At 52.8% G+C, this 57,671-nt stretch carries 53 protein-coding genes (1 of these 53 only partly in view); 37 read left to right on the top strand and 16 right to left on the bottom strand.

The window, feature by feature from the left end:
- The 9 genes from BLQ82_RS19445 to BLQ82_RS19405 form a co-directional block, all read left to right on the top strand.
- Positions 1-170, top strand: the end of a protein-coding gene (locus tag BLQ82_RS19445) for a glycosyltransferase family 4 protein (RefSeq protein WP_062523418.1). The gene continues 1,324 nt to the left of window position 1, outside the view; only the last 170 of its 1,494 coding nucleotides appear in the window; its start codon lies beyond the left edge, outside the window; it ends in the stop codon at positions 168-170.
- Between the two features lie 951 nt (positions 171-1,121).
- Positions 1,122-2,216 carry a non-hydrolyzing UDP-N-acetylglucosamine 2-epimerase gene (wecB, locus tag BLQ82_RS19440; protein ID WP_062523417.1) on the top strand — a complete coding sequence of 365 codons (1,095 nt, stop codon included), beginning with the start codon at positions 1,122-1,124 and terminating at the stop codon, positions 2,214-2,216.
- A complete protein-coding gene (locus tag BLQ82_RS19435) occupies positions 2,206-3,192 on the top strand; it encodes a polysaccharide biosynthesis protein (RefSeq protein ID WP_062523416.1) in 987 nt (328 codons plus the stop codon). Before wecB ends, BLQ82_RS19435 begins: the two co-directional genes overlap by 11 nt.
- Positions 3,189-4,028, top strand: coding sequence for a dTDP-4-dehydrorhamnose reductase family protein (locus BLQ82_RS19430; protein WP_062523415.1), 840 nt, complete (start codon positions 3,189-3,191; stop codon positions 4,026-4,028). Before BLQ82_RS19435 ends, BLQ82_RS19430 begins: the two co-directional genes overlap by 4 nt.
- The gene (locus BLQ82_RS19425) at positions 4,025-5,026 is read left to right on the top strand and encodes an SDR family oxidoreductase (RefSeq protein WP_062523414.1); all 1,002 of its coding nucleotides are present in this window, start codon (positions 4,025-4,027) and stop codon (positions 5,024-5,026) included. The genes BLQ82_RS19430 and BLQ82_RS19425 overlap by 4 nt, the downstream gene beginning before the upstream one ends.
- Complete coding sequence (locus tag BLQ82_RS19420) at positions 5,023-5,739, top strand: glycosyltransferase (protein WP_062523413.1); 717 nt, start codon at positions 5,023-5,025, stop codon at positions 5,737-5,739. Before BLQ82_RS19425 ends, BLQ82_RS19420 begins: the two co-directional genes overlap by 4 nt.
- 34 nt (positions 5,740-5,773) lie before the next feature.
- Positions 5,774-6,349, top strand: a complete 576-nt coding sequence (locus BLQ82_RS19415) for a class I SAM-dependent methyltransferase (RefSeq protein ID WP_062523412.1) — start codon at positions 5,774-5,776, stop codon at positions 6,347-6,349.
- Positions 6,350-6,377: 28 nt separating this feature from the next.
- Complete coding sequence (locus BLQ82_RS19410) at positions 6,378-7,100, top strand: glycosyltransferase family 2 protein (RefSeq protein WP_062523411.1); 723 nt, start codon at positions 6,378-6,380, stop codon at positions 7,098-7,100.
- On the top strand, positions 7,097-8,134 hold the full coding sequence (locus BLQ82_RS19405; RefSeq protein ID WP_062523410.1) for a glycosyltransferase family 4 protein: 1,038 nt from the start codon (positions 7,097-7,099) through the stop codon (positions 8,132-8,134). Before BLQ82_RS19410 ends, BLQ82_RS19405 begins: the two co-directional genes overlap by 4 nt.
- Before the next feature lie 71 nt (positions 8,135-8,205).
- Here the strand turns inward: BLQ82_RS19405 and BLQ82_RS19400 are convergent, their stop codons facing one another.
- Positions 8,206-9,282 (bottom strand): glycosyltransferase family 4 protein, encoded by a 1,077-nt coding sequence (locus BLQ82_RS19400; RefSeq protein ID WP_062523409.1) that lies wholly within the window; start codon positions 9,280-9,282, stop codon positions 8,206-8,208.
- Between the two features lie 204 nt (positions 9,283-9,486).
- Between BLQ82_RS19400 and BLQ82_RS19395 the strand changes: the two genes are divergently transcribed.
- Positions 9,487-10,518: a YhcN/YlaJ family sporulation lipoprotein gene (locus tag BLQ82_RS19395; protein ID WP_074648420.1), complete on the top strand. Its 1,032-nt coding sequence runs from the start codon at positions 9,487-9,489 to the stop codon at positions 10,516-10,518.
- Positions 10,519-10,601: 83 nt separating this feature from the next.
- Here the strand turns inward: BLQ82_RS19395 and nagA are convergent, their stop codons facing one another.
- The 8 genes from nagA to BLQ82_RS19355 all read right to left on the bottom strand — a co-directional run bounded on the left by nagA (position 10,602) and on the right by BLQ82_RS19355 (position 20,721).
- The gene (gene nagA, locus BLQ82_RS19390) at positions 10,602-11,804 is read right to left on the bottom strand and encodes an N-acetylglucosamine-6-phosphate deacetylase (protein ID WP_062523407.1); all 1,203 of its coding nucleotides are present in this window, start codon (positions 11,802-11,804) and stop codon (positions 10,602-10,604) included.
- A complete protein-coding gene (nagB, locus tag BLQ82_RS19385) occupies positions 11,792-12,520 on the bottom strand; it encodes a glucosamine-6-phosphate deaminase (protein ID WP_062523436.1) in 729 nt (242 codons plus the stop codon). Before nagB ends, nagA begins: the two co-directional genes overlap by 13 nt.
- On the bottom strand, positions 12,520-13,398 hold the full coding sequence (locus BLQ82_RS19380; protein WP_062523406.1) for a MurR/RpiR family transcriptional regulator: 879 nt from the start codon (positions 13,396-13,398) through the stop codon (positions 12,520-12,522). Before BLQ82_RS19380 ends, nagB begins: the two co-directional genes overlap by 1 nt.
- A 642-nt stretch (positions 13,399-14,040) precedes the next feature.
- On the bottom strand, positions 14,041-16,047 hold the full coding sequence (locus BLQ82_RS19375; RefSeq protein ID WP_244280871.1) for an FTR1 family iron permease: 2,007 nt from the start codon (positions 16,045-16,047) through the stop codon (positions 14,041-14,043).
- Positions 16,048-16,082: 35 nt separating this feature from the next.
- Complete coding sequence (efeB, locus tag BLQ82_RS19370) at positions 16,083-17,378, bottom strand: iron uptake transporter deferrochelatase/peroxidase subunit (protein ID WP_062523405.1); 1,296 nt, start codon at positions 17,376-17,378, stop codon at positions 16,083-16,085.
- 4 nt (positions 17,379-17,382) lie between these two features.
- Positions 17,383-18,279 carry an iron uptake system protein EfeO gene (gene efeO, locus BLQ82_RS19365; protein ID WP_062523404.1) on the bottom strand — a complete coding sequence of 299 codons (897 nt, stop codon included), beginning with the start codon at positions 18,277-18,279 and terminating at the stop codon, positions 17,383-17,385.
- A 576-nt stretch (positions 18,280-18,855) separates the two neighbouring features.
- The gene (locus tag BLQ82_RS19360; RefSeq protein WP_062523403.1) at positions 18,856-19,578 is read right to left on the bottom strand and encodes a hypothetical protein; all 723 of its coding nucleotides are present in this window, start codon (positions 19,576-19,578) and stop codon (positions 18,856-18,858) included.
- A 159-nt stretch (positions 19,579-19,737) separates the two neighbouring features.
- Positions 19,738-20,721: a LacI family DNA-binding transcriptional regulator gene (locus BLQ82_RS19355; protein ID WP_062523402.1), complete on the bottom strand. Its 984-nt coding sequence runs from the start codon at positions 20,719-20,721 to the stop codon at positions 19,738-19,740.
- A 405-nt stretch (positions 20,722-21,126) separates the two neighbouring features.
- Here BLQ82_RS19355 and BLQ82_RS19350 point away from each other — a divergent pair, with 405 nt between their 5' ends.
- Both BLQ82_RS19350 and BLQ82_RS19345 read left to right on the top strand, forming a co-directional pair.
- Complete coding sequence (locus BLQ82_RS19350; protein WP_019908812.1) at positions 21,127-21,351, top strand: helix-turn-helix domain-containing protein; 225 nt, start codon at positions 21,127-21,129, stop codon at positions 21,349-21,351.
- Between the two features lie 160 nt (positions 21,352-21,511).
- Complete coding sequence (locus BLQ82_RS19345; protein WP_062523401.1) at positions 21,512-22,273, top strand: SagB/ThcOx family dehydrogenase; 762 nt, start codon at positions 21,512-21,514, stop codon at positions 22,271-22,273.
- A 118-nt stretch (positions 22,274-22,391) separates the two neighbouring features.
- Here the strand turns inward: BLQ82_RS19345 and BLQ82_RS19340 are convergent, their stop codons facing one another.
- Together BLQ82_RS19340 and BLQ82_RS19335 are read right to left on the bottom strand one after the other, a co-directional pair.
- Positions 22,392-22,577, bottom strand: a complete 186-nt coding sequence (locus BLQ82_RS19340; RefSeq protein ID WP_062523400.1) for a hypothetical protein — start codon at positions 22,575-22,577, stop codon at positions 22,392-22,394.
- A gap of 308 nt (positions 22,578-22,885) precedes the next feature.
- Complete coding sequence (locus BLQ82_RS19335; protein WP_244280870.1) at positions 22,886-23,326, bottom strand: histidine kinase; 441 nt, start codon at positions 23,324-23,326, stop codon at positions 22,886-22,888.
- Positions 23,327-23,536: 210 nt separating this feature from the next.
- On the opposite strand from BLQ82_RS19335, the gene BLQ82_RS19330 reads away from it, so the two are divergent.
- Genes BLQ82_RS19330 through BLQ82_RS19320 form a run of 3 tightly spaced genes read left to right on the top strand, consistent with a single transcriptional unit; the run spans position 23,537 to position 27,151 of the window.
- Positions 23,537-24,958 carry a spore germination protein gene (locus BLQ82_RS19330; protein ID WP_062523399.1) on the top strand — a complete coding sequence of 474 codons (1,422 nt, stop codon included), beginning with the start codon at positions 23,537-23,539 and terminating at the stop codon, positions 24,956-24,958.
- Between the two features lie 14 nt (positions 24,959-24,972).
- Positions 24,973-26,052 (top strand): GerAB/ArcD/ProY family transporter, encoded by a 1,080-nt coding sequence (locus BLQ82_RS19325; protein WP_062523398.1) that lies wholly within the window; start codon positions 24,973-24,975, stop codon positions 26,050-26,052.
- Positions 26,045-27,151: a Ger(x)C family spore germination protein gene (locus BLQ82_RS19320; protein WP_062523397.1), complete on the top strand. Its 1,107-nt coding sequence runs from the start codon at positions 26,045-26,047 to the stop codon at positions 27,149-27,151. The genes BLQ82_RS19325 and BLQ82_RS19320 overlap by 8 nt, the downstream gene beginning before the upstream one ends.
- Before the next feature lie 86 nt (positions 27,152-27,237).
- On the opposite strand, the gene BLQ82_RS19315 is transcribed toward BLQ82_RS19320, so the two are convergent.
- The 4 genes from BLQ82_RS19315 to BLQ82_RS19300 are packed head-to-tail and all read right to left on the bottom strand — an operon-like array spanning position 27,238 to position 29,990.
- On the bottom strand, positions 27,238-28,005 hold the full coding sequence (locus BLQ82_RS19315) for an ABC transporter permease (protein WP_062523396.1): 768 nt from the start codon (positions 28,003-28,005) through the stop codon (positions 27,238-27,240).
- Positions 28,006-28,767: an ABC transporter ATP-binding protein gene (locus tag BLQ82_RS19310; protein ID WP_062523395.1), complete on the bottom strand. Its 762-nt coding sequence runs from the start codon at positions 28,765-28,767 to the stop codon at positions 28,006-28,008.
- A 15-nt stretch (positions 28,768-28,782) separates the two neighbouring features.
- Complete coding sequence (locus BLQ82_RS19305; RefSeq protein WP_062523394.1) at positions 28,783-29,646, bottom strand: pentapeptide repeat-containing protein; 864 nt, start codon at positions 29,644-29,646, stop codon at positions 28,783-28,785.
- Positions 29,647-29,660: 14 nt separating this feature from the next.
- On the bottom strand, positions 29,661-29,990 hold the full coding sequence (locus tag BLQ82_RS19300; protein ID WP_020428594.1) for a PadR family transcriptional regulator: 330 nt from the start codon (positions 29,988-29,990) through the stop codon (positions 29,661-29,663).
- A gap of 209 nt (positions 29,991-30,199) precedes the next feature.
- Between BLQ82_RS19300 and BLQ82_RS19295 the strand changes: the two genes are divergently transcribed.
- The 7 genes from BLQ82_RS19295 to BLQ82_RS19265 all read left to right on the top strand — a co-directional run bounded on the left by BLQ82_RS19295 (position 30,200) and on the right by BLQ82_RS19265 (position 37,458).
- A complete protein-coding gene (locus BLQ82_RS19295) occupies positions 30,200-30,706 on the top strand; it encodes a MarR family transcriptional regulator (protein WP_062523393.1) in 507 nt (168 codons plus the stop codon).
- A 19-nt stretch (positions 30,707-30,725) separates the two neighbouring features.
- Positions 30,726-31,307, top strand: coding sequence for a nitroreductase family protein (locus tag BLQ82_RS19290; protein ID WP_062523392.1), 582 nt, complete (start codon positions 30,726-30,728; stop codon positions 31,305-31,307).
- A gap of 10 nt (positions 31,308-31,317) precedes the next feature.
- Positions 31,318-31,803, top strand: a complete 486-nt coding sequence (locus BLQ82_RS19285) for a nitroreductase family protein (protein WP_062523391.1) — start codon at positions 31,318-31,320, stop codon at positions 31,801-31,803.
- A gap of 353 nt (positions 31,804-32,156) precedes the next feature.
- Positions 32,157-33,170, top strand: a complete 1,014-nt coding sequence (locus BLQ82_RS19280) for an ABC transporter substrate-binding protein (protein WP_062523390.1) — start codon at positions 32,157-32,159, stop codon at positions 33,168-33,170.
- Positions 33,151-33,927, top strand: a complete 777-nt coding sequence (locus BLQ82_RS19275; protein ID WP_062523389.1) for an ABC transporter ATP-binding protein — start codon at positions 33,151-33,153, stop codon at positions 33,925-33,927. The genes BLQ82_RS19280 and BLQ82_RS19275 overlap by 20 nt, the downstream gene beginning before the upstream one ends.
- Complete coding sequence (locus tag BLQ82_RS19270) at positions 33,921-34,673, top strand: ABC transporter permease (protein ID WP_062523388.1); 753 nt, start codon at positions 33,921-33,923, stop codon at positions 34,671-34,673. The genes BLQ82_RS19275 and BLQ82_RS19270 overlap by 7 nt, the downstream gene beginning before the upstream one ends.
- Before the next feature lie 415 nt (positions 34,674-35,088).
- On the top strand, positions 35,089-37,458 hold the full coding sequence (locus BLQ82_RS19265) for an S-layer homology domain-containing protein (RefSeq protein ID WP_062523387.1): 2,370 nt from the start codon (positions 35,089-35,091) through the stop codon (positions 37,456-37,458).
- A 129-nt stretch (positions 37,459-37,587) separates the two neighbouring features.
- On the opposite strand, the gene BLQ82_RS19260 is transcribed toward BLQ82_RS19265, so the two are convergent.
- Positions 37,588-38,415 carry a TerC family protein gene (locus BLQ82_RS19260; protein ID WP_062523386.1) on the bottom strand — a complete coding sequence of 276 codons (828 nt, stop codon included), beginning with the start codon at positions 38,413-38,415 and terminating at the stop codon, positions 37,588-37,590.
- 577 nt (positions 38,416-38,992) lie between these two features.
- On the opposite strand from BLQ82_RS19260, the gene nifB reads away from it, so the two are divergent.
- The 15 genes from nifB to BLQ82_RS19185 all read left to right on the top strand — a co-directional run bounded on the left by nifB (position 38,993) and on the right by BLQ82_RS19185 (position 57,045).
- Positions 38,993-40,363, top strand: coding sequence for a nitrogenase cofactor biosynthesis protein NifB (nifB, locus tag BLQ82_RS19255; protein ID WP_062523385.1), 1,371 nt, complete (start codon positions 38,993-38,995; stop codon positions 40,361-40,363).
- 3 nt (positions 40,364-40,366) lie between these two features.
- Complete coding sequence (gene nifH, locus BLQ82_RS19250; protein ID WP_231869764.1) at positions 40,367-41,236, top strand: nitrogenase iron protein; 870 nt, start codon at positions 40,367-40,369, stop codon at positions 41,234-41,236.
- Positions 41,237-41,363: 127 nt separating this feature from the next.
- On the top strand, positions 41,364-42,821 hold the full coding sequence (nifD, locus tag BLQ82_RS19245) for a nitrogenase molybdenum-iron protein alpha chain (RefSeq protein ID WP_062523384.1): 1,458 nt from the start codon (positions 41,364-41,366) through the stop codon (positions 42,819-42,821).
- Positions 42,818-44,377 carry a nitrogenase molybdenum-iron protein subunit beta gene (gene nifK, locus BLQ82_RS19240; RefSeq protein WP_062523383.1) on the top strand — a complete coding sequence of 520 codons (1,560 nt, stop codon included), beginning with the start codon at positions 42,818-42,820 and terminating at the stop codon, positions 44,375-44,377. The genes nifD and nifK overlap by 4 nt, the downstream gene beginning before the upstream one ends.
- 106 nt (positions 44,378-44,483) lie before the next feature.
- Positions 44,484-45,848 (top strand): nitrogenase iron-molybdenum cofactor biosynthesis protein NifE, encoded by a 1,365-nt coding sequence (gene nifE, locus BLQ82_RS19235; protein WP_062523382.1) that lies wholly within the window; start codon positions 44,484-44,486, stop codon positions 45,846-45,848.
- Positions 45,838-47,166 carry a nitrogenase iron-molybdenum cofactor biosynthesis protein NifN gene (gene nifN / locus BLQ82_RS19230; RefSeq protein WP_062523381.1) on the top strand — a complete coding sequence of 443 codons (1,329 nt, stop codon included), beginning with the start codon at positions 45,838-45,840 and terminating at the stop codon, positions 47,164-47,166. Before nifE ends, nifN begins: the two co-directional genes overlap by 11 nt.
- Positions 47,141-47,551, top strand: a complete 411-nt coding sequence (gene nifX / locus BLQ82_RS19225) for a nitrogen fixation protein NifX (RefSeq protein ID WP_062523380.1) — start codon at positions 47,141-47,143, stop codon at positions 47,549-47,551. The genes nifN and nifX overlap by 26 nt, the downstream gene beginning before the upstream one ends.
- Positions 47,535-48,101: a DUF269 domain-containing protein gene (locus BLQ82_RS19220; RefSeq protein ID WP_062523379.1), complete on the top strand. Its 567-nt coding sequence runs from the start codon at positions 47,535-47,537 to the stop codon at positions 48,099-48,101. Before nifX ends, BLQ82_RS19220 begins: the two co-directional genes overlap by 17 nt.
- A 37-nt stretch (positions 48,102-48,138) precedes the next feature.
- A complete protein-coding gene (locus tag BLQ82_RS19215; RefSeq protein WP_062523378.1) occupies positions 48,139-48,891 on the top strand; it encodes a HesA/MoeB/ThiF family protein in 753 nt (250 codons plus the stop codon).
- Complete coding sequence (locus BLQ82_RS19210; protein ID WP_062523377.1) at positions 48,888-50,030, top strand: homocitrate synthase/isopropylmalate synthase family protein; 1,143 nt, start codon at positions 48,888-48,890, stop codon at positions 50,028-50,030. The genes BLQ82_RS19215 and BLQ82_RS19210 overlap by 4 nt, the downstream gene beginning before the upstream one ends.
- Before the next feature lie 235 nt (positions 50,031-50,265).
- Entirely contained in the window at positions 50,266-51,039 is a 774-nt protein-coding gene (locus BLQ82_RS19205; protein WP_062523376.1) for a Cof-type HAD-IIB family hydrolase, read from the top strand.
- 401 nt (positions 51,040-51,440) lie between these two features.
- Positions 51,441-52,754, top strand: coding sequence for a BclA C-terminal domain-containing protein (locus tag BLQ82_RS19200; protein ID WP_074648416.1), 1,314 nt, complete (start codon positions 51,441-51,443; stop codon positions 52,752-52,754).
- Positions 52,755-53,103: 349 nt separating this feature from the next.
- Complete coding sequence (locus BLQ82_RS19195) at positions 53,104-54,795, top strand: glycoside hydrolase family 13 protein (RefSeq protein ID WP_062523375.1); 1,692 nt, start codon at positions 53,104-53,106, stop codon at positions 54,793-54,795.
- A gap of 476 nt (positions 54,796-55,271) precedes the next feature.
- The gene (locus BLQ82_RS19190) at positions 55,272-56,006 is read left to right on the top strand and encodes a class I SAM-dependent methyltransferase (RefSeq protein WP_062523374.1); all 735 of its coding nucleotides are present in this window, start codon (positions 55,272-55,274) and stop codon (positions 56,004-56,006) included.
- A 40-nt stretch (positions 56,007-56,046) separates the two neighbouring features.
- On the top strand, positions 56,047-57,045 hold the full coding sequence (locus BLQ82_RS19185) for an MBL fold metallo-hydrolase (protein WP_341874801.1): 999 nt from the start codon (positions 56,047-56,049) through the stop codon (positions 57,043-57,045).
- Positions 57,046-57,671: the final 626 nt, after the last annotated feature.

Below are 57,671 nucleotides of genomic sequence, written 5' to 3'. Positions count from 1 at the left end.
GGCTCCGGCGCGGCAAGCTTCGCCGCGCCAAAACCGGGGCGCGCAGCAGTCCGCGCCCCGGCCGCAAGCGGCGCGCCGCAGGCAGCACGCGCCGGAAGAGCAGCGGCGGCAAGCACCGCCGCACGGGCCATGCCCGCCGCCAGGCGAAGCGGCGGCGCAAAGCGGCCTAGGCCTGCGGGGGTCTCGCAGGCCGCATGCCCTAAGCACGCCGCCGGCGAAGGCGTGCCCCTGAAGCTGCTGCGCGGTGCAAGTGCGCAGCAGCCGCAGCCGCGCCGTGCCGCTCATAACGGCCAAAATGCCGTTATTCCCGCCACCGGCGCGCCACGCACCCAACACCGGCCAAAGTGGCGATAATTCCGCCACCGGCGCGCCACGTACCCAACACCGGCTGAAAGTGGCGATAATTCCGCCACCGGCGTCCAGATGCACGCAGCACCGGCCGAAGTTTCGTTAATTCCATCACCGGCGCGCCAGGCTCAAGCTGTTAAGAAGTTTGTGTAAGGAACGAATGTATCACCTCAATGCTCCTCGGTTGGTTGTTTGTGTAAGAAACCTTCGGATCTACTAGGTGCTACTTGGTAAGGTGAAGTGGAATAAGTACCACTAATTTGCCCGTTGGTCCTGCGTTACACAAGCTAAGTGGAAAAAGTATCACTAATTTGCTCGATAGCCCTGCGTTACACAAACTAAATGGAAAAAGTATCACTATTTCGGCTCATTTTGCTTCTAATGGATAAATATTGCCTAATTAAGTTTACTTTTTCCACCTAAATCTCACGATTGTTTATTTTCGGGAGAAATAACTATACTTTTTCCCACTCGCATCCGAAACAACGGCAAAACTGCCGTTAAATCCGCCGCACACGCACCAGACGCACCCAACAACGGCAAAACTGCCGTTAAATCCGCCGCAAACGCACCAGCCGCACCTAACAACGGCAAAACTGCCGTTAAATCCGCCGCACACGCACCAGCCGCACCTAACAACGGCAGAAATGCCGTAGAATCGGGCCGCCAGCGCCAGTCGCATCCGAAGACCGGCCAACCCGGGCGCGCGGTGGCTTAACACCAGCCCGCTGCACAATCCTGCGGCAGGCCAACATCCAAAGGGGAGTGAACCCATGAAGATCATGACGATTTTGGGCACACGGCCCGAGATCATCCGCCTAAGTGTCATTATTCCGCTGCTTGATGAGCATGCGGAGCAGCATGTGCTGGTGCATACGGGACAGAACTTCACCGCCAGCCTCAGCGGGATTTTCTTCGCCGAGCTGGGGCTGAGGGCACCGGATTATGTGCTTCAGGATAAGCAGGCCGGGCTTGGCGGGCAGCTTGCCGCCATGTTCGGGAGCCTGGAGAGCATTCTGCTCCAAGAGCGGCCGGACCGGATCCTGCTCCTGGGGGATACGAACAGCGCGCTGTGCGCTATCCTTGCCGAGCGGATGGGCATACCTGTGGTGCATATGGAAGCGGGAAACCGCTGCTACGATTTGAAAGTGCCGGAGGAGAAAAACCGCCGTGTCATAGACGCTGTTTCCACCATAAATATGCCCTATACCCAGCAGAGCAAGCGGCATCTGCTCAGCGAAGGATTCCCCAGCCAGCGCATTGTTTTGACCGGGAATCCGATTCATGAAGTGATTAAGCATTATAACCGGCAGATTGGGGCCAGCGATATTCTGGACCGGCTGAATCTCTCGGCAGGACAGTACTTTCTGGTTACAGCCCACCGGGCAGAAAATGTGGATGATCCCGAATCGCTCCTGCAGATTATGTCCGGGCTGAATCTGGTGGCAGAGCATTTTGGCCTTCGCCTGATCTGCAGCATCCATCCCCGTACCCGTTCCAGGCTGGCGGAGCAATTCAAGCTTGAAATGAACCCGCTGGTGGAGTTTCATGAGCCTTTTGGATTTTTTGATTTTGTTCATTTGGAGCAGTATGCCCTGTGCGCGATCACCGACAGCGGAACCGTTCAGGAGGAATGCTGCCTGATGGGAGTGCCGACAGTAACCATCCGCCGGACCACAGAACGCCCGGAAACGGTGGACTGCGGAAGCAATGTAGTTTCCGGAGTGGAGCAGGAGAGCATATTGCGCTGTACCCGGCTGATGACGTCACTGAGTCCCGAATGGGAGGCGCCGGAAGGCTATTTGACCCCGGATGTCTCTGTTAAGGTAGTCAAATTTTTGCTTGGAGGGAACCTGCATGTTCAATAATAAAAGGATTTTGGTTACAGGCGGAACCGGTTCCTGGGGGCATGAACTCATCCGGCAGCTTCTGCCGCAGAACCCGAAAGAGATTGTCATATTCTCCCGCAGCGAGTCTGCTCAAGTGGCCATGAGCCGCGAATATGAGGACTCCCGCCTCAGCTTCATCATTGGCGATATCCGTGACAAGGATGCTTTGGTGGCGGCTTGCCGGGGCATCGATTATGTCTTTCATCTGGCGGCCCTCAAGCATGTTCCGGTCTGCGAAGACCAGCCGTATGAAGCGCTCAAGACCAACGTGGTCGGCACCCAGAACGTCATTGAGGCGGCCATTGCCAGCAATGTGGAAAAAGCCATTTACATCTCTACCGACAAAGCTGCCAATCCCTCTAATTTCTATGGGATGACCAAAGCGATCGGGGAAAAGCTGTTCGTCTACGCCAACCTGCTGGGCTCCCAAACCCGGTTCGTGACGGTGCGCGGCGGCAATGTGCTGGGAACGAACGGCAGTGTGGTCCATCTGTTCATGAAGCAGATCAAGGATAAGGGGCAGGTGCGGATTACGGATATGAAAATGACCCGCTTCTTCTTCACCCTGCGCGATGCCATCACCCTGCTGTTCAAGGCCTCCGAAGTCAGCCTCGGTGGTGAAATCTTTGTAATGACCATGCCAACCTGCCGGATCGTGGATCTCGCCGAAGTGCTGATTGAGGCTTCCGGCAGACGGGATGTAAGCATTATTGAAGCGGGTATCCGCCCTGGCGAAAAAATCCATGAGATTCTGATGAGTGATTTCGAAAGCCAGACGACGGTTGTCTACGATGAGCAGTATCTGGTCATTCTGCCCACACTGGATATGCCTGAACTCAAAGCCCGTTACAGCAAATATCCGCATGTTTCCTTCAACAGCTTCAGCTCTGAGAACAACCTGATGGACCAGGAGGAGATCAAGGACATCCTGATCCGGGGAGGGTTCCTAGAGTGAAGCTCCTTATCCTCGGCGGAAACGGTATGGCGGGTCATATGCTGGCGGATTATTTCCGCCGTCAAGGCGAGCATCACGTCTTCCATACAACCCGGGATAAGAGTGATCTTGGCGGGCTGTATATAGATGCTGATGATATTGCCGGAGTTGAAAAGCTGGTTGAAATTGTCTCTCCCCACTGCATCATTAATGCGCTGGGGGTACTGAATCAATTTGCCGAGCGTGACCGGATCGGCGCCTACCATGTGAACGGGTTCCTGCCCCACCGGCTCCGCCGCGCGGCGGACGGTGTTCGTGCCCGGCTCATCCATATCAGTACCGACTGCGTGTTCGAAGGAACACGCGGCGGTTATACAGAAGACGATACGCCTGACGGCACATCTGTATATGCGATCACCAAAAGTCTTGGAGAAGTGCGGGAGCCCGGGCACCTGACGATCCGGACCTCTATCATTGGGCCGGAAATCCGCCCTTCGGGCATCGGACTGATGGAATGGTTCCTGGCCCAGCGGGGGCCGGTATCCGGATACCGGCGGGTGATGTGGAACGGGGTAACTACACTGGAGCTGGCCAAAGCTATAGATGCCTTGCTGGAACCGGAGATCTCCGGGCTGATTCATCTGGCTCATCCGCAGCCGGTCAGCAAATATGAGCTGCTCCGGCACATGCAGGCAGCCTTTAATAAAGAGGATGTGGAAATTATTCCTGAGTCTGCGCATATTCAGGACCGCACACTAATCAGCACGAGAGCGGATGTTCAGGTGCAGCTGCCCCCGTACCCAGTGATGCTGGCAGAGCTGGCCGCCTGGATGAAGCAGCCGGCGATGTCGACATGAAGGCGCGGAGAATTCTGATTACCGGAGCTTCCGGCTTTACCGGAAGGCATGCCGTGTCTTACTTTCATGCAGCAGGAGCGGAAGTGACTGCTGTGGTGCGGAGCGCTGCAGCAGCTTCCGGCATTTTTCCCGCAGGTGTGAAGCAGCAGATCTGTGATTTGAGCGACCGCCGGGCGGTAAAGTCCATGATTGAGGAGGTACAGCCGGAAGAAGTGCTGCACCTCGCCGGCAAAAACTCAGTCCCGGAGTCCTGGCAGGACCCGCTGCTCTATATGGAAACGAACGTTATGTCTACGCTCTACTTGCTTGAAGGATTGCGCATCCGGCCGGCCCGCCGTATCCTGGTGGCCGGCTCCCGGCTTAAGTTCAAGCCGGGCCTGGCGGGAGGGCCGCCTCATCCGTACAGTCTGAGCAAAACCCTGGAGGAACTGGTATCTCTGGCCTGGTGCACATTGTTCAAGCAGCCGGTGCTGCTTGCGGAACCGTGCAATCTGATCGGGCCTGGCCCGTCTACCGGATTCTGTTCCTTGCTGGCACAGCATATTGTGCGCAGTGAGGCCGCTGCAGGCACTTCTGAAACGCTTCCGCCGTTTCGGCTTTCCTCACGGTTTGCCCTCAGGGACTTTCTTGATGTGCGGGATGCGGTCAGAGCCTATGACTGTATTCTGCGCAGTGGAGAGCCGGGGAAGATCTACCGTATTGATTCCGGCACCCAGCGGGGACTTGGCGCGGTTGCCGGGCAATTGCTGGCATATGCCGCTGTTCCGGTGGCGATGGATTGGGGGCCGGAGGATGCGGCAATGGAACAGGAAGCTGCTCCATCCGCAGCTGCCGTTCCAGCGGTGTCGTCCAGCGCATTAGTTAATCAAGAAGAATTATCCGCATCCCCCGAGGACAATGCCGCCAGTCTCGGCTGGAGCCCGCTGATCGAGCTGTCCCGTTCACTTGCGGATATTGTGGACTATTACCGGGCAAGCAGAGAAGGAGGTGCTTCATGAAACCGAGAGTATCCGTGGTGATTCCTTTTTACAATTGCCCTTATATTGAGCAGGCGCTGCAAAGCGCCTTGAACCAATCCTGGCAGCCCCATGAAATCATCGTTGTCGACGACGGCTCCACCATGCACACAGACCGGATTACGCCCTATCTTCCGCACATCCACTACCTGGGCAAGGCGAATGGAGGTACCGCCTCTGCACTGAATCACGGGATCCGTCATGCTTCAGGCGACTATATTGCCTGGCTCAGCTCGGATGATATGTTCTACCGCGATAAGATTAACAATCAAGTGCTGTTCATGGATCAGAACCGCCTGCTGATTACCTACACCAACTTCAATTATATTAATGGAAGCACACAGCTGACCGAGCTGAATGCGGCTGCTGTATTTCCAAGCCATCTTGACTATTTGCGCTGTTTTTTGCAGGGCAATCCGATTAATGGCTGCACCGTAATGTTCAAGCGGGAGCTGTTCGGGGCCATTGGGCTTTTCGATGAGTCGCTGCCCTATACCCATGATTATGACCTGTGGTTCCGGGCGATTCTGAACGGATATCCGCCTGTAATGCTGAATCAGTCCCTGACTGCCTACCGGCGGCATGACGGAATGGGGACGCTCAAGCATTATGATGTCATCATGGCTGAGGCTGCGGCAACCAATGCCCGTTACAGCCCTATGCTCCGCAGTCTCATTGCCTCTATGGGCGGCTGAGCAGCAATCTGGTAGTGGTGGGAGGCTAGAATCTATGTACCGGGAAATTAAAGTAAAGGACTTCCTTCCGGTTCTGCTGGAGCATCTGAAATTCGCAGAAACTATACTCGATGTGGGCAGCGGAACCGGTACGTTGCTTGAGCGCTATGAGGCATCGGTTGTGATTGGCCTGGATATTCACCGGCCCTATCTGCTGCACCGCAAGTATACTGCCCCCCATATCATTCCGGTGCATGCCGATGCGGGCCACATCGATAAGCTGTTTCTGCCGGGCACCTTCTCGGCGGTGACTCTGATTGACTCTTTGGAGCATTTCACCATGAGCGAGGGCAAGGAGCTTTTGCGGAAAGCAGAGGCCATCGCGGCGGGCCGCGTGGTTGTTTTTACCCCACGCGGTTTTTTTCCCCAAGAAGGAACGGATCATTACCATCTGCAAGGAGAGTACTATCAAAAACACCGGAGCGGCTGGGAACCGGAAGATTTTTTGGAGCTGGGATATGCTGTAACTGTGCTGAGAGGCTATCATCACGCCGAGAATCCTTCCTTCCAGGAAGCGTTCGGACCGAACCATGCGCCACTGGACGCCTTGCTGGCCTGCAAAATCTTATAACTAATCTATCCGGGAAGGAGGTGAGCGCATGAACTATGGAACCAGGGTTTCGGTGATTATCCCTTTTTACAATTGTTCATACGTGCATCTTGCCATCGAAAGCGTGCTTGCGCAGAGCTACCCGGATATAGAGATTATCGTTGTAGACGACGGGTCGACCCTTCACACGGAGAAGCTCGAGCCTTATGGCGGGCGTATCAAAGTGCTCCGCAAAACAAACGGCGGCACTGCTTCAGCCCTCAACCTGGGGATCTCTTCGGCCAGCGGGGCATATTTTGCCTGGTTAAGCGCCGATGACTGTTTCCATCCCGATAAAATCGGCCGGCAAATCGCAGTTATGCATGCTACACATACCTCCTTTAATCATACGGCTTATTACTATATCAATGAGCTGGGAGAGCGTTTTTCCGGAAGGATCAGTCTGCCATTCCACAGCAAAGTTGAGCTGATCGAGACCCTGATGACAGGCTGTCCGGTCAATGGAAGCTCTGTGATGCTGGATATGAATGTTTTCAAGAAGGTCGGGCTGTTCAATGAGAAATTGCTGTATACCCAGGACTATGATCTATGGCTGCGTATTTTGGCTCATTATGACTGGTCCTATATTGAAGATCCGCTGCTGGATTACCGGGTGCATCAGGAAATGGGCTCCATTATCCATAGTGAGGCGCAGAAGCGGGAGATTAAGCAAGTACAGGAAATGCATTACAAGTCGCTTGTACGGCTGCTCCGAAAGGAGAGAGGAAGATGAGAATAACCTTCCCTATTCTGACGTTGACCAGAGGGGGCGCGCAGAGGATGCTGGCCGAGCTGGCTAACCGTCTTGCGGATGTAGGGCATGAAGTGACCGTTCTGATGCCCTCCCATGGCATTGTGGAATACCCGATGCAGTGTCCGGTTATTTTTGCTGGCGATACCCGGATTTCGGAGGATGATTTCCCGGCGGGCGATGTCATTGTTTCCAACTACTTCACGACTGTTCCTGTATCGCAGCGCGCCAGCGAACAAGGCAAGGGGATACACATCCGGCTCGCACTCTGCTATGAGCCCACGTTCCTGCCAGACAACAATCTGTCGTTTGCTTCCTATCATCTTTCACCGAATTTGCTGGTACTCTCCCGCTGGCAGCAGGATATCGTCCGCATTAATCATGGAATCAAAGGCAGAATTGTGCCGGTTGGCCTCAGCTCTGACTTTTATAATATGCATATCCGCGAAGCAAACAGAAAGCTTATAGTATCTGCCATTGTCCGGAAGCCGGAAGGCGGGTTTTCGGGGCATCGGGAACAGGAGTATCTGCTGCAGCAGCTGGATATGATTAAAGGGCAGCAGCCGGAGGCCGAAATCTGTCTTATCACTCCACCGCGTGAATATGCGGAATCTCCATGGCTGCAGTCTCTTTTTGAAGACGGGCATTACCGTCTGCGCACTCCCTTGAGTGATGAAGAACTTTGTTACCACTATAATGAAAGTGATATTTTTGTCAGCTCCAGCACCTATGACAGTGGTTCACTCCCTGGTCTTGAAGCGATGCGCTGCGGGGCGGCACTCGTCACGGTCTATTCCGGGGGCAATCTTGAATACTGTGTCCATGGCGTCAACTGTCTGATGTCGTACCGGCATGAAAACCGGCTGGCCGAAGACGTTGTAACGCTCATCCGGAATAAGGAGCAGCGTGAACGGCTGGCCATTAATGGAGCAGCCGGGTCACTGCGGTTTACCTGGGAGAAAAGTTATAACATTTTTCAGGCGGAGCTGTATGATATTGTATCCAGGCAGGGTTGAAACAGCACTCCATCCAGCCCAAAGAACCTTCAAATCCACGTGGCCGTGTGGGATTGAGGGTTCTTTTGTATTTAAAAGATGGCGAAGGAGTTCATCATTTCCCGAAAGGACTGGGCGTATTTCTCGGAACCAAAACTGGAGACCATATGAAGACGGCCCTGCTCGCGGATGGAGTTTCGAAGCGGCAGATTATCCATAAGCTCCAGCCCTTCATTGACGGCGGCTTCTACATTGCCCAGCGGATAGAATTTTCCGGTCACATTATGGATGATGAAAGACCGCACCCCGTCGGAATCCGTGCTCAGCACCGGGCAGGTACAGCAGACAGCCTCGGCAACCGCATACCCAAAGCCTTCGGTGATTGAGGAAGATAGCAGGAATCCCCCTGAAGCGGCTATGGAGGAGTAATACACCGGCATCAGATGATTGGGAATATTGGTAAACACATTCAGCCGGTCATGCAATTCCAGGGCATGGAGCTCGTCATGGAACAGCTGCTTCTGTTCGACGGTTGCAAGGTTCGGATCATGAAACATCCAGAGATGCAGATCGGGCTTGCTGCGGCGGATTAAATAGGCAATTTTGAGGTATTCGCTCCAATTCTTATTCGTCTCCAGGCGCCCCACCCAGGCGATAACCGGATCACATGGTGCTTTTCCGGGAATGTGCCGGAAGGACTGGACATCCACAATATTGGGAATAACATACCGCTGCAGCCACGGGCAGATCGAAATGAACAACTCCAGCAGGTGATCTGTGGGCGGTATCAATACAGCATTACAGTATGAACGTAAAAAAGGCACTGCCTCCGTGATCAGAAGCCTCGCATCCGTGCGTGTTCCCAGGCCTTGGGATTCGTAGATCAGAATTCGGCTGTACCCCAGACGGCGCAGGCGCTCCAGCAGCAGATAATCCGAGGTAACAATAATGGCATCATAGTTATGGGTGTCCAGCACCGCTTTGATATCTGCATCCGTGGGGGCGATAAATACAGGGAAGTTTGCCGGGCTCTGACTGATTGACCCCGACATCAAATACAGCACATGACACTCGATGCCGCTTCGCAGCAGACTTTCGCACCGCAGCTTGTTCAATGTCTCGACTCCGCCGCTGGGCACATAAAATGTAAACAAAACCTTCAAGGTCATCCCTCCTGACTTTACCTTGCGGAGAAACACTGGCACCCTTTGCAGAAGCAGGGCCTGCTGTTTATAAGATACGCCGGACGTCCCTTACAGGTGACGATGAAAGGGCGGTATGCCAAATCCTTTCAGGATAGCCTGGCCGGATGGGGGCCATCCTAATTCATGTTAAGCTGCAACAACTAATAATTAGAGATGGAGGATGAATTCATGTTGCGATCGAAGATCAGCATGACAGTTTCGGCTGCGCTCCTGTTGAGCATGGTAAGCATTACAGGCTGCGGTACTAATAACACGGCAAGCGATAATAATGTTCATACCAAAAATGTGCGCGGGGCCCAAACCGGACGGCTGGGGGTTAACTCCACACAGGGGGTGAGAGACAATGCCTTCGATAAAATGGAAGTCAGCGAGGAGCTGGCCAGCCGGATTGCAGCCATGCCGGAGGTCCGCTCGGCGAATGTGGTAGTGGCAGGCAAAAGTGCATATGTTGCCGTTGTTTTGGATGAGGCCTCAGGCGGGGTTCATGCCAAGAGCAATGGAAATACCTCGCGTATTAACAGTTACAACGGCACGGGTGGCCCATCGGGAATGGTGGCCGGCAGCGGAAGAACTTTGGGACGCACAACTACAGGAATCACCGGTATGGACGACACGCGGGGTTCTAGAAACGGCGTGCTTGGAATGACAGGGGTAGGCGGTTCGATGACTGGTATACCGGGAAGCTTGTCCACCGGAAGAGGGACTGTGGGTGGAACCGGCATAGCTAATCCGGGGGCCTTTACAGGTAATGGGGGCAACGGAATTATGTCCGGAAGCAATGGAGGCAACGGAGTCATAACCGGAAGCAACATGACTGACGGCCGGGTCATGAAGCGGGATATCGACAGAAGTATGGGAACGGCGGCAGGAACACGCACCATCACCCCGTTCAGCACGAATGGCACGAATGGTATGAACGGCATGAATGGCACTAATGGAATGGGCAACGGCATGAATGCGAATGGCATGAACACCCTTGCCAATGATACCGTAACCCGGGACATGAAGGACAAAATTGCCGCCGAGGTCAAAAAGTACGATAAAAACATTAATAATGTCTATGTATCCGCCAATCCGGATTTCGTGGACCGGGCTAACTTTTACGCCCAGGAATTCCGTGCAGGCCATCCGTTAAAAGGCTTTGCGAGAGAATTCGGCACAATGGTGGAACGCATCTTCCCGACCCGCAGCGGATATTGATCTTCATCCAAATTATAAGTACTAATAGGCAAAAAACAGCCCCCTCCGGCATCTGACACCGGGTGCGGGGCTGTCTTGATGAATCAGGGCATTTGCGTTTCAGCCATTTTACGTCCGTTTATCCAGACTTCATGCAGGTTCAGCTCATTGTCCAGCAGCAGGATATCGCCGCGTTTACCGGCTTCCAAAGTCCCGATGGACCGCTCAAGGCCGAGGGACTCAGCGGGTGTCAGGCTGGCGGCTCTGGAGGCTTCCTCCATAGTCAGGCCGACCTCCTGAACCAGATAGCGGAACCCCCGGATCATGGTCAGCGTGCTGCCCGCGAGGGCTTCCGGATTCTCCTTGAGTCTGGCGACACCGTCACGGACCAGAACGGGAAGATCTCCGATGGTATATTCGCCGTCACTGAGGCCGGTCGCCGACATGGCATCTGTGATCAGCAGCAGATTGCCTTCCTTCTTGAGGCGGGAGAGCACAGAGATGGCTGCCGGATGCACATGAATCCCGTCGGCAATAATCTCCGCACGGATGCGCTCATCGAACAGAATGGCGCCCGCGGCTCCGGGCTTGCGGTGATGGAGCGGAGTCATCGCATTGAACATATGCACAGCCTGATTCAGTCCGGCATCGGCGGCGGCGATAACCTCTTCAAAGGAAGCGTTCGTATGTCCAAGCGCTGCGGTGATCCCGTGCTTCCGGAGCCAGGTGATGGCCGTAAGCGCCCCTTCTCCTTCCGGAGCGATGGTTACCTGCCGGATTAATCCCGGATACAAGGTTTCCCACTGCTCCAGCCATTCAATATTGGCGGGAACAATATGCTCAGGGTTCTGCGCTCCTGACCACTTGGGACTGATAAACGGGCCTTCCAGATGAACGCCTGCCAGCTGGGCAAAGGGCATCGGGGCGCTACGGAAGTCGTGAACCTCTGAGAGCACCCGGTCAATATCCTTTTTATCCGCTGTCATGGTGGTGGCCAGCATGGTAGTCGTACCCTGCGAAGCATGATACCGGGTGATCTTCTTCAGAGCCTCTGCATCTGCATACATGAAATCACAGCCGTCTCCGCCATGCACATGCACATCAACAAATCCCGGAATCAACAGGCTGCCGCGGGTTTTGTCGTTTCCTGCGGGCCACCCGGCATAAGCTTCCGGCAGCCAAGCGGCTTCCCCGGCATAATGAATGGCCTCTTCCGATACAGCAATCACGCCCTCCTGGATGATGCCTGCAGGAGTCAGCACTTTTCCATACAGCAGTTGACCTGTGGTGATTGTTATTTCAGCCATTTTGCCGCACCTTCATCGAGCAGTACAACGACATTGGGATGGCTCTGGAGCAGGGAAGCCGGACACTGTGTCGTGATGGGTCCCTCCAGCGCATTTTTTACCGCTTCCGCTTTCTCTTCGCCGCGCACCAGCAGAACAATTTGCCGCGCCTTGAGGATACTGCCAATCCCCATGGTCACCGCCTGCCGGGGAACATCTTCCCGGCTGTCGAAGAAGCGGGCATTGGCTTCCAGTGTCTCCGGCAGCAGGTCAACAACATGCGTGCCGCTGGTGAGGCTGGCATCCGGCTCATTGAAGCCGATATGGCCGTTGCTGCCGATCCCCAGAATTTGCAGATCCACCGGACCGCCTTCCTCCAGCAGCTTATCATAGGCAAGGCATTCCGCTTCAAGATCAGCGGCGTTGCCGTTCGGAACATGGGTTTTGGCTAGATCGATATCAATGTGATTGAACAGGTGTTCATTCATGAAGCTGCGGTAGCTCTGCGGGTGATCCACAGGCAATCCAACGTATTCATCCAGATTGTAGGACGACGCCTTGGCGAAGCTGACGATGCCTTTGGCATGCATTTCCACCAGCTTGGCATAGACGCCAACCGGCGAGCTTCCGGTAGCAAGGCCCAGCACAGCTTTGGGATTGCTCTGCAGCAGGCTGACAATCAGATTGGCTCCGGTTTGCGCGAAATCCTCATCGCTTTTAAATTTCAAAATATTCATTACGATTGACCTCCCCGTTTGTGACGGTAATGTTGGACATTCAAATAAGACTGCTCCAGCTTGGGAATGAAATCCCCAAACCGTGTGCTGACCATTCCGGTGAACAAAATATCGATGATATGCAGTTGGGCGATCCGTGAAGCCATGTCGCCCCGCCGCATCCCCTGCTCAAGAGAGGAAGAGAACAACGGGATGTCGGCCAGAGTAGCCAGTGAACTGCTGCCGTAAGAGGTGAGCGAGATCGTAGCCGCCCCGCTCGCGGCGGCACAGCTTAAGGCGTCAATCGTTTCCGGCGTTTCCCCGGAATAAGAGACTGCGAACGCCACATCACCTTCCTGGAGCGAAGAAGCGGACGTAATCTGCATATGGGAATCAGCAAAAGCGGTACAGTTCACGCCAATGCGGATCAGCTTCTGATAGAAATCCTGGGCCACGATTGAAGAGGTAGCCATCCCGTACATATCCACCCGCCGGGCCCGGCATAATACATCAATAGCGCTCTGCAGCCGTTCAAGGTCAAGGAGGGAAGTGGTATCGCGGATGGAAGCCAGATGATTGGCCTGCATCGCTTCCACAATCACCGAAAGCGGATTGCCTGCGACAATATCCTGATAAGAGGACCCGCTGCCTTCAGGAGAGCCATCACTGTGGGCAATCTCCGCCGCCAGCTTGACCTTGAAATCCGGAAATCCTTTGAAATGCAGAACCTTACAGAACCTTGTAATCGTAGCAGGGCTGATACCGCATTGTTCTGCCAGCTCTGTGATGCCCATATGGACTATTTCTCCGGGAGAGGCCAGAATCCGTTCCGCCAGCTTGCGCTCCATCTGTGACAGCTTGGATTTCCCGTGCTCCAAAGCATACAGAATAGGAGACATCGCTCCACCTTCTTTTCTTTAGCGTAATGAAATTATTTTTATTATTTTAAACTAATATAGGAAAATTATTTTCATGAATAGAATAAGGCAAAACCCCTAAGGTTGCAAGAGGGATTTTGACTTGCTATTTAGCCATCCATTTAGGGTACAGATATTCAAGCGCTCGGGCTGTCCTTATCTGCTTAGTAAAGTGGTCTTTTGAACCCGTTTTTAACCGGAATACAGCGCTGATGTCCGCCAGAACAGCAAAAAACCTCCATGGACCGCAGGCAGCGGATTTGTTGTCCGCAAACTGCTGGCTCCATGGAGGGAAGGATATGAGAAGAGGATTCTGAAAAGTTCAACTTCTATAAACACTAGAGGTGTGATCAACGCTGTGGAATCCTGCACGCACGTTTTGATGACAAACCCGTTCCCGGGTTAGCTGTATTTACTGCAGTTAAAGGGACCTGCAAACCCATAATTCTTGCGTTAAATGTATTCTGTGCAGCTAAAAATAGCTAAAGCCCCTCGTTTACGGAATCGCTGCTAATCTAACTGTACCAAGTGCAATTAAGTTGGTTTCAGCATGAGAATTGGGCATTTTAGTTGTATCAAATACAATAGGGCTTAGGAAGGGGTGCATTTTCAGTAATACAGCCGCTATTCCACTGTCCGTGATTTGCCGGCCGCTGTTCTGCTGCGCAGAAGCTCCCAGAGAATGAAGGCCAGTATGATGAGCTGAGGCACCAGCGTTTCCCAGGTTGGGTATAAACCGAGCCAGCCAATAGAGGGCAGGCCATCCTCCGCATGTGCCGGAACTCTGCCTGCTATCTGGAGAGAGTGTATGCTCTCGCCGAGAAAGCGGAACACCAGATAGTAGATCAGCACTGTGGCTATGCGGAAGAAAGCGGCAACCGGCAATTTGGCACTCAAGGCGATGATGGCATATCCGAGAATGATCAGCACCGCCAGAGCGCCTCCAATGCCAAGCAGCAGCTGCGTAACGGCAATGGAGGGAGCCATTCCTACATAGAAAATAGTCGTTTCCGCACCTTCACGCAAGATAGCCAGGGCTGCTACCAGGAACAAGGACCATAGATTGCCTCTGGCCAATGCCCCGCCAACCTGTACTCCTACATAATTGTTCCAGGCAGCGGTATTGGATTTGCCATGCAGCCAGCGTCCGATTGTGAGCATCATGATCACGGCAACGAGCCCGGTAATGCCTTCGATCAGCTCCCGTGCGCTGCCGGAAGCCGCTTTGGAGATGGTTAGACTTAAGATAACCGCCAGCAGAATGCTTACCAAGAGTCCGGCTGCGGCACCAGACCAGATCCAGCGCTGCGTTTTGGGCCTACCGTCCCGCTTGAGATAGGAGAGGAGGGCGGCGAGCACAAGAATGGCCTCCAGCCCCTCACGGAGCAGAATCAATGCGGCATCCCAGGCGGTATAGCTTGTATCTCCTGCCAGCGGTGCCAGCTCCGAGAGCATGTTGTCCATGGCCGCCAGCGCCTGCTCCAGCTTGGGCGGATTGGAGAGAAGATCTCCAGTGACCGCTGCGCTCTCATTTTCAATATTGGCATAGACCTTGGGCGAAGCGATCTGCACCTTCCCTTCAGCAGAGGGCCAAGCGGCGATGAACTGCTCCATGATGCCTGCTGCTCCGGCACTGTCGCCGGCCGTTGCTGCAGCAGAAGCCTGCTTCAGGTAGCCGATCAGTCCTTCAATGGATGCCGGCTCTGCGGAGGCTCCGCCGGTGTCGACGGCTTTGCCTTCACTATAGCCGGCCAGCAGGGTGTAGAGCGCTTCCGCCTCCTTGAGCGCTGCTTCTTCGCGCGGCGGCTCGGCCTGCAGCGAGATGCGCAGCAGGCTCATCTTCGTCTCCAGCAGGCCGTAGACTGCTGGATTATCGGCCCGGATGCCGCGCTCCGCCGGCGTCCAGCCGTTGACTACTGCGCGGTACGCTTCCGCGGCCGCCGCAAAGTCCCCGCTGCGCGCCGCCTCCCGCACGCGTTCGGCAGCGGGCAGCAGCTTCGCCGCCGCTTCGCGGCCGGCGGCGCCCGTGTCCGCGCCGCCCGTGCCGGAGGCGGCGCTCACATAGGCGTCCACGCTTCTGGCCAGCGTGGACAGTGCAGTTGAGGCGGGCGTGCCGCCGCCCGCCTCAAGGGCGTCCGCCGCTTCCAGCAGCGCGGCGTCCACGGCGGCAGCCGGACCGGCGAGTGCCGGGTCCGGCGTCTCAGCGTTCGCGCTGCGCCACAGCGCGGCGAACGTGTCCAGATCGGCGGCGGCCGCGTCCCAGCGGCTCTGGCCGGCTTCGACGAGCGCGCTGCCGACCGGCGGCAGCAGCTCGTCCAGCGGCGGTTCCGCCGCCGGGGCTGCCGCTGCTGGCTGGCCGAGCAGCAGCAGGAACAGGCAGCCTAGCAATGCGGCTGCCTTCATGAACCCGGTCTTCCCCGGCTTATCCGTGCGCCGTCCCACTGGTCTATCCAACCTGCGGGTTTCCGTCACAGTCAGACCTGGACGGTTTTCCCGCCGCTGGACTTCCCGAACGGTTTTTTCCTTATCCTGTATAGATGCCAGCATCGGGATCATCCCTTTCCATGGGATCCGGGCAGGCCGGGAATAGGGCTTGTGCGCTTCTGTAGATGAGTGTACCCGTTCCTTCACTGCTACGAACCTCCGTTTATCTGTTTTTGTTACGCTCAGCCGAGCAGAGTTTCCCCGATATAACCGCCTTCGCGCACGCCCGGGAAGCAGGCAAAAACCGCACTCCCGGTATGCACCATATATTCGTTCAGCCGATCGTTTTTGGAGAGGCGCTTCTGGATGCTCACGAACTGCTTCACCAGATCCTTCTGGAAGCTAATGAACAGCAGACCCGCATCTAACTGTCCGGTGGTAAGATCCATTCCACTGGAAAAGGAGTAGGAGCGGCGCAGCATTTTGACCGTGCCGTCTCCGTGGGCAAGTGCCGAGTGGGAATCCGGCGGGATGACGGGTTTGCCTTCCGCGTCCGCCGCATCGAGGTTCAGCTTGGCGAATTCGTCTGTGGCTCCGATGGGTGCGCCGGTTTGGCGGTGGCGGCCGAAGGTAGCCTCCTGATCACTTAACGTGGAACGGTCCCACACCTCAATGCGCAGGCGCACACGGCGTACAGCCATGTAGGTACCACCCTTCATCCAGGGGGGGGGTTCACTCCCGCACCAGACCACCTCGCGCATTTCGGTATCGTTAGTGGCATCGGGGTTGCCTGTACCATCCTTGAAGCCAAGCAGATTGCGCGGAGTGCCGCCTTTGGGATCAGCATGGCCTGTGCGCTGAAAGCCTTCCTGTGTCCAGCGCAATACGGCTGTCCCTCTGGCGATGCGGGCGAGATTCCGTATGGCGTGGAATGCCACCTGCATATCGTCCGCGCACGCTTGGACGCACAGGTCACCGCCGCACCACTGCGGCTCCAGACTGTCCCCTGCAAATGGCGGGAGATCGGCGAGCGTGGACGGGCGCTGGGCAGCGAGTCCGAAACGTCCGTCAAACATAGCAGGTCCCACGCCAAAAGTAAGCGTACATTTGGACGGTGTAAGCCCGTCGGCCTCGCCGGTGTCGCTGGGGGGCAGATTGGGGTTGTCATTGGCGCTGCCGATCAGGCTCCCGGAGGTGAGGGCAGCAGCTGCTTCAGTCCAGGACTGGAACAGCTTTTGGACATCTGCCAGCTTGGTGGTCGTCAGATCAAACGCAGCAAAGCACAGGAAGTTCTGCGCAGGAGTCAGAATTCCGGCCTGATGGCTCCCATAGAACGGGATGACATCCGCACTGGAGGCTTGCGGAGCGGGTGCTGCCTGACCCGTGGCACCACGTGCCGCCAAGATACCGCTAACGCCTCCGCCGCCCAGCAGCAATCCGAGCCCGGAGGCGCCGGTAAGCCGCAGCATCTCGCGGCGGCTTAGTTTTTTATCGAAGATGGGTGCCCCTTTGGCTTCCTTGTTATCTTTAGGTTTCATGCGGTCACACTCCTAGAATAGTACCCATATTGGATAGGGGCTCCGCCAAAGCATCCAGATTCTGGCTTAGTTTACGCACTTCATCTTCCTTCAGCTTTTCGTAGGAAACGTAGCCGTCTCCGGATTTAAAAGGCGCCAGCTCGGCCAGCAGCGCATCGAACCGTTCGCCGATCGTTTGCGCAAGTGAAGGATCTTTTTTGGTCAGCTCAGGCTTCAGCAGCTCATAAATCTTCTGCGCACCTTCCACATTAGCCACAAAATCATACAGGTCCGTGTGGGAGTACCGCTCTTCCTCACCCGTTACCTTTGAAGAAGAAACCTCGTTCAGCAGCTCAACGGCCCCGGTAACAAGCAGGCTTTCGTCGATGTCCACGGTTTCGACCTTGGCGCGGAGCAACTGCGCATCCTTGAGCAGCTGATCGGCTACCTCGGCCATTCCGTCTGTAGTGCTGTTCTGCCAGAGGGCTTGCTCAATCTTATGGAAGCCGCGCCATTCAGCGGGGTCCACATCATTCTCGCGGGCATCGATATTGGGGTCCAGATCTCCAAGCGCCTCAGCGATGGGTTCGATCCGTTCGTAATGCATGCGGGCTGGAGCGTATAGCGCTTTGGCATCTTCGAGCCTGCCGGTCTTGACGGCATTGGTAAAAGCCTCCGTCTGCTTCACAAACTCGTCGCATTGTTCAATAACATAAGCGCGATATTGCTCAATGGCAGAGGTGAAGTCGGCAGATGGAGCAGCAGCAGCAGCGGCAGGAGCATTCGTTGCAGTACCCGCAGTGGCGGCTGCCTCATTTCCTGAATGATTTCCATTATTATTGCTGTTATTATCATTGCCGCAGCCGGCGAACAGAATGGAGGCTGCAAGCAGGCCCGCAGGAAACGCATAACTAAACTTCACTAAGAACACCCCTCTTTATATATGCAAATGATAATCGTTATCACTATTGCTGGATTTATCATAATTGTCCGCACATAGACTGTCAATATAAAAATGTGATTTACGTCACTGACATATTGCTGAGTAAAAGTACTTCACAGATAGTGCGAAACGAACAAACGGAGGGAATCTTAGATTAGAAGCAAAAGAAAGAGGGATATGTGACTGGTGGAAGGCGAAGAGGGAAGTGGAGGAGCAACGGAGGAAAGAGAGCAGGGCAGGGCAGAGAAGAGAAGAGGGATACGAAGCAGAGGGTGAAGAGAAATGGAAGGGTCAACATAAACGTAGGCAGTGCGCATGCGTAAGTGATAGTGTAAGAGAAAATGTAAGTTTTAAGTGTATGTGGTAGGTATGTGTGCAAAGGTAAGTGTTAGATGAAGAAAAAAGTAAACTGTAGTGAGTGAAAAGGAAGTGTTGCGGGTGTTGTCAAAAACACAAGATAAAAAGATACGCCCTTTGCCTGTTCCGAAGTCACCGGGCGTATCTTATTGTTTCGCGCACCAACCGAGCGGAGACTCGCCTTGCCTACCAGTGCATTCAGCTATTAAACAAATTGATCATAGATAATGTTTTAGGTGCAAATGCTGCTTGTGTATTTGCCATTACGATCACCATCATTAGCAAAGTAAGAACAACCGTGGCATTACCAAAAATAAAGCAGGCTTTTTCTTTAAGTCTCCAATTTGAAGCATTTGATTTGGCCCTTCTTACTAACGCGTTCCAAATATACACACTAAGTCCCGCAAATAGTATCAACAATATTCCACTTACAATGGCTTTTGTAGTATGAAACTCAATGCGCTTATTGAACCTTTCCTGAATAATAGACGGGATGTTATCATTACCAGACTGTATCCATTCATTAAACGCATGGCGTAATTCGTCCTTATATGCTCCTCCATTGGATGTTTTATACGAAAAATCAATTGATGAAAATCCATGCAACGGATTCAATGTATTGCTCAGATTGGCTGCAACAATCAAAATCATAAATAAAGCAACACTGCTGCTCAAAAAGCCGAAAACAAAGTAGGTTTTTCTTTCAAAGCCCCATTTTAATTTGCTGAGCTTAGGCGATCTTTTAAATTTGGTCCAAAAAATGATACTAAGCCATGCGAATATGAGTACCAAACATCCGCCAGCAATAGCGAGTACAGCATGAAACTTAGCGTAATCACTAATGAGTGCATTCACGGCAGGGTTAGATTGTGATCCTGATTCAATGATCTCACTTAACGTACGTTGTAACTCGTCATTCATTTTAACTGCCTCCGGAATTTGATTTGTGCTTTATATTCAATATGTATATTCATTTTGAAGTATAGCAATTGCCCCATCCAGGCCAGAACCAGCTAAAGTCTAGTCTTTCTCCCAGACCTAAGCCCTGTAGCGATGCCTCAAGCCTGCGGACTTCCGCCCTTATACCGTGGACCGCTCGATAATCCGGTACTCCAGCTTGCGTGTCACCGGAAGGCTGCTGCCGTTAATGTGCTCATGAATGATCCCGAAGGCGGCCTCGCCCATCTGATGTAGCTGATTGTCAATTGTAGTGATCCCGAGCAGCCGGCCGATCGGCTGGTTGTCGAATCCCATCACCGCAAGGTCCTCCGGGATTTTCAGGCCGTGCTTGCGTGCTTCAATGATCAGGCCTGCGGCCACATGATCGCCTGAGATCATCATCGCCTCAGGGCGGCCTGACCTATCCGGTTTATCGAGCAGCCGCCGGGCCACCTCCGCACCGTCCTCTTCACGGATACAGTCAAAAATCATCCATTCCGGATCAAAGGGCAGCCCTTTTTCAGCAAGGAAGTCCTGGAAAGCATTCTGGCGGATGGAGGCACTGCTGCCGTTCTGGCGGCCTTCACAATAACCGATCCGGCGGTGTCCCTTGCTGTAGAGATACTCCAGACCATGGCGAAAAGCGGCATAATGCTCAATATAGACGGAAGAAAATTGGCGCTCCCCGCTATTCTGGCAGGTTACAACCGGTCCGTAAATGGTATAGGGTTCGATGACTTCCGGATTCAGGGCAGTGGAAACAATGATTACCCCGTCAATTTCCTTGTTGCGCAGCATGTCCAGAACCTTTAGCTCTTCTTCAGGCACGTAGTTGGTCTGGCACAGAATCAGCCGGTACTGGGCGGCCAGTGCGGCCTGAGCCAGCCCGTCCATCACCACCGAAAAATAAAAAGAATTGATGAACGGCAAAATCACCGCCACCGCCCCGGTACGGCCGGTGATCAGATGGACAGCGTTCATATTGCGTGTATAATTCAACTGCTCTATGGTTTCCAGTACGGCAGTTCTTTTGTCCTTGCTTACATAAGGATGGTTGTTCAGCACACGTGATACAGTCGTTACGGAAACCCCGGCAATGCGGGCAATTTCTTTGATGTTGGCCATTGGCGCTGCCTCCTGGGATCAGGGATGTAGTGCTTTTATATTAGCACATTGCACGCTTGAAGCCTTGCGGATATAAAATGCTTGCTATGGAATCCATTTCATAAAATATACTAAAGCTGCAACAGCATTACCGGACTAAACCGGCGTGACCGCAAGGGCGTGACGGACCGGTATATGTTACCTATAACGGGTGGGCTTCCTGATGTGAAGGGAGGCACAGCCGTTTCTGCTTGTTTACGGTTTGGAATTCATAGGCATCTAGGGTTGTTTTCTGTCTAAGCAAGAGCACCGCCCATTTTAAAGCTGTGATCGCACCATTAATCCCCCCGATACATAATATGGTTTTGACTGTATCCCTTTACCTTGTTATACCAAACAAACCCAGGGCAAGGAGGGGTGACACCATTGAAAGGGAACGAACATCACAGCAAATTTCTCTTGACGCACCGTGAGCGCGAAGTATTCGAGCTTCTTGTGCAGGACAAAACAACACGGGATATTGCCGGATTGTTATTCATCAGCGAAAAAACCGTCCGCAACCACATCTCCAACGTCATGCAAAAACTAAACGTCAAAGGCCGTTCGCAAGCGGTTGTCGAGCTGATTAAGCTTGGGGAGCTAAAGATCTAGCTGCTTTACTTATGAAGCGACGCGTTTATGCCTTCTTTTATCCTCTGGGATGAAGGGAGGTTTTTTGTTGGCCCAAACTACCGAATGGTGAGTTAGATCACAATCTTATTTTTATGACATGATAAATTAAAGCTATTAAGGTAATCTAGGGGGATCTGTTATGACAAGATATGAACAACAAAGGAACTTTCTCAAATCTAATTTTCATGAATTTAAACATATAAAAACAGATAAGATCAAAGGACTTCCACAACCGCCCATTGTTAAGCCTGCCCATTCCGGGTCACTAATTATTGATTTGCCCAAGGTCAGCAAAAACGTTGTGTGTAAAGAAAACATTTTTGATTGTATAGGTCAGAGAAGAAGCACCCGGTTTTATTCTGCGGAAAATTTAAGTCTGGAGGAGTTATCCTATTTACTATGGGCCACTCAAGGGATCACCGGTATGAATAAGAACGGACTTACGCTGCGGACCGTACCCTGCAGTGGGGCGACACATACCTTTGAAACCTATCTAATTATTATGCGGGTAGAAGGCATTAGTCAAGGAATCTACAGATACCTTCCAGTCGAACATAAGCTCTTATTTATGTTTGAATTAGATGAACTTGAACAGAAGATTGATGCGGTTACTCTAGATCAGCCCTTTGTCCCTAACTTTGCCAAAAAGGCTTCTGTACTGTTTGCATGGAGTACAACACCCTACCGTTCCGAATGGAAGTATGACATCTCAGCTCACAAAAAAATCCTCATCGATGTCGGACATGTATGCCAAAACCTTTACTTATCCAGTGAATCCATCGGTGCAGGTGCTTGCGCAATTGGAATCTATGATCAAAAGCTAATTGATGAGATTTTAGAATTAGACGGTGATGAAGAATTTGTTATCTATCTTGGTGCAGTCGGGAAGAAACGAGATTAGCTGCTCCCATCAACATATTGGGGATTAAAAAAACCGCGCAGACCGGAATGTCTCCGGTTTACGCAGTTGTATGTTCAAGGGCATTATTTGAATGTATGCATCTTGTTTAGCGGTTGGATTAGTGGTATTTCACAGATTTGATACGTGCTTCTTCCTGATAGGTGAGCGGGCTTGGCGATGGCGGAGTGTGCAGATGGCGCTCTGCCGAATATTCGATTTTCCAGTAGTCCTCTTCCTCTGAGCTCATCCACGGCTGCCACATTCCCGCTACCCAATTCTTAAGTTCTTTCAGTCCTGCCAGCATTTCTTCCATCCTCCTTGGGCGATGAAATCTATTGTTCACAGCTCCTTTGGTTACGCTTTCATTATAACACAATAAAATGATTTTAAAAGGTGTGTCCGCCTGAAAAAGACAGAAATATGTGAATTATTTGCGTGGATAAAGGGAATTGTTTCTGGGCGGGAGATATCTGTCTCCTGGGAGGAGACGATTTGAAATCACCGCAGAGCCGTTCAAGATTAGCGCCGGGAAAGGTGGCCTAAACGGGCTTGGCCCAAAAAAAAGCGGCTGCCGTATGAAGGCAACCGTGTGGATATGATATACAGAGACGTTTATTTAATCCGCTTCAAAGCAGCTTCCTGATCGATGGATCGTCTGGATAACAAATCAAGTGTTACGTCATGTCCCCGCAGTGTTTCCTCAATGCGTTCGATGGTGTCACGGGTAGCAATTACCTCAGCGTTCACTTCCGAAACAGCCTGCTGAATCAGCGGGATCAGCTTGGTATCCTCTTTAATGCTGGCGATCTCGGATTTGATATCACTCATTTCGGATCTGATGTCACTCATTTCGGATTTGATATCACTCATTTCGGATCTGATGTCACTCATCTCGGATCTGACGTCACTCATTTCGGATCTGACGTCACCCATTTCGGACTTCAATCCGCCCAGCTCCAGCTTGGCTCCTGCCAAATCCGCTTTCATTTCGCTCAAGTCAGACTGCACACCTGTCAAGGCTGTTAGTATCTGTTGAAGTATCGGGTCACTCATCGCTACAGCTCCTCAGCTATTCAATAATTTATCGATGGATGATGGATGTGGGAGGGGGATTCTTCATCGTTGTAATTTGGGTTCATTATAGCATAGATCAAGATGGACAAGAATTGGAAAAAGTATGAATTCGGATCAGCTATGCTGAATAATATCCAAGGGGATTGTGGGAATACTACCAAAAACTTATGGTAAAGGCGGGTTAATCTTATGGATGCCAACCCACAAAGTACTCCTATGCTGCGGCATATTCTTGAAGAATTCGACCAATGCGCGGATTTGATCTTCCGGTCCTTTCCGGAAATACGGACCGACATTGTCTACTTTCCCAGCATTGTGGACCAGAAACTGTTTACAGATGAGATTCTGGCACCCTTTGCCCAGGTTCAGCTTGATGAGGTGGAGCAGTTATTCCAACAGTCACAATTTACACGGGTAACAGAGTCTAAAACAGTGATTGAGGGAATCCTTGCGGGCAGCGCCGCCATTTTTCACGAAAAGGATATCTATCTGCTTAATATTTATGGCCCGAAAACGCGCGATGTACAGCAATCCGAAACCGAAACCATTATTTCCGGTCCCCATGACGCTTTTGTGGAATCTGCCATTACCAATATCTCGCTGATACGCCAAAGAATTAAAAGCTCGCATCTGAAAATCAAGGAGTATTCTGTCGGAGAGATCACCAAAACCAGCGTGTATGTCCTTTATATTAAAGATATTGCCAATATGAAATATGTGGAGGAACTGGAGAAGCGGATTAAACGGATCGAAATCGATGCTATCAATGATGGAGGGATGCTGACCCAGTTTTTGGAGGACAGTCCTAATTCGGTTTTTCCGCAATTTCTGACTACCGAAAGGCCCGATGTAGCTGTCTCCAAGCTGGCGGCCGGCCGGATTATCACGCTGATTGACAACAGTCCGACCGCATTAGCCGCACCTTCCGCTTTTTTTGAATTCTTCTCTTCACCGGATGATTACTATGAGCGCTGGGCTTTGGGAACGGCACTCCGGTTGTTAAGATATCTCGCTTTGCTGATTACGATTTCGTTCACAGCATTTTATGTATCTGTAACTACCTATCATTACGAAATGATTCCCGAAGCACTGCTTCGGACATTGGCTGAATCGCGGAACAGAGTGCCTTTTCCGCCGGTTTACGAGGCGCTGCTTATGGAAACCATGATTGAGCTGCTGCGGGAAGCAGGCGCCCGGCTTCCGACCAAGATTGGACAAACCATCGGGATTGTAGGCGGGATTGTAATTGGACAAGCGGCTGTTCAGGCGGGGTTGACCAGTAATGTCCTAATTATTGCTGTAGCCTCTTCTGCGATCGCCTCTTTTGTAATTCCCAGCTATATGATGAGTGCCTCGATCCGGCTGGTCCGCTTTGGTATTATCATACTGGCTGGGATCTGGGGAAATATTGGGATAGCCATGGGAGTTACCCTGATTGTAACGCATATTTCCAGCCTCACAAGCCTGGGTTCCTCTTATTTAACCCCGGTCGCCCCGATGGTGCTTGGAGATTGGAAGGACGTTTTTATCCGTGCGCCGTTCACCTTTTTAACCCGGCGGCCTTCCCAGTCCCAATCGCCTAATCCACTCAGGCAGATCAAAAGAAAGTAGGCGTCAGGAATTTTATGATGGAGAAACTCAGCCCCTTCCATGTTGCGGTCCTGGTATATATGAGTCAAATCGGTATCGTTGTCTTCGCCCTGCCGCGCCAGCTGGCTGACTATTTCGGGACAAACGGATGGCTGGTTCTGCTGCCGGGTCTGCTGGTGACGTCTTTTAATATTTATTTGATCACACTGGTTCACCGGTTGGGAGACGGGAAGTCGGTTTTTGAAATCATGGAACGGTCCATTCCCAAAGCTGTACTGTATCCTGTCTATCTGGGTCTGTGTTCTGTCTGGCTGATTTTCGGCTGCATGATCGGTAAAAAATATGTGCTTTTATTTCAAATGATTGCTTTCCCTACAACCAATCCGATGTTATTCAAGATGGCTGTAGATGTTCTGCTTTTTCTGCTGATCATTAAAGGGATTTTTACGATATCCAAAGCGGCGACCTTCTTCTTTTGGATGACTTTCTGGATGTATTTTCTCTTATTCTGGTTTCTCCCATCCTTTAGTTGGGTACGCCTGACACCCTTCATTTTACAGGGGGGCCATGACCAGGTTAAAGGGGCTCTCGAACTATATACCGCTTATCTGGGTTATGAATTGTCTATCCTTCTGTTTCCTTATATGGATAAAAGCAAAAAATCGCTGGCTGCCATTTATGCAGGAAATGCTTTTTTATCTCTGCTTTACATTTGTTTATCCCTGGTCTGTTTCGGTTTTTTCAGTTTTGGACAGTTGAAAAAGCTGCTGTTTCCGCTATTGGATCTGCTGGGCTATATCCAGTTTCCGTTTATAGAGCGTCTGGAAAATATGCTCTACGGGTTTTTCCTCTTTTTGATTCTGATGACAGTTGCGATGTATTGGTGGGGGGCGCTGGAGGCAATGAGAAGAGTAATTCCCAAATTAAAGATTCCGGTGCTGGCCTTTTTGTTGACGGTCATCTCCTACTGTATCTCCTTTATCCCTAAGACCCTGGATCAGGTGAATAACTGGATTCTCTATCTGGGATACGCTGCCACCGGGATTGCTTTTGGTCTGCCTGTATTATTGATAGCGCTGCTGCTCCTTCAGGGAAGGAGGGTGTCCCGTGTATAAACGGCTGTCTGCTGTTCTCCTGCTGCTGCTGGTGCTGCTGCTGACCGGCTGCAATAGCGATGAAAGGATTCTTGAAAAGCTGGGAATGGTGCAAACTGCCAGTTACGACCTGGCGGAGAATGACCGGCTAAAAACGGTTTATTCCGTTCCGGTTATTGATCCGGAATCTTCGGAACGCAGGCAGCTGCTGAAGGCAGTCACCGACAGCCTCAAAGAAGCAAGGGTGCTGTTATCTAAACAAATTGATCTTCGTCTGGTCAGCGGTCAGTTAAGAACTGTTCTGTTTGGATTAAATCTGGCCAAGGAAGGGCTTGGTGATCATATCGATACGCTTTTACGCGATCCGTCCATTGCTCTGGGGGTCCAAGTGGCCATAGTGGATGGAGAAGCTGGTGAATTGCTGTCCAAGTCATTTAAGTCCAATAAGGATACAGGCACATTTGTTAATCATCTGCTGGAAAAAGAGAGCTCTTCCAACATCATACCGCCAACTACACTGTATGCGTTCACCAGGGATTATCACGATGATGGAATCGATCCGATTGTTCCTATCGTAAAGGATCAGGGGGACAGGGCCGGCATTTCCGGGATTGCTTTTTTTCAGGATGGCCGCTTTGTGATGAAAATTCCGTCCAAAGATGGAATTATCTTTGCCCTGCTCCGGGGGGATATTAAACAAGGCGAATTGTCGATTAATTTAGGTGAAAGAAATGGCAGAAAAGTGAGGGTTATGTTCAGCTCTATGCTGAATAAGCGCAAGGTAAGCGTGCAGCATCTCGGAGACAACCGCTTCAAGTTTATTATTGCTGATTCCATCCAAGGCTCGGTGCTTGAATATACCGGACATGAGGATCTTTCACAGAGTAAAAAACGTCATGAATTGGAAAGAGATGTCGCTGAATATATCAGAGGCAAGGCTCAGGAAATGGTAAAGAAACTGCAGCAGAACAATGTGGACAGCATTGGCATCGGACAATATGTAAGGAACAGCCTTACTTATAAGGCATGGAAAAGTCTCGATTGGAGCAAGGTTTATCCCGGGGTTGAAGTAGAGTGCCGGATTAAAGTGACAATCAAGGACTACGGTAAATATATGTAGCCGGATAGGAGGAAAGGGAAGGCGGGGTGCATCACCCGGTAACACTGCAACGCACCCATCCAACAAATAACGTATCCGTCAGTGGATCACACCCGCTTTTTATACACTCTCATTGCAAAGAAATAGGCAGCGAGCAAAATTCCGACGCACCAGGCAAGAGCGACCCATATATCATTGCCCACCGGCTGACCTGACAGCAGCGCACGAATGGCTTCCACGATCGAGGTCACCGGCTGGTTCTCAGCAAAGGCACGGACGACTGACGGCATCGATTCGGTGGGCACAAACGCCGAACTGATAAACGGCAGGAAGATAAGCGGATAGGAAAAGGCGCTTGCACCTTCCACCGATTTTGCGGACAGTCCGGCAATCGCCGCGACCCAAGTCAAAGCCAGCGTAAACAGCACGAGTATACCGGCTACGGCAAGCCAAGGCAGTACCCCTGCCGACGAGCGAAAGCCCATAATGAGCGCTACGAGAATGATGACGACAACAGAAATGACGTTGGATACCACAGAGGTCAGCACGTGCCCCCACAGCACAGTGGAACGCGCAATCGGCATGGAGTGGAACCGTTCAATGATACCCCGCTGCTTATCCAAAAACAGGCGGTAAGCCGTATAGGATATACCGCTTGCTATCGCAATCAGCAGGATACCGGGCAACAGGTAGTTCACATAGTTATCCGTACCGGTTCGGATTGCACCGCCGAGCACATAGACGAACAGCAGCATCATCGCAATCGGAGTGATGCAGACCGTGATGATGGTGTCCATGCTTCGCAAAATATGGCGCATGGAACGTCCAAGCATCACGCTCATGTCGCTGAAAAAATGGTTTTTTGCCGTTTCCATTTAAATGGCCTCCTTTTTGCCGATGATGGCGAGGAAAATTTCTTCCAGTGTCGGTTGTTTTTCAACATACTCCACCTTGGCGGGCGGGAACAGCTTTTTCAATTCCTCAAGCGTGCCACCCGCAATAATCCTGCCCTCATGCAGAATGGCAATTCTATCGGCAAGCTGTTCAGCCTCCTCCAAATACTGAGTGGTCAGGAATACCGTCGTTCCACCGTCCGACAGCTCCTTGACGATCTTCCAAGTCTCAATGCGTGCCTCGGGGTCAAGCCCGGTGGTAGGCTCATCGAGGAAAATAAGCTGCGGCTTACCTACAAGGCTCATGGCGATGTCAAGCCTGCGGCGCATACCACCCGAATAAGTAGAGGTCTTACGGTTGGCGGCGTCCGTTAAGCCGAAGCGTTTCAGCAAATCGTCTGCAACTTGACGCGGATATTTAAGATGCCGCAGCTTGGCAATCATGATCAGATTTTCCCGTCCGGTCAAAACCTCATCCACGGCGGCAAACTGCCCGGTCAGACTGACCGCCTGCCTCACATTGTCGGGCTTCGCTGCAACGTCGAATCCGTTTACGCTGACGGTTCCGCTGTCTGGTTTGAGCAGTGTAGAGAGGATTTTGACAACCGTTGTCTTGCCCGCGCCGTTGGAGCCAAGCAGGGCGAAAATACTGCCCTTTTCCACCTCGAAGTCTACGCCCTTTAGGACTTGCAGCTGCTTGTAGGACTTTTGCAGTCCCTTTACTTGAATTGACTTGGTTTGCATCTTCTTTCCCCTCCTTTATATAACTGTAACTTTGGACAAGTCTGCTTCCATACCCTTGAGCGCGGCGTAGGTCAGTTTATCCATCATCGCACCGTCGAAGCAGACGGTTTTGATGGCGCGGTAATACTTCTTGGACAGGTTCGACATAGGGAATGACACATTTTTAAGTGTCGCGCCTTTAAACGAAACATCGTTCAGCCCCGCTTTGTCAAACTTGACGCCGAGAAAGGTCATCCCGTCCAGGCACAGCCCCGTCAGGTTGGAAGACTTAAAGTCCACGCCGTCGAAAATACAGTTCTCAAAGATCGTTTTACTCAGGTCGCACAGGGTTAGATTGACGTCGGTCAGCTTTACATCGATGAATTTGGTCCCGGCCAGCCACGACTTGCTGAAATTGGTACGCACAAGGATGGATCGTTGGAAGCTTGCACCCGCCAGATCAAGCGCGAAAAAGTTGCAGTCCGTCAGATTTGCGCCGTCAAAATGGGCTTCGCGCACATCGCTGGATTTAAACGAGCTGCCCGTCAAGTCTGCACCCGAGAAGTCCGAGCCATGCAGCGCGCTCCCATCGAATTTTCCTTTATGTGCGGTAACGCCTGCGAAGTCGCTCTTTGAGAGGTTACTCGAACTGAAGTTTGTCACCACCTGCCGTTCCAGCGAACGGGAGAGATTGGCGACCTCCTGTACCGTCTGCTCAATATCTCCGATGCTGCTGATGGTCATCTCAAACGCTGTGTCATCGTCCTTGCCCTCGGCTTTGAGTTCACGAAACCGCTCCTGCAAATCGGAGAGCAGATCGGCCTTTAGTTCGGTGGCGCTTTTCACCCCATCGTAGGGTGCAAACACGCCATTCAAATAGTGGGTCAATTTCTCATTCATAACATCAACTCTCCTTATAATAAGTTTTCAAGCACACGCTTTGCGTACTCCCAGTTGCTTTTGTTGCGGGCATAAGCCGCCTTGCCCTTTTCGGTAATCCTAAAATATTTACGCCGTCCACCCTGAGATTCATCGCCCCAATACCATTCGATATCACCGTCCGCCTCAAGCCGCCGGACGCTGGAGTACATCGTGGCTTCCTTTAATTCATACTCACCATCCGAACGCTCGGCAATCAGCTTGACAATCTCGTACCCGTAGCGGTCAGCTTCGGATAAGAGCCGTAAAATCATCGTATCGGTATGTCCACGGAGCAGATCGGATGTAATTTTGTTCTCGCTCATATAATCACCCCCGCATCTGTATAATACGACATACTACTGTGACTGTCAAGGTAGTATTTTTATTATAATACTTTGTTGGATTGTACAGCCAGGCAGCCGGAAACGGCCCCTTTTTCGTATAGTTGATAATCGTTATCAATGGTGTTATGATGCTTATATAGTTTACTGGTTAACAAAAAAACCTCTTAGTGAATGGAGCGCCATATCATATGGAATCTGCAGAAGCAGTCAAACAGCAGGTGTATGAACAATTCATTCGATTTCTGCACGTCTATGAATCCTTTTCGGATACAGAAATTGATCATTTTCTCAGCATTGCCGAAAGGGAGCGGATCGAGAACTTTCCGCATAATATTACTGCGGTGCATGTGATCGATTGTATCGGGCGTCATGAGCCCATCAACAGCACAACTATTGCCGGGAAGATGGAGCTGTCCAAAGCCAGCATCACCAAGATCGGCGGCAAACTGCTCGCGGATGGACTCGTGGAGCGAATGCAAATGAATGACAACAAAAAGGAAAGTTATTTCCGGCTGACCCCGCAGGGGAAGAAGATATTTGATCTCCATGAACGGATTCATGCGAATGAAGCAGAGCGGCTTCACCGTTTTTTGGACAAATACTCGGCCGGAGAAATGAAGATTATTGGCAGTTTCCTTAACGATTACAGCGCGGAGATGGAATTGAGAATATCCGAGGGAACCGCAAAAAGATGAACCTGGGAGAGTGGGAATCATGAGTCTGGCTGAATTGATCAGAGGACGGCGGACGATCCGCAGCTTCAATCAGACGCCTGTCGCCAGGGAGCTGGTGGCCGAACTGCTGCAGCAAGCAGCGGGGCTGTATCCTTCTGCAGAAGATGCCGTCTGGCGCTGTATTTATGCCGGGACCCCTGAGTCGCGCAAACGGCTGGCTGACTACATGATGGAGCACATGGCGGGAAGCAGGCTGGGCAAATGGATGCCGGGCAAGATGATCGAGCTGTTCAAAAAAAGATTTGCCGATATTCCCGGCCATGTGGTCGTTATTGCAGGTACAGGTCCTGACCGGCAGGCAAGCGACCGGAATTATGCGGCGGTCTGCAGCATCCTGCAGAATTTCCAGCTGCTGGGCTGGGAGCGCCAGTTAGGCATGTTATGGGATACGGAGCCGATGATGCAGAGCGAAGGTTTTTATGAACGTCTCGGCATCCGTGAGAATGAGCGGTTTGTAGGCGTTCTTCATCTGGGGTACTACAATAAGGCCCCCCGGGGCCGCTCAAGGACACCGGCCGAGAAGAAATGGACGGTCTATGCAGGCAGCCAGAGCTTGAAATAGGAGGGATCATGTGACTTTATTCAATTTCCGCCCGGAGCTGCGCGGCTCCGGCTCCTTTTCCGGACAGTCAGTACCCCGGCAGCTGGTGCTGGAGCTGCTGAATGATGCGGTATGGGCGCCGAATGACGGGCTAAGAGAGCCTTGGAGATTCATCTATGCCGACAATGACAGCAGCGGCAGGCTGTCCGGCTTGCAGGAACCTGCTCCGGCATACCTTATTGTGGTCATGAAGGAAGAGAGTGACCCATACAAGCGGGATGAGGATTTCGCTGCGGTCTGCTGCCTGATGCAGAACTTCGAATTGCTTGCCTGTGAGCGCAAGCTGGGGGTAAGGCGGACGATGAATAACTGGATATATGACCGGAAGCAGATGAATGCTTTTGGCGTGCAGGACAAGGAACGCATTGCTGCTGTTCTTGAAATAGGTTTTTGGGATGGAGATCCCGGAGCAACGCCTTCTCCACAAATGGCTGAGGTGAAGTTCGATCTGCTCTAAATGCTGGAACACAGTGAGAATCTGCAGCTATCCCCGGCCTGGAGAGGCAGGGGATAGCTTTTTGTCATGGAGAAATCCGGGAAATTATTTCAATTTATAAATATACAAAATAGGGCAATGGGTGTAGAATTGCATTACTTGAGCTTTTCGGGGGACAGGCAAAGTACATAAGTCTCGCAAAAACAGATTTATCAGGAAGGCTGGAACCGGGTGCCTCTTGTTCTGAGGGCGCGTCTCTTCTTGCATGTCCTTATGTGAATAAATTCGCAAGATTGTATATTGCCAGGCGGACCCCAAGGAGGAAAAGAAACTCAGAAATCAATCAACAAGAAGATGGAGGCTACTGGAGAACCATGGAAAGAAAAAAACGGAAACACCTGATGATGCTGTTCATGCTGGTCGCTGCGATTAGTATGGTGGCGGTGGGCTGCGGCTCAAATACGAATAATGCAGGCGCGTCTGCTACAGGAAATGCCGCTGGAGACGCACCGGCTGCAAGTGATGCACCGGCTGAAGCGGCTGCACTGACACTGGGACTTTTACCTTCGATTGATGCGATTCCATTCATTATTGCCCACGAGCAGGGCTTCGACAAAAAGCATAACGTGAATCTGGAAATTCAGACGTTCAAGAGCGCCAAAGACCGTGATGTGGCCTTCCAGGCCGGTAAAGTGGATGGAATCAGCGCGGATCTGGTCGCGATTTCGATCTATAACGAAGCGGGGCTGGATGTCAAGATCACCAGCACCACCACTGGCGAGTTCGATCTGTTGACCGGAAATGACGGAATCCAGGGGGTGAAGGATCTTAAGGGCAAGACGGTGATTCTGTCCAAAAACACTTCAACCCAATATACGGTGGCCATGATGCTGAAGCAGGCAGGTCTGACGGAAGAGGATATAAAGGTGACCGAGGTGCCGCAAATTCCAACCCGTCTGGAACTGCTGAAAAACCAGAAAGCAGATGCGGCTGTCCTGCCTGAGCCTTATGTCACTATGGGCAAAGCAGCAGGCCTGCGTGTGCTCAGCTCTACCAAAACCGCCGGAGTGAATCCGTTTGTGCTGGCCTTCCCGCAAAGCGCAATTGATGCCAAGGGGCAAGCCATTCAGAATATGTATGCCGCATATGATGAAGCTGTCGCCTATATGAAATCACACGACCAATCCGAATATATCGGTCTGATTATCAAGGAGGTCGGTTACCCGGATACCCTGAAGGATCAGATTACCGTGCCGGAGTATCTGCCGGCGAATCAGGTGGATGTGAAAGAAGTGGAAGCCGCATTTGCCTGGGCCCGGGAAAAAGGCCTGCTGACCAAAAATATATCGGCTGAAGAAGTGATCTCCGATGTCCAGTTTAAGAAATAGCGGACTAAGCATTAAGGCGCTTCAAGTGGAATATAAAAGCGGACAAAAGGCTCTCGGGCAAGTCGATTTCACCTTGCCTGAGCATGGCATATACACGATTATCGGACCCTCCGGCAGCGGGAAATCCACGCTGCTGCGCGCGGTGGCAGGTCTTCTGCCGGATTATGAGGGTGAACTGCTGTTCAACGGGAAATCCGTGCATGACCAGGAAACGCTGATCGGGCTGGTCCCGCAGAATTACGGCCTGCTGCCCTGGAAAACTGTCCGCGATAACATCCGGGTGGCTATGAAGATTACCCGTCCGGTTGGGGGGAGCAGGGAAGCCATAGAAGCGGACATTACCCATTGGCTGCAGTCAATGGGGATTGCCGAGCTTGCCGGCCGTTACCCGCTCTCCCTGAGCGGCGGGCAGCAGCAGCGGGTGGCGATCGCCCGGGCATTTGCTATCCGGCCGGCGATCCTGCTGCTGGATGAGCCGTTCTCCGCGCTGGATGCCATTACCCGCGAAGCGCTTCAGCAGATTTTCCTGGATAACTGGCTGACACATCCGGCCACTGCGCTGTTTGTTACCCATGATGTGGAAGAGGCGATTCTGCTCGGGCAGAAAATCGTTGTGATGCCATCAGCCAAGCACGATAGCCCCGAAATCCTCGACAATACTGCTGTCTTTGCTATGAAGCATGAGAAGAAGCGGGACAGCGATGAATTTTTTGAGCAGAGCAAACGGATCAGAAAGGTAATGCTGGCGAAATGGTAAAAAAACGGCGTCTCCCACACTTGCTGCGGCTGTTGTTTGTCTTTTTGTGCATGAACCTGGTCTGGTACATTGCCTATCTGCTGATGAATCATCCGATTCTCCCCAGCCCCGGAGCGGTCTATGAGGCAATGTTCCATCTGGGCGCCAAGGATGTGGCACTGAATGTCGGATACAGCCTGCTGCGGATCTTCGAAGGCGTGCTTCTGGCCTTGCTGATCGGTCTGCTGATCGGTCTCTTGATGGGCCGTTCCCCGCTGTGGAACCGTCTGTTGGACCCGGTTGTTTACCTCACCTATCCGATACCGAAGATTGCGCTGCTGCCGGTGGTTATGCTCTTCTTCGGTCTGGGGGAAACCTCCAAGGTGCTGATGATTATGCTGATTCTGCTGTTCCAGGTCATCATCTCTGTACGTGACGGTGTCAAGGCGATTCCTGAGAGCACATATGATGTCTTAACCAGCATCGGTGCAAGCGCAGGGCAGAAATTCTGGAATGTGACGCTGCCCGGTGCATTGTCGGTCATTCTCAGCACGATCCGGATTTCGCTCGGAACCGCGATATCCGTCTTGTTTTTCACCGAAATTTACGGGACGGAGCACGGCATGGGCTTCTTCATCATGGATGCCTGGCTGCGGCTGGACTATCCGGAGATGTATGCGGGCATTATGCTGTTCAGCCTGGTTGGCTTTGTGCTGTTCCTGCTGGTGGATGTTCTGGATTACAAATTTATGAAATGGCGGCGTTAATCATCCGAACTGGGACGCTGCTCCCGCAGTCTGGCCTCTCTGTCGAATAGACGGATGAGGTCTTTTTTGTTGTATAGGAAATTATACAATGTCAGAAAATGCGGATATCTTGGAAGCCTTAGAGAATAAAGCGATGCAGGAGGATTGGGCTCCATCAGCGGACTGATGCGGACAGAGGAGACTTTATTTTGCCAAAAATCTTGTTTTTTCAGCGGATACGGACTCAGGAGCCGTTATATCGTTCGATGGAGCCTGGAATAAAGGGGAAAAGGACAAATAAAGGCATCTCAGTCCGTCCCTCGTATTTAACTTGTGTGCATCTGTAATTTCCTGTCGTAAATAAAATATGGAAATAATATGCATGCATCTTTATAATTAGAGAGATCATGGAAGCATAATGAGGAGGATGAATTTTTTGGATAGACAAGAACATTCGAAAAGCAGTACCCCATTCGTTCATCACACGGCTAAAGCCGTGCTGATCTCTGCAGTAGCTCTTTCCTTGCTGCTGCCTGGCGGACTGGCTGCAGCCGGTTCAAGCTCTGCCTCTGCTGCTGCTGTGCCTTCAGTTATGGATGTTGGCGGACAAGCCGCAGTCACCCCCGATCCTTCCAAGGCTAAAATCACAGAGGATCAGGCAGTTGCCAAGACCAGAGAGCTGTTCCCGGTTCTGAAGGATGCAACGGTATCCGGTGTCCGGCTGGGCGGGGACAATTCCTGGCCGCCCGGCGGCAATCAAATGATCTGGAATATTTCGTGGAGTTATGAAATTGGCGGCACAAGCTATGGGTTTTCGACCCAGGTTGACGCGCTTAACGGGGATTTAATCAACACTTATATCACGTATCCATTTTTGCAGCAGGATGCCTATTATCCGCCCAAATTGACGCGTGCCGATGCGCTGGAGCAGGCCCGGAAGTTTATTGCCAAAGCGGCGCCTTCCCTGGGTCCTGATGACATTCAGCTGTCGGATAATGAGGCCATGAATCCGGTAGGAGGGAGCCTTTTCGGTACGGTGCAATACAATTTCTATTTCAAGCTCCTGAAGAATGGACTTCCTTCAGCTTCGGACGTACTCTCAATCACTGTAAACGGCAACGGTGATATTCTCCAGTTCAGCAAGCCAGCCCCCGGGCTGGAGTATCCATCGGCCAAACCTGCTATTTCTTTGGAATCGGCGCAGAAGAAGTTTACGGACGGTTTTGCCGTAGGCCTGTACTATATTCCGGTATATAAGGACAACACCATAGAGAAGTGGGTGCTGGGCTGGCGTCCACAGGAACAATCGCTGTATTCAATAAATGCCCAGACCGGTAAAAGTATGGACAACGAAGGAGCTGAAGCTTCCGCCTTACCGGTAACATATGAAGCTGTGCCTCAGGCCAAGGAACGGTTTCAAGCGGCTGGTACCGGCAAGGAGATTAACGCCGCGGAAGCTGCCAAGCTTGTACAGCAGGTTGTATCCATTCCGGCAGAACGTAAGCCGGACAGTCAATCGCTGGGCACTGGCTACCCGAATACGAAGCAAAAGGTCTGGAGACTGGCCTGGAGGGATAACAGCAGCACACGCATGGCCGCATTTCCAGCCAGCTCTTACGCTGAGGTGGATGCGGCAACCGGCCAAATCTACCAGTATCAGCTGGAACAATTTACCGGCAGCAAGGATGTGAAGCCACAGCCAGCACCTGCCGGAGCAAAAAAGCTGACTCAGGCCGAAGCCAAGCAGCAAGCCATATTACTTGTCAACCGTTTGTATGATCAGGCCAGCGGTGTTCTTAAGCTGGCTGAGCATGGTGGAACATGGAGTGTGCTTCCGGAAGGCAAGGGCTTCCGTTTTCAATTTGTGCGCTATTATAACGGTATCCCGGTAAGTGATACGGGAGTAATGCTGGCAATGGATATTTACGGCAGGCTGGAAAGCTATTCTGCAGCGAACCCGGATTTCTCAACGATACAGGGGCAGCCAACCCCGGCAATATCCCAAAGCGAGGCAGTGCAGAGCTACAAAGACCGCTATGCCATGAAGCTGCAATATAACCTCATTGGCGGATATAACAACATTGCGTATGTAGAACCGCAAGTAAAGCTGGTCTACAGCCCGCTGCCGGCCAACGAACAAGATCAGTCCGAAGTCCTGGATGCCGCCACGGGGAAATGGGTGAAAGTGTACGCTTATTCCGGCCAGAATGCGGGCGCCCCTGCGGCAGTTGACCTGAAAGGCCATCCAGCCGAGCAGGCATTAACTGAGCTGGTGAAGTATGGTGTGCTTGTCCCTGATGCTGACGGCAAAATCAATCCGGATCAGGAAATCACTGTGGGTGATTGGTTTACCTTCATTGCCACAGCATCCACATCAAACTACCAAGGGGACCCGAGGGGAACAGAACAGAAGACCGTAGCCGGGGTTAAGCCGGACAGTGAATATTATAAGGCTGTCAGCTTCGCCGCAAATCACGAATGGATCAGCAAGGATACTGTGCTGCAGCCCGACAATAAGCTTAGCCGTGAACAGCTCGCTGTGCTGCTGGCCTCCTTTTTGCAATACAGCAAAATCTCTGTTTTCCTGGAAAATGACACGGCGGTGAGCAGCTTTAGTGACAGTGCCTCTATTAAAAACAAAGGTGCGGTAGCGCTGGCTGTAAGGCTGGGGCTCATGCAGGGAGACAACGGCAAATTCAATCCGCAGCAAAATGTAACCAAAGCAGGGGTTGCCACCGTTCTGATGAAGCTGGTAGAGCTGCAGGGCAAAGTTGACCAGAATATTGGCCAGCGGCAGCGTATGTAGCCAGGCGGTGTATGTTCTCGAAAAAGCATATGCATAGTACTTTCTCCACACCATATGCAAAAGCAAAGCCTGCCTCCCGCCATCAGGCGGGGGGCAGGCTTCTATGTGTTTGCTATGAACAGCTGCTATTTATTTGCCCAGCTGCTTATCGACTTCACGGACAGGGTTTTCACCGACGTTTTCTTCAATTTTATGGCTGCTCATGAACCAGCCGGTGGCTGCAATAATTACAAGCACGACATAGAAGGTAGCTTTCCACCAGGTGCTGTGGGCGAAGTCCTCGGACAGGACGCCCAGTGACGGATGAGCCAGGGTAATGACAGCCAGCTTAACGCCGACCCAGCCAACGATGAAGAATGCGGCAACTTCAAGACCTGGACGGGAGTGGAGCAGCTTAACGAAGAAGGAGGCTGCAAACCGCATAATGACCAGTCCAATGAAGCCGCCGGCAAAGATGACGAGGAACTGGCCGCCGTCAAGGCCGCCAATGTTGCCCATTCCGCTCGGCGGAAGCGCAACGGCAAGCGCAACAGCCGCGAGAATCGAGTCAACGGCAAACGCAATATCCGCTACTTCAACCTTCAGTACTGTAAACCAGAAGCTGGATTTCTTTTTTTGTACGACTTCCTCAGTGCCGCTTTCGGCAGCCTCTTCGGTAACAGGTTTCTTAAACAGTACTTTCCGGAAGATGTGATTCCCCGCAATGAACAGGAGGTAGATCGCGCCAATGGCTTGTACCTGCCAGATGTCCACCAGATAAGAGATGACAAACAGCGAACCGAAGCGGAACACAAACGCCCCGGCCAAACCATAGAACAATGCCTTTTTACGTTCCTCATCAGGAAGATGTTTAACCATGATTGCCAGTACCAGTGCATTATCTGCGGCGAGCAACCCTTCCAGTGCTACGAGAACGAGTAATACCCATCCGTATTCTAATAATAATCCCCAATCCATTGCTTCTTCCTCCTCATGTGGTTGTAAATACCGTCAGGAAATTCCTGCGATACCATTATTTTTACCAAATATATATAAAAAAGACCTTTACCAAGCAAATCAGCCTTTGGAATAAAGGACTAACCTGATTGGTAAAGGTCTCGCTAACAATAGTTCATTGCCGACAAAACCGGAGAACATCCTCACGTTCTCGTATTGACGATTTTGTCTAACAGCTACTCCCCTTTACGGGATATATTAAATTTGATTGGTTACATGGTTGATCTAAAAGTATCATATATGACTTAAGAGCCGTTGTCAATGCCTGTGAGAACAAATATCAATAGAAAATGACGGGAATGGAAACGGAAACATGATACATATAAGTTAGATAACTTAACATATGATATGGCGAAACTGCAAACATAAGGAAATAAAGGGCTTTTTAAGCCTGAATGCAATTGACGATGTATAGGATTGAAAATATGATGAGACTAATTAAAGCGGTCAAGCGAATTAATGTTATGAAATATGACATTAGCTTGATTATTCCGCATAAATAAACTCTATTAATCAGGTTACTTTTAGGAGGTGGGAAATGATGCAGCCGTCGCCGTGTATATCAAGTGAAGCAGAGGAGGAGATCAGCCGCCACCCTTGCTACAGCGAGGAAGCCCATCGGTTTTATGCCAGGATGCACATCCCGGTAGCTCCCGCCTGCAACATCCAGTGCCATTACTGCAACCGCAAGTTTGACTGCGTGAATGAGAGCAGGCCTGGTGTGGTCAGTGAGGTGCTTACCCCGGAACAGGCGGAACGAAAAGTGAAAGGGGTGGCCGCCCAACTGATGCAGCTGTCGGTAGTAGGCATTGCCGGCCCAGGCGATCCGCTGGCGAATCCGGAGCAGACGTTCGACACCTTCGCCCGGGTGAAGAAGGTTGTGCCTGATGTCTCCCTTTGCCTCAGCACCAACGGGTTGACGCTGTACCGGCATATTGATGAGATTGTGGAGCTTGGCATCCGCCATGTCACCATTACTATCAACGCCATCGATGCTGATGTGGGTCAAGCGATTTATCCCTGGGTGTTCGACGAAGGTGTGCGTTATGAAGGAAAAGCTGCCGCAGAGCTGCTGATCAGCCGCCAGCTGACAGGTCTTGAACTGCTGGCGAGGCTGGGGATTCTCGTCAAAGTGAATTCGATTATGATTCCTGGGGTCAACGATCATCATTTACCCGCAGTGTCCAAAAGAGTAAAAGAGCTCGGGGCCACACTGCACAATGTAACACCGCTGATTATCGCGCCGGGCAGCCAGTATGAGCAGGATGGGCGCAAAGCGCCCCGTCCGAAGGAGCTGCATAATTTGCAGGAACTGCTGGGCCGTGACGGTATGAAGGTAATGCGCCACTGCCGGCAATGCCGGGCAGACGCCATCGGGCTGCTGGGCCAGGACCGCAACCGCGACTTCCCGCTGGAAGCGATGGAGGCTGATCCGGTGATCGACGCAGAAGCCAGAGCCTTGTTCCAAGGAGAGCTCGACGTGAAGATACGGGAACGGGTCCAAGCGAAGGAGGCGAGATTGCTGCAGGAGAATGCACTGAAGGTCAGGGTCGCGGTGGCTACCAGAGGCGGCGACAAGGTCAACCAGCATTTCGGGCATGCCACGGAATTCCTGGTTTACGATACCGATGGAGCGGAGGTTCAGCTGCTCGGTGTCCGCAAGATACAGGCATACTGCCATGGCAAAGCAGACTGCAACGGCGACAAAGCCGCCACGCTGCAAGAAATTATCTCCATTTTAAGTGATTGCCGCATTCTTCTCTGCTCCGGGATCGGTGATAGCCCCCGTGCCAGCCTGAACAAAGCCGGAATCTTGCCGCTCGTACGCAAAGGCGGAATACAGGAAGCGATTCTCGAAAGTGTGAAGTACAGCTCTTATTTTGAAACGATAAACATTTCGAAGGGATGATGAATGATGAGACAAATAGCTTTCTACGGTAAAGGCGGTATCGGTAAATCCACAACTTCCCAGAACACTTTGGCCCAGCTTGCAACCAAATTCAAACAAAGAATTATGATCGTAGGCTGTGACCCGAAGGCAGACTCCACCCGCCTGATTCTGAACACCAAGGCACAAAATTCGGTGCTGGAGCTGGCAGCCGAACTGGGTTCGGTAGAGGATTTGGAACTTGAAGATGTGCTGCAGACCGGCTTTGGCGACATTATCAACGTAGAGTGCGGCGGACCTGAACCGGGTGTAGGCTGTGCAGGACGCGGTATCATTACTGCCATCAACTTCCTGGAGCAGGAGGGCGCCTATCAGGATCTGGATTTTGTATCCTATGACGTACTGGGCGACGTTGTATGCGGGGGTTTCGCCATGCCGATCCGCGAAGGCAAGGCACAAGAGATTTACATCGTATGTTCCGGTGAAATGATGGCGATGTACGCGGCCAACAACATTGCACGCGGTATCCTGAAATATGCTACCAGCGGCGGTGTGAGACTGGGCGGACTGATCTGCAACAGCCGCAACACCGACCGTGAAGATGAGCTGATCATGGAGCTTGCCCGCCGTCTGAACACACAAATGATCCACTTCGTACCCCGTGATAACATCGTTCAGCATGCCGAGCTGCGCAGAATGACGGTAGCCCAATATAACCCTGCCCATCAACAAGCCAAAGAATATGAAATTCTGGCTGAAAAAATCCTCAACAACAAAATGCTGACCATCCCTACCCCGATTTCAATGGAAGAACTGGAAGAGCTGCTGATGGAATTCGGCATCATCGAAGATGAAGAAGCTGCACTCAAGAAGCTGCAGGCTTCCGGCCAATAGGACGGTACAGCTGCAGAATACCCGGTCATCTGGTGAACGGGAGTGGAGAGACGGCTTTCACCAGATGACCTTTCAGTAGCCTTAAGGCCACGCAGGCTTAAGCAACCACGAAAAGGAGGGGCAATGAATGGGACTGAATATCGAGGAGAATAAAAAAATAGTAGAAGAGGTTCTGGAAGCCTATCCCAAAAAAGCGAAGAAAGACCGCGAAAAGCATTTCCAGATCAATACCGAAGAAGCCCAATCCTGCGGCACGTGTGCCCTGAAGTCTAATATTAAATCCCGTCCCGGCGTAATGACGCCACGCGGCTGCTCCTTTGCGGGCTCCAAAGGTGTGGTATGGGGTCCGATCAAAGATATGGTTCATATCAGCCACGGTCCTATCGGCTGCGGACAGTACAGCTGGGGCACACGCCGCAACTACGCCAACGGCACGCTGGGGATTGATAATTTTACGGCTATGCAGATCACAAGTGATTTCCAGGAAACGGACATCGTTTTCGGCGGTGACAAGAAGCTGGAAGTCATCATGCGCGAGATTACGGAAATGTTCCCTCTCGCCAAAGGGATCTCTGTACAATCCGAATGTCCGGTCGGTCTGATCGGCGATGATATTGAAGCGGTATCCAAAAAAATGGCCAAAGAGCTGGATATGCCGATTGTGCCGGTGCGCTGCGAAGGATTCCGCGGCGTCAGCCAGTCGCTGGGCCACCACATCGCCAATGATGCCATCCGCGATTTCGTGCTGGGCAAAGCCGAACTGGCTGAAACCGGCCCTTATGATGTCAATATTATCGGGGACTATAATATCGGCGGCGATGCATGGGCTTCCCGTATTCTGCTGGAAGAAATGGGCCTTCGCGTCATTGCCCAGTGGTCCGGCGACGGTACCCTGAACGAGCTGGAAATTGCCCATAAGGCGAAGCTGAATCTGATTCACTGCCACCGCTCCATGAACTACATGGTGGATCATATGGAGAAGGCCTATGATATTCCGTGGATGGAATACAATTTCTTCGGACCGTCCAAGACTTATGAGAGCCTGCGTGCCATCGCAGCGCGGTTCGATGCAACGATCCAGGAGAACTGTGCTAAAATGATTGCCAGACATAAACCGGCAATGGATGCCATTATTAATAAATACAAACCGCGTCTGGAGAATAAAAAGGTGCTGCTGATGATCGGCGGTCTGCGTTCCCGGCATACGATTGGAGCATACGAGGATCTGGGCATGGATATCGTAGCTTCCGGTTATGAATTTGCCCATAAGGATGATTACGAAAGAACCTTCCCTATGATGAAGGAAGGAACCATCATTATGGATGACCCGACTGCATATGAGCTGGAAGAACTGGCTCAGAAATTAAATGTCGATCTGGTAGGCTCGGGCGTCAAGGAAAAATATGTGTACCACAAGATGGGCGTACCGTTCCGCCAGATGCATTCCTGGGACTACAGCGGCCCGTATCACGGCTTTGACGGGTTCAAAATCTTCGCCAAGGACATGGATATGACCGTTAACAGTCCGGTATGGAACCTGATCCGCAAGAAGGAAAAAGCACAGAAAGAGGGGGCGGGCGTATGAGCAAGGACAGACTGGAGATTCCGGACTACAACTCATTATTCTCCGAAGAACGCTACGTTCAGCAGCGGGAAAACAAAAAGCAGTTTGAAGCACCCTGCAGCGAACAGGATACAGCGGAAGCACTCGCCTACTCCAAATCCGCAGAATATATGCAAAAAAACTTTGACCGCAAAGCAGTGGTCATCAACCCCCATAAAGCCTGCCAGCCGCTGGGTTCAGTGATGGCTGCGCTTGGCTTCGAGAAAACACTGCCATTCGTTCATGGCTCACAGGGCTGCAACTCTTATTTCCGCAGTCATCTCAGCCGCCATTTCAAAGAGCCTACGCCTGCCGTCTCTTCTTCGATGACCGAGGACGCAGCGGTATTCGGCGGGATGAACAATCTGATCGACGGCTTGGAGAACAGCATCGCTCTTTACAAGCCGGAGATGATTGCTCTCTGTACTACCTGCATGGCCGAAGTTATCGGTGATGACCTTTCCTCTTTTATCGGCAATGCCCGGATCAAGGGGGCCATTACAGAAGATTTCCCGGTAGCCTTCTGCAACACGCCAAGCTTTGTCGGTTCGCATATTACAGGTTACGATTCCATGCTGAAGGGCATTTTGAGCTACCTGTATGAACGCTCCGGAATTCAGGCTAACCCTGGAAGCGGCGAAGAGTCGGGCGAGAAGCTGAATGTAATGCTTGGGTTTGAGCCTTACACCGGCAACTTTGCTGAAATCCGCAAAATTCTCGATGCCTTTGATACCAAATATACGCTTCTGGGAGATCACAGCGGCAACTATGACTCTCCGGCCACAGGCGAGTATGAATATTACTACGGCGGCACGAAGCTCGCTGATGTGCCTCTGGCAGCCAATGCTCTCGGTACATTATCACTACAGAAATACACATTGAAGAAAACACAGGATTTCATCAGCGGCACCTGGAACCAGCAGCTCACGGCAATGTCCACACCGCTGGGGATTACCGGCACAGATAAGCTGCTGGATGCCGTCAGTGAATTGACAGGCCTGCCCATCCCGGCTTCGCTTATGGAGGAACGAGGCCGCGTAGTAGATGCCCTGACGGACAGCCATCCTTATCTGCATGGCAAACGGGTTGCGCTCGTAGGCGATCCGGATCTGTTGATCGGACTTATCGGATTCTGCCTGGAGATTGGTATGGAGCCGGTTCATATCGTCTGCTCCAATGGCGATGTCGATTTTAATGAAGTGAAATTCAAGGACGAAGCAGAAGCGCTTCTGGCTTCCAGTCCTTACGGCTCGGAAGCCGCGCTCTATATCGGCAATGACCTCTGGCATATGCGTTCGCTGCTGATCAACGATCCGGTTGACCTGGCGATCGGCAGCTCGCATCTGAAATTTGCCGCCAAGGATGCGGGTGTGCCCCTGGTTCGCGTAGGGTTTCCGATTCTGGACCGTCATCATATGCACCGTTATCCGATCATCGGCTATCAGGGCACGCTGAACCTGTTGAGCCTGCTCGTCAATACGATCCTTGATGAGCTTGACCGCAACAACTCCGGTTTTAACTATGATTTGGTGCGGTGATATTTGAATAGATGTAGAAGGATTTTGCAATCATGTGCAATGGCCGCCTAAGCAGCGCGAGGTTTGCGTGAAAGCAAGCAACTTTAGCGAAGGAGATGAAGAGCCGATGGACCCTGTTCGAAAAGACGAATTTGATTCCGGGGCTTGCGGGAGCCTGGCCCCGAAAGTAAGGCCCTGTCCACGGCCCAAACCGGGCGAAGCGGCCGGAGGCTGCTCCTTCGACGGAGCCCAAATTACACTGCTGCCGATTATGGACGCTGCACATCTTGTCCATGGTCCGATTGCCTGTGCCGGGAACAGTTGGGAGAGCAGGGGAACCCTGTCCAGCGGGCCTTCCCTGTCCCAATATGGCTTTGCTACGGATCTGACCGATTCCGATATTATTTTTGGCGGAGAAAAGAAACTGAAGGACAGTATTGACTATATTGCCGAGCGCTTTGCGCCTCCGGCAATATTTGTATATTCAACCTGTGTGACTGCCCTGATCGGTGAAGACATGGATGCCGTCTGCAAGACGGCGGCAGAACGGCTCGGTATCCCGGTCATCCCTGTGAACAGCCCCGGATTTGTCGGGAGCAAAAATCTCGGCAACCGTCTGGCCGGCGATGCGCTGCTGCAGTATGTCATCGGTACGGGGGAGCCATCTCCCGATATGTCCATGGGGATCAATCTTATCGGCGAATACAATATCGCCGGGGAGATGTGGGATATCGAGAAGCTGATGAACAGTGCAGGCATTCCGGTAACCTCACGGATAACAGGAGATGCCCGCTACAAGGAGATCGCCTGGGCGCACCGCGCCAGAGTGAACATGGTTGTCTGCAGCCGGGCTTTGCTTGGACTCGCCAGGGAAATGGAGTCCAGATACGGTATCCCTTATTTCGAAGGCTCTTTTTACGGGGCCAAGGAGACGACTTATTCGCTGCGGCAAATGGCCTATCTGATGAATGACCGTGATATGGAGCGCCGGGTAGACCGTCTAACCGAACGTGAAGAAGCCCGGCTCAGCCAGGATTTGCGCCCTTACCGCAAAATTCTGAAAGGAAAAAAAGCGGTGCTCTATACCGGCGGCGTCAAAAGCTGGTCGGTTATTTCCGCACTGAAGGAGCTGGGCGTTCAGGTGGTGGGCGTCGGAACAAACAAAAGCACAGAGGATGATGTCCGGCGGATCGCAGACCGTGTAAGTGACGATACCGAATATATTCCCGAGGGCGGTGCCAGCCGCATCCTCAAGACGGTGCGGGAACGCAAAGCGGATATTATGATCGCGGGCGGTCGCAATATGTATGTTGCGATGAAGGAACAGATTCCGTTCATTGATATCAACCAGGAGCGGCATAAAGCGTATGCGGGCTATGAAGGACTTCTGCGGCTCGCCAAGGAACTGACCTATTCCCTGGCCAATCCGATCTGGAAGCTGGCAGCCAGCCCGGCTCCGTGGGATAAGGAGGCCCCTCCCTATGACCGTTAACAGAAGAAAAAAGCCGGCTGCAGTCAATCCGATCAAGATCGGCCAGTCGCTCGGTGCCGTGCTGGCCCTGCAGGGCTGCTACCGCGCCATGCCGCTGATGCACGGCTCGCAGGGCTGCTCTGCTTTTCCCAAGGCGCTCCTGACCCGGCATTTCCGTGAGCCGATTGCCGTACAGACCTCCGCCCTGCAGGAGATGGACGTAATCTTCGATGCCAACCGCAATCTGGAGGAGGCCCTTAATCTGGTGCTTAGCAAGCACCGCCCCGATATCATCGGGATTATCGGAACGGAACTGACCGATGTCGCCGGGGTGGATTACCAGAGTATGCTGAAATCCTACAAGCGGGAGCGGAATATGCGCGGGGGGCTTGCCTTTTCCGTGGTGCTGCCGGACTTCCGGGGATCACTGGAATCGGGCTTCAGCGCAGCTGTGGAGTCGATGATCGATGAAATGATCCAGCAGGTGGGCCACCGGGGTTCGAGAACTGTGAATACCCGGCAGATTACGCTGCTGCCCGGATCTTTTTTGACACCTGCGGATGTGATGGAGCTGAAGGAGATGATTTCTTCCTTCGGGTTCGAGGTGATCGCGCTGCCGGATATCTCGACCTCCTTGTCGGGTCATTTGCTGACCGGGTTCTCCCCGCTGACCCGTGGCGGTGTGCCGCTGGATTCCATGCTCCAGAGCCTGCAGTCCGGGCTTACGATTGCCATCGGCGGCAGCATGGAGCGTCCGGCCAGAAGGCTTCACAATGCGCTGGGGACCCCCTATAAGGTGTTTGCGCGCGCGATGGGGCTGAAGGCCTCCGACGATCTGCTGCATTTTCTGCATCAGATCAGCGGAGAACCGGTGCCGCTGCGTTATTGCTGGCAGCGCGAGAATCTGCTCGACAGCATGCTTGACGCGCATTTCCAGTTTGCGGGAATGTCAGCCCTCGCTGCACTGGAGCCGGATCATCTCTTCTCGGTCTCCGGCTGGCTTGAAGAGCTGGGGGTGGAGCAGAAGGCGCTGATTGCCTCCTATGAAACCCCGCTGGTTGCAGGAATGGAGCGCGAGGTGTGGGTAGGGGATTTAGATGATGCCGAAGTGCTGGGCAAGGGGGCCGATTTATGGATCAGCAATTCGCACGGTATCGCCGGAGCGCAGCGGATTGATGCTGCATTTATGCCGGCCGGGTTCCCGGTATGGAATGAGCTGGGCGCTTATATGTCTGTCTCCGTAGGATACAGAGGCGCCATGGAGTGGAGCAACAAAGCAGGGAATTTGTTAATGCAGAGGGAGGCTGTTCACCGTGAAGGTAGCGTTCGCCACAGATGATGGAAGCCGGGTCAATGCCCATTTCGGGCAAAGTCCAATGTTCGCCGTATATAATGTGACTAAAAATGGCGGTGAGCTGGTAGAGCTTCGCAAGCTGCCGGTTGTTGTGAATCAGGATGAAGCCGGTAAAATTGACAGCCGCCTGAAGGCGGTAGAAGATTGCACGCTGATCTTCATCATGCAGATCGGCGCCTCGGCCGCCGCGCGGGTGACACGCCGCAAGATTATGCCGGTTAAGGTTCCGTTCGGCAGCCCGATTGACGAGCAGGTGAAGCGTCTGGTTGATATGCTCCAGGGCAAGCCGCCAATGTGGCTGGCCAAGGTACTGCGTTCGGAAGAGGAAGGCACCGGGGAAGGGGAGGAAGCCAATGGAATCGTCGGCTAACAGGAAGATGGCAGTTCAGGCCGGGTTTTCCCGGGAGGGGGCGGCGGTGAAACCCCGCCGCCGCAAGGTTGTAAAAGAGCTGGACCCCGGTACAGCGGATGCTTTGGTCCGACGATTGTGCCATCTGCTCGATACGGCGGACTTCTTCGGGCGCCATGCCCCGCTGTCTCCGCAGGAGAAGATTGCCAAGCTGTTTCTGGCATCCGCCGAGGACAAGGATCAATCGGACTTCAACTGCGCCGTATCTCCGAAGGTGCGCCAGCAGGTTCCGATTTTGTTCCAGGCGATCGCCGGAGTCATGGAAGAGAAGAGCGGAGCCATGGTGCAGAGCACCGCCGAGATTAATGTTGAGGGTTTTGGACGGGGGCTGCTGTATACCGGACGCGTTATTCTGGTGCTGAAGAGCCTGCGGGCCGGTGCTCCATTCCCGTTCACTTCGGAGGAGAAGGCCATCCGCTACGGGGTGGAATGTGTGGAGGAGGGTCTGGCTTTTTTGGAGAAATATAAGGAAATCACCGCATGCCACGGATTGTTCAGCCTTGAAGGCTAAAGCTGCAAATTTATGATCAGTCGCAGGGGGGATGGGGATGGAGCCGCTTGCCGGAGGGTTGGAGCTGGATCGGTATGCCCGGCAGCTTAAGCTGCTCGGAGAAGAGGGGCAAAGGGCGCTGAAGGAAGCGACGGTGATGGTTGCGGGAATTGGCGGGCTGGGAGGAACGGCTGCGCTGTATCTGGCTGCGGCGGGTGTCGGCAGGCTTATTTTGGCCCATGAAGGGGTTATTGTCCCTCCTGATCTGAACCGGCAGATTCTGATGGATACGGAGCATCTGGGGATGGAACGCATGAGTACAGCGATTGCCCAGTTGAAGCGTCTGAACCCGCATGTCGAGATTGAGGGCCACAATGCCAGAATTGAAATTCCCCTTGCCAGACCCTGGGTACAGGATGCCGATATTGTAATTGATGCCCGTTATGACTTTCCCGAGAGGTATGCGCTGAACCGCCTGTGTGTAGATACCGGAACGCCAATGGTGGAAGCTGCTATGTACGGTTTTGAAATTTCCCTCACGACGGTTATTCCCGGTGTAACCCCCTGCCTGGAATGCCTATACCCGGATGTGGCACCCCAGTGGGAGCCGCTTGGATTTCCAGTTCTGGGAGCCACCTCCGGAATTGCGGGTTGTCTGGCTGCGCTGGAAGCCGTAAAATGGATTACAGGGGTAGGGACAACTTATGCGGGCGTAATGCATCGCTTCAGCTCACTCGACTTCGCCTGTTACAGCGTCCATATTTCCCGTAATCCGAAATGCGCTTGCTGCGGAGAAGGAGGTACACCGTGAAAAGTCTCAAGCTTTGTGACACGACACTGAGGGATGGCGAACAGGCGGCTGGAGTATCATTCACGAGGGCGGAAAAGCTGGAAATCGCAAAGTTGCTGTCGGAGTGCGGAGTTGAGCAGGCAGAGGTAGGGATTCCTGCCATGGGTACGCGGGAGCAGGAGGATATTGCGGCGATTGCCGAATTGAATCTCCCGATGAAGCTGATGACCTGGAACCGCTCGTTGCCGGGGGATATTGACAAGGCGCGGGCAACGGGAGTCAACTGGAGTCATGTGTCCATTCCTGTCTCGGAGATTCAGCTGCAAGGCAAGCTGGGACTCTCAACGGATGAGGGTCTGAACAAACTGCTGGGTGCGGCGGAATATGCCCTTTCGCTGGGCATGACGGTGTCGGTGGGCATGGAGGATTCATCAAGGGCCGATATGGGTTTTCTGGTCCGGCTGGTGAATTCGCTGCACAGGGAAGGCATCCGCAGGTTCCGCTATGCGGATACTGTGTCGGCGCATCATCCGGGACAGATTGCCGGGCGGGTAAGTACGCTGCTCGGTGAAGTTCCCGGTGATGTCGAGCTGGAGGTGCACTGCCATAACGATTTTGGCTTGGCCTGTGCGAATACGCTGAGCGGCATTGCCGCAGGCGCTGCCTGGGCCAGCACCACGGTTGCCGGGATCGGAGAACGCACCGGGAACGCAGCCATGGAGGAAGTGGCAATGGCCTGGCACCACCTCTACGGCGGGGAGAGTAGCATAAGATTCGATCTGCTCAAAGGTTTGGCGGACAAGGTAATTGCCGCTTCCGGCCGCAGCGTGGGTGATGCCAAGCCGATCGTGGGACAGCTGGCTTTTACCCATGAGTCGGGAATCCATGTGGACGGGCTGATGAAGGAGAGAGCTACCTATCAGACCTTTGATCCCTCAGAAGTAGGCCGGAGCCACCGTTTTGTATTGGGCAAGCATTCCGGCACCGGCGGTGTGGCCCATGTGCTGGACCAGTTGGGCCTGGCAATCACACCCGATACCGCAGGGCGCCTTCTGGTGCGGGTCCGCGAATATGCCGGGTCCCACAAAGGCACGGTTCCCGAATATATGCTGGTGCAGTGGCTGATGGAAGAACAGCAGCGGGCTCAGAATGCTGTGTAAGAATGAAGCTTAACTTGCCGGGACTAAGATACCATGAACATTTGAAGTGTTAATGATAAGCAAGCAGCAGCTGTCTTTCTTTAAGGAGGATAGGCAGGTACTGCTTGCTTTTTTGCTGTGTTATCATGCTGCACTTCTCCATTTTCTGAAAAAGACAGCTTGCATCGCATACCACAAGCATCTACAATCTTGAGCAGGAATAATAAGCAGAGAGAACAAGGAGAATGGAGAGGCTATGACCCTAAAAACAATCTTTTTTGATATTGACGGTACGATCTATGACGAGGAAAAACGAATTCCAGCTTCCACGAAGGAAGCCATTGCCGAACTGAAAAGACGGGGCCACAATGTAGCAATTGCTACGGGCAGAGCTGCGTACATGTTCGAGGATTTGCGCAAAGAGCTGGACATTCATTCGTATGTGTCGCTCAACGGGCAGTATGTTGTTTATGAAGGAGAAGTGATCTACCGCAACCCGCTGGACACTCCTTCATTGCAGGAACTTACCTTATTTGCCCAAAAAAATGATCATCCGGTGGGCTATATTGATGCAGCAGGGATGAAAGTAAATGTTGCGGAGCATGAGTATATCAAGACTAGCATCGGTTCGCTGAAGCTGGCATTTCCGACACATGATGCGGAGTATTTTCTGCAGCATGAAATCTACCAGGCGCTCATTTTTTGCCGGCAGAAAGAGCAGGACCTGTATGCAGAAACCTATCCGCATCTGAATTTTATCCGCTGGCACCCGCTGTGTATGGATGTGCTGCCGGGGAATGGCTCGAAGGCAGGAGGCATTCAGCAGATGATGACAATCCTTGGCGTGCAGAAGGAAGATGTATATGCGTTTGGTGACGGCCTGAATGATCTGGAGATGCTGGGCTTTGTCGGTCATGGGGTTGCGATGGGTAATGCGGAGGAAGAAGTGAAGGCAGCCGCGTCATATGTTACCAAGCATGTCAGCGAGAACGGGATTTATGAAGGGCTGAGAATGGTGGGGCTGTTGTAGAAAGGCCTATTGAAGAAGATTTAGAGAAATTCATAATGAAAGCAAGGGACCCTTCTATTGCGAATTTGCAGCAGAATCGGTCCTTTTTGGCCTGCGGTGAAGATCTATTATGCTCTGTGCAGCAGAACTGGAGGGATTGGATTTAATGTGCTGGCCAAGGTGCATGCTCAAATAATCCTGAGTGGGCTGGGCGGGTTGTCCAATCTATAGTATATGCCCGCTGTGGAGGGAATGTGTCCAGGCATTTGAACAGTTTGTTGTATTCCCAGGTGATTTCTGCTTGTCCAGACAGTATGAACATCCAGTTTTTCAAAAAATAAGTAGCAGCCTACAAGACGAATGTCCATGCACCCCATAGGTAAATGGAGTACTATACATCAAGTCTATTGGAGGTGCTGAAAATGAGACGTCTTGAGCATAAGAAAAAATGCCCCAATCCTGAAAAGGAGCTGCTTGAATGTCCTTTGCCAAAGTTGCCTAAGAAACGGCCTAAAAGGAAGCCTGTAAAACGGAAACATGAAGATGGCAAGAAGTGCTGCTGCAAGGAAATCATCGTCAAAAGGCAGATTGTCCGTGTGAATATTCCACTTGGTGCATTGGGTGCGGCGGGAGCTGCTGGAGCACTTGGTGCAGCCGGTGCTGTGGAAGCGCTGGGGGCCGCCGGAGCCGCCGGGGCAGCAGGAGCTTTGGGTGCTGCCGGAGCAGCAGGAGCTTTAGGTGCAACGGGTGCTGCTGGAGCTCTGGGGGCTGTAGGTGCCGCCGGAGCGTTGGGCGCCGCAGGCGTGGCTGGAGCGTTAGGAGCGCGTGGCGCAACCGGCGGCTTGGGTGCTATTGGTGCCGCCGGGCTTCTCGGCGCCGCAGGAGCTGTTGGTGCGCTTGGTGCAGCGGGGGCAACGGGTGCACTGGGAGCTGCCGGTGCACTGGGAGCCGCTGGAGCGCTGGGAGCCGCCGGAGCCATAGGCCCGGCGGGAATCGGCGGACTGGTGGGTCCTGCCGGACCCGCCGGGCCGGCTGGGCCAGCCGGAGCTGGCGGCCCCGCGGGACCCACAGGTCCGGCAGGACCAGCGGGTGCACCAGGAGCGACGGGTGCAGCGGGCCCCGCCGGAGCAGCAGGACCAGCGGGTGCACCAGGAGCAACGGGTGCGGCTGGACCCGCCGGAGCAGCAGGACCCGCCGGAGCAACAGGAGCGGCAGGACCTGCCGGACCTGCCGGACCTGCCGGACCTGCCGGAGCAGCAGGACCCGCTGGAGCAACCGGAGCGGCAGGGCCTGCCGGAGCAACGGGCGCAACCGGAGCGGCTGGCGGAATTGCCAATTTCGGTTATGTGTATAACCTCGGCGCCCAGGTGGTGCCGATTGAAGCGGACGTGTCTTTTGATACGAACGGTCTGCTGACTCCGGGAATTACTCATGCTCCCGGCACAACGACGATTTCAGTCACCAATGCGGGGATTTATGAGGTTAATTTCTCGGTATCCGGCGTGGAACCCAATCAGTTCGCATTGTTCGTCAATGGAGCCTTGGTCCCGGGTACCGTATACGGCTCAGGTGCAGGAACTCAGCAAAACACCGGGCAGGCGATCTTGGCCTTGTCATCGGGAGATGTGCTGACGCTGCGCAACCACAGCTCTGCTGCGGCTGTCACACTGCAGACGCTGGCCGGGGGGACACAGGCGAATGTCAATGCGTCGATTGTAATCAAGCAATTAAGCTAGTCTCAGAGAGCAGCAATGCATGCCGAGACGGGAGGTCTTCTATAAGAAGGCGATCCCGTCTTTTTCCTTGTTTTAAATGCTGAACCACGTTGCGTATGTGACACCGATATGCAACATTGCCGGTCGTGGTTTCGTTTAGATAAATATTTCAAGGGGAACTTGAACGGCCGCACGCCCCAGGTTTTTGCGCTGAATGGCAAGCAGGTGATTCTGTACCAGTTCGCTTCGGTGGAGGACACAGGAGAGTAATGCTTGCGAAGCAGCGAATTATCAAATTTTGTTATTCTCTTCCGCCAGTGTGGTTAAGATATACTAAAATGTCTGAATTGCAGAAGCGGAGGGAATCCTTGTGAACCCAAAATGGTGGAAGGAAAGCGTAGTATACCAGATTTATCCGATCAGCTTCATGGATAGCAATGGTGACGGGATTGGAGATCTGCGTGGAATTATGTCCAAGCTGGATTATTTGCAGGATCTGGGCGTGGATGTGATCTGGATCTGTCCGATCTATAAATCTCCAAATCATGACAACGGCTATGATATCAGTGATTATTGCGACATTATGAAGGAATTCGGGACGATGGATGATTTTGACCGGCTGCTGCGGGAGATGCACTCGCGCGGAATGAAGCTGATGATGGATCTGGTGCTGAACCATACTTCCCATCAGCATCCCTGGTTTATTGAATCCAGAAGCTCGAAGGATAATCCCAAACGGGATTACTACATCTGGAGAAAAGGCAAAAACGGCGGTCCGCCGAACAACTGGGAGTCCTATTTCAGCGGTTCGGTCTGGGAGCTTGATCCCAAGACGGATGAATATTATCTGCATCTCTATTCCAAATTCCAGCCGGACCTGAACTGGGAAAACCCCGCCGTGATCGACAAGCTGCATGAAATGGTGCAGTGGTGGCTGAAAAAAGGGGTCGACGGCTTCCGGTTTGATGCAATCGCCCATATTGTGAAGAAGGGCGGGTATCCCGACGCCTTGAATCCCCATGGAACGGCAACGGTGCGGGCATATGATATGTTCTCCAATCTGGAGCATGTACACACGCTGCTGCGCAACCTGAACGATCAGGTGCTCTACTTTTACGATATCATGACGGTCGGCGAAACCTCGGGCCTGGGCCCGGAGCAGGCGCTGGATTATGTCGGCGATGGACGCCGCGAGCTGAATATGACCTTTCAATTCGAGCATATGAATCTGGATTGCGCGGCGCCAGGCGGAGGAAAATGGGATACGGTACCCTGGAGCCTCCTGGAGCTTAAGAAGATCATCAGCAATTGGCAGACGGTCCTGCACGGCAAAGGCTGGAACGCCAACTATTTGTGCAACCATGACCAGCCGCGCTCGGTATCCCGGTTCGGCAACGATCTGTATTACCGCATCCCCTCGGCCAAAATGCTGGCTACTTTTATTCACATGCTGGAGGGAACGCCTTATATCTATCAGGGTGAGGAGCTCGGGATGACGAATGCGGGTTTTGAGTCGATTGATGATTACCGTGATGTGGAGACGCTGAATTATTATGAAGAAAAACGTACGAATGGCGTTCCCGAAGCCGACATCATGGCCGCGATCCATAAAAAAAGCCGGGACAACGCCCGTACGCCGATGCAATGGAACGATGGGGAGAACGGCGGGTTTACAACAGGCGTGCCCTGGATCCGGGTAAACTCCAATTCCAGGGAGATCAACGCAGCGAGTGCAGTCAAGGACCCGGATTCGATCTATCATTACTACAAGAAGCTGATTGAGCTGCGAAAAAAACATCAGGTCATTGTCTACGGCGACTATACCCTGCTGCTGGAAGAGCACCCGGAAATTTATGCATATACCCGCACGCTGGAGGAGCAGCGGCTGCTGGTAATCCTGAATTTTTTTGAGCGGGAGCCGGTATTTGAGCTGCCGGAGGATTTTCTGCCGGAGAAGCTGGAACTGCTGATTTCCAATTACACGCCGAATAAAGAGGAAGACTTGAAGAGTCTGAAGCTCCGGCCTTATGAAGCGAGAGTCTATTTGCAGCGGCAGAGCTAGATAAGATGAACTTAAAAACACAAAAAACGGCGGATTTGCGGAGGGGGAGTTGGAACTGTAGGGACGGAAGCGCCGCCTGAAAGCTTTTCGCAGGAAAGCCCGCATCGGAAGTATAATCAGTCACCGGGTTTCAACCGCAATTAACGGTTTATTCAAGAAACCCGGGGACAACAGCGGCTGGAAATCCATACATTCCCCGCAGTGACGACTATCCCCAACATGTAAAGCTAATGTATATAGCTTCTATAGAAGCGGCTAAAGAGTTGCCATGATGCGGGAAGTATGGCGAAATGGCGACTCTTTTTTGAGTTTACCTATAAAAGGCGGTACAATTGCGTTACATTGGGTGCTATATTCAAACCCGGCATGAGGAGAAAAAGCAGGGGTATGGCCGTGAAAATCGGGAGCTTAGTTTGGATACGCGTTACATACATAGAGAGGCTCTTGCAGGCGCTGCTGCGGAAGGAGAAAGGAACATGGGTGAATGGTATGAGGATAGCTTTGGCGAGGATTATTTAATCGTCTACAGGCACAGGGATTTCGGCGGGGCACGGCGCGAGGTGGAGAAAATGATCGGCTGGCTGGAGCTGCCGCAAGGGGCCAAAGTGCTGGACTTATGCTGCGGCATGGGCCGCCATTCCCTGGCGCTTGCGGAAGCGGGCTATGAGGTTACGGGTGTGGATTTGTCAGAAGCGCTGCTTCGTGAAGCACGGGCGCAGGCCGGGGCCGAAGCCGTGACCTGGATACGTTCGGATATGCGCAGGCTGCCGCTTGAGGGCGGTTTTGCGGCTGTGGTAAATTTGTTTACTTCGTTTGGATATTTTGAAGAGGATGAGGAGCAGATCAAGGTGCTGCGGGAAATTCACCGCATGCTGGTGCCGGGCGGCAAGTTCATTGTTGATTTTTTGAATCCGGCCCATGTGATCCGCCATCTGGTTCCACACTCTGTCCGTGAGGACGGGGACACCCTGATTGATGAGTCGCGGCGGATTGAGGATGGCTATGTCAAGAAGGACATCATCCTGACCTCGAAGTCAGGCGGTGCCCCCCGCAAATATCATGAGCGGGTCAAGCTGTATCCGCTGGAGAAATTCCGCGAGATGATTGCCGCTGCAGGCCTTCAGCTGGAAGCTGTGCACGGCAGTTATGAGGAAGATGAGTATGAGGCGGAAAATTCACGGCGGATGATCTTTACGGGTGTGCGTCCCTAAGATGGTATCGGGGAGAAGATTCAAGGGAGGGGGGGACGGCATGATGTCAAAGGCAGACCTGATTACATGGGAAGGCGGCATCATTCAGGTGTCTGTTCCGATGGACCCACCGCTGCGCCAGGTGAACAGCTATATTCTGCCTGACCGGAACGGACAGCTTACGGTGATTGACCCTGGGCCCCACACGCCTGAGGCGGAAGCGGCATGGGAAGTTGTGCTTCAGGAACTGGACTATTCCTGGAGCGCAATCCGGGATATCGTGGTTACGCATCATCATCCGGACCATTACGGTCTTGCCGGCTGGCTGCAATCCCGCAGCGGCGGCAAGGTCTGGATGTCGGAACGGGCCCATGACGAAGCCCGGCTGACCTGGGGAGCGGAGGCGATTCTGAATGAAGCGCTGCCGCTGTTCTTCCTCCGCTACGGCATGCCGGAGGATTGGGTGCAGGGGATCAGGGAGCATCTGGAGCGCTTCCTGCCCCAGGTCACTCCGCAGCCGGAGGTGGCCTATATCAACGCGGCGGAGCCGTTCATCATGGGCAACCGCAAATGGCAGCCGCTGGTAACCGGCGGACATGCGCCGGGGCATTTGTCCTTTTATCACGGCGGCAGCGGGCAGATTCTCTGCGGCGATGCAGTGCTGCCGCAGATCTCGCCCAACGTCAGTCTGCAGCCGGGCAGCGATCCGCAGCCGCTGCGCACCTTCATGGAGGGGCTGCGCGAGCTGCGCAGCCTCCGGGTGACCCGGGCGTTCCCGGGACACCGGGAACCGTTCACGGGCTTCACGGAGCGGGCGGACAGCCTGCTGCGCCATCACGAAGAGCGGCTGGATCAGGCAGCCGCTCTGCTCGCGGGCGGCCCGCTCAGCGGCTTCGCGGTATGCGAAGCGCTGTTCCGCAGCCGCGTGTCCAGCGCGCACCAGATGCGGTTCGCGATGAGCGAGACGCTGGCGCATCTGGCCGAGCTGGTGCGCCGGGAGCGGGCGGAAGTCATCGAGCCGGAGCCCGGCGGAGTGACGATGTTCGCGGCCGTCAAGTAAGCTGCCCGCCCAGCCGGCAGATGAATAGAAGCCAGGCCGCGTATACAGGGAGGGACCCGTGAATAGAGGCAGGTCGCGTATATAGGGAGGGAACCCGTGTATACGCGGCCTGGCTTTTTTGGATCAGCAACGGCAGAAATACCGTTGTAGAAGGCCTGCGGGCTGGTTTGCTCTTATCTTGTAAACTATTAAGTTGAGGGATCAGTCTGATCTCCTCATTCCAACTAGCGCTTGCTCACCGGCCTCTTCGCAAGCGCTAGTTGGAAAAAGGGAGCTTATTTCTCCCGAAATTCAACAATCCTGAGAATTAAATGGAAAAAGGAAACCTAATGGGTTTATATTCCTCGTCCAATGGCGAAATGAGCTGAATTAGTGTACCTTTTTCCACTTCACCTGCGGAGAACAGGACGAGCAAGCAAATTAGTTACCCATTTTCCACTTGGAGCTGCCGTAGGATTCATGGGGAGTCGTTCTCAAGGTAACGCTAGACTGAAATCCAAGTCGCCTGCACTGCCCGTGGGGGACGGTGTATATCAACAACGGCAAAAGTGCCGCTGTTGAAGCGCCGCGGGCGGAATTGCTCCGAAACAACGGCAAAAGTGCCGTTGCTGAAGCGCCGCGGGCGG

This window comes from Paenibacillus jilunlii (genome assembly GCF_900102965.1).
GTDB classification, from domain to species: domain Bacteria; phylum Bacillota; class Bacilli; order Paenibacillales; family Paenibacillaceae; genus Paenibacillus_AQ; species Paenibacillus_AQ jilunlii.
The sequence above is the reverse complement of the archived record's forward strand: the minus strand, read 5'-3'. Positions and strand labels throughout refer to the sequence as shown.

What these genes read in the sequence shown, in the direction of transcription:
- wecB (WP_062523417.1), top strand. Translation starts at nt 1,122, where the DNA reads ATGAAGATCATGACGATTTTGGGCACACGGCCCGAGATCATCCGCCTA.
- BLQ82_RS19435 (WP_062523416.1), top strand. Translation starts at nt 2,206, where the DNA reads ATGTTCAATAATAAAAGGATTTTGGTTACAGGCGGAACCGGTTCCTGG.
- BLQ82_RS19425 (WP_062523414.1), top strand. Translation starts at nt 4,025, where the DNA reads ATGAAGGCGCGGAGAATTCTGATTACCGGAGCTTCCGGCTTTACCGGA.
- BLQ82_RS19420 (WP_062523413.1), top strand. Translation starts at nt 5,023, where the DNA reads ATGAAACCGAGAGTATCCGTGGTGATTCCTTTTTACAATTGCCCTTAT.
- BLQ82_RS19415 (WP_062523412.1), top strand. Translation starts at nt 5,774, where the DNA reads ATGTACCGGGAAATTAAAGTAAAGGACTTCCTTCCGGTTCTGCTGGAG.
- BLQ82_RS19410 (WP_062523411.1), top strand. Translation starts at nt 6,378, where the DNA reads ATGAACTATGGAACCAGGGTTTCGGTGATTATCCCTTTTTACAATTGT.
- BLQ82_RS19405 (WP_062523410.1), top strand. Translation starts at nt 7,097, where the DNA reads ATGAGAATAACCTTCCCTATTCTGACGTTGACCAGAGGGGGCGCGCAG.
- BLQ82_RS19400 (WP_062523409.1), bottom strand. Translation starts at nt 9,282, where the DNA reads ATGACCTTGAAGGTTTTGTTTACATTTTATGTGCCCAGCGGCGGAGTC.
- BLQ82_RS19395 (WP_074648420.1), top strand. Translation starts at nt 9,487, where the DNA reads ATGTTGCGATCGAAGATCAGCATGACAGTTTCGGCTGCGCTCCTGTTG.
- nagA (WP_062523407.1), bottom strand. Translation starts at nt 11,804, where the DNA reads ATGGCTGAAATAACAATCACCACAGGTCAACTGCTGTATGGAAAAGTG.
- nagB (WP_062523436.1), bottom strand. Translation starts at nt 12,520, where the DNA reads ATGAATATTTTGAAATTTAAAAGCGATGAGGATTTCGCGCAAACCGGA.
- BLQ82_RS19380 (WP_062523406.1), bottom strand. Translation starts at nt 13,398, where the DNA reads ATGTCTCCTATTCTGTATGCTTTGGAGCACGGGAAATCCAAGCTGTCA.
- efeB (WP_062523405.1), bottom strand. Translation starts at nt 17,378, where the DNA reads ATGAAACCTAAAGATAACAAGGAAGCCAAAGGGGCACCCATCTTCGAT.
- BLQ82_RS19360 (WP_062523403.1), bottom strand. Translation starts at nt 19,578, where the DNA reads ATGAATGACGAGTTACAACGTACGTTAAGTGAGATCATTGAATCAGGA.
- BLQ82_RS19355 (WP_062523402.1), bottom strand. Translation starts at nt 20,721, where the DNA reads ATGGCCAACATCAAAGAAATTGCCCGCATTGCCGGGGTTTCCGTAACG.
- BLQ82_RS19345 (WP_062523401.1), top strand. Translation starts at nt 21,512, where the DNA reads ATGACAAGATATGAACAACAAAGGAACTTTCTCAAATCTAATTTTCAT.
- BLQ82_RS19340 (WP_062523400.1), bottom strand. Translation starts at nt 22,577, where the DNA reads ATGCTGGCAGGACTGAAAGAACTTAAGAATTGGGTAGCGGGAATGTGG.
- BLQ82_RS19335 (WP_244280870.1), bottom strand. Translation starts at nt 23,326, where the DNA reads ATGAGTGACCCGATACTTCAACAGATACTAACAGCCTTGACAGGTGTG.
- BLQ82_RS19330 (WP_062523399.1), top strand. Translation starts at nt 23,537, where the DNA reads ATGGATGCCAACCCACAAAGTACTCCTATGCTGCGGCATATTCTTGAA.
- BLQ82_RS19325 (WP_062523398.1), top strand. Translation starts at nt 24,973, where the DNA reads ATGATGGAGAAACTCAGCCCCTTCCATGTTGCGGTCCTGGTATATATG.
- BLQ82_RS19315 (WP_062523396.1), bottom strand. Translation starts at nt 28,005, where the DNA reads ATGGAAACGGCAAAAAACCATTTTTTCAGCGACATGAGCGTGATGCTT.
- BLQ82_RS19310 (WP_062523395.1), bottom strand. Translation starts at nt 28,767, where the DNA reads ATGCAAACCAAGTCAATTCAAGTAAAGGGACTGCAAAAGTCCTACAAG.
- BLQ82_RS19305 (WP_062523394.1), bottom strand. Translation starts at nt 29,646, where the DNA reads ATGAATGAGAAATTGACCCACTATTTGAATGGCGTGTTTGCACCCTAC.
- BLQ82_RS19300 (WP_020428594.1), bottom strand. Translation starts at nt 29,990, where the DNA reads ATGAGCGAGAACAAAATTACATCCGATCTGCTCCGTGGACATACCGAT.
- BLQ82_RS19295 (WP_062523393.1), top strand. Translation starts at nt 30,200, where the DNA reads ATGGAATCTGCAGAAGCAGTCAAACAGCAGGTGTATGAACAATTCATT.
- BLQ82_RS19290 (WP_062523392.1), top strand. Translation starts at nt 30,726, where the DNA reads ATGAGTCTGGCTGAATTGATCAGAGGACGGCGGACGATCCGCAGCTTC.
- BLQ82_RS19280 (WP_062523390.1), top strand. Translation starts at nt 32,157, where the DNA reads ATGGAAAGAAAAAAACGGAAACACCTGATGATGCTGTTCATGCTGGTC.
- BLQ82_RS19275 (WP_062523389.1), top strand. Translation starts at nt 33,151, where the DNA reads ATGTCCAGTTTAAGAAATAGCGGACTAAGCATTAAGGCGCTTCAAGTG.
- BLQ82_RS19270 (WP_062523388.1), top strand. Translation starts at nt 33,921, where the DNA reads ATGGTAAAAAAACGGCGTCTCCCACACTTGCTGCGGCTGTTGTTTGTC.
- BLQ82_RS19260 (WP_062523386.1), bottom strand. Translation starts at nt 38,415, where the DNA reads ATGGATTGGGGATTATTATTAGAATACGGATGGGTATTACTCGTTCTC.
- nifB (WP_062523385.1), top strand. Translation starts at nt 38,993, where the DNA reads ATGATGCAGCCGTCGCCGTGTATATCAAGTGAAGCAGAGGAGGAGATC.
- nifH (WP_231869764.1), top strand. Translation starts at nt 40,367, where the DNA reads ATGATGAGACAAATAGCTTTCTACGGTAAAGGCGGTATCGGTAAATCC.
- nifD (WP_062523384.1), top strand. Translation starts at nt 41,364, where the DNA reads ATGGGACTGAATATCGAGGAGAATAAAAAAATAGTAGAAGAGGTTCTG.
- nifK (WP_062523383.1), top strand. Translation starts at nt 42,818, where the DNA reads ATGAGCAAGGACAGACTGGAGATTCCGGACTACAACTCATTATTCTCC.
- nifE (WP_062523382.1), top strand. Translation starts at nt 44,484, where the DNA reads ATGGACCCTGTTCGAAAAGACGAATTTGATTCCGGGGCTTGCGGGAGC.
- nifN (WP_062523381.1), top strand. Translation starts at nt 45,838, where the DNA reads ATGACCGTTAACAGAAGAAAAAAGCCGGCTGCAGTCAATCCGATCAAG.
- BLQ82_RS19220 (WP_062523379.1), top strand. Translation starts at nt 47,535, where the DNA reads ATGGAATCGTCGGCTAACAGGAAGATGGCAGTTCAGGCCGGGTTTTCC.
- BLQ82_RS19215 (WP_062523378.1), top strand. Translation starts at nt 48,139, where the DNA reads ATGGAGCCGCTTGCCGGAGGGTTGGAGCTGGATCGGTATGCCCGGCAG.
- BLQ82_RS19205 (WP_062523376.1), top strand. Translation starts at nt 50,266, where the DNA reads ATGACCCTAAAAACAATCTTTTTTGATATTGACGGTACGATCTATGAC.
- BLQ82_RS19200 (WP_074648416.1), top strand. Translation starts at nt 51,441, where the DNA reads ATGAGACGTCTTGAGCATAAGAAAAAATGCCCCAATCCTGAAAAGGAG.
- BLQ82_RS19190 (WP_062523374.1), top strand. Translation starts at nt 55,272, where the DNA reads ATGGGTGAATGGTATGAGGATAGCTTTGGCGAGGATTATTTAATCGTC.
- BLQ82_RS19185 (WP_341874801.1), top strand. Translation starts at nt 56,047, where the DNA reads ATGATGTCAAAGGCAGACCTGATTACATGGGAAGGCGGCATCATTCAG.